Source organism: Enterobacter cloacae complex sp. IR5418 (assembly GCF_049238105.1).
In the GTDB taxonomy this organism is placed as follows: Bacteria; Pseudomonadota; Gammaproteobacteria; order Enterobacterales; family Enterobacteriaceae; genus Enterobacter; species Enterobacter hormaechei.
In genome coordinates this window covers 1-54415 of the sequence record NZ_JBMKHS010000012.1, presented here as the reverse complement: position 1 = coordinate 54415, position 54415 = coordinate 1, and the positions used below count along the sequence as shown (strand labels likewise).

55 protein-coding genes, 4 tRNA genes, 1 pseudogene and 1 riboswitch (1 of these 61 cut by a window edge) are annotated in these 54415 nt (G+C 56.0%); of the genes and pseudogenes, 27 read left to right on the top strand and 33 right to left on the bottom strand.

The genetic code is table 11. The features are described from left to right. Positions 1-133: the start of an SOS-induced cell division inhibitor SulA gene (sulA, locus tag ACOTX7_RS11810; RefSeq protein ID WP_032673744.1), read on the bottom strand. 377 nt of this gene lie to the left of the window's left edge; the window shows 133 of its 510 coding nt (coding positions 1-133); its start codon is at positions 131-133; its stop codon lies beyond the left edge, outside the window. A 217-nt stretch (positions 134-350) separates the two neighbouring features. On the opposite strand from sulA, the gene ACOTX7_RS11805 reads away from it, so the two are divergent. After that, the gene (locus tag ACOTX7_RS11805; RefSeq protein ID WP_032673551.1) at positions 351-977 is read left to right on the top strand and encodes a TfoX/Sxy family DNA transformation protein; all 627 of its coding nucleotides are present in this window, start codon (positions 351-353) and stop codon (positions 975-977) included. On the opposite strand, the gene yccS is transcribed toward ACOTX7_RS11805, so the two are convergent. Then, positions 934-3096 (bottom strand): YccS family putative transporter, encoded by a 2163-nt coding sequence (yccS, locus tag ACOTX7_RS11800; protein WP_006809343.1) that lies wholly within the window; start codon positions 3094-3096, stop codon positions 934-936. The genes ACOTX7_RS11805 and yccS overlap by 44 nt on opposite strands. Before the next feature lie 18 nt (positions 3097-3114). Continuing rightward, complete coding sequence (locus ACOTX7_RS11795) at positions 3115-3561, bottom strand: YccF domain-containing protein (RefSeq protein ID WP_221255759.1); 447 nt, start codon at positions 3559-3561, stop codon at positions 3115-3117. Between the two features lie 122 nt (positions 3562-3683). On the opposite strand from ACOTX7_RS11795, the gene helD reads away from it, so the two are divergent. Next, positions 3684-5738: a DNA helicase IV gene (helD, locus tag ACOTX7_RS11790; RefSeq protein WP_221255760.1), complete on the top strand. Its 2055-nt coding sequence runs from the start codon at positions 3684-3686 to the stop codon at positions 5736-5738. Positions 5739-5793: 55 nt separating this feature from the next. On the opposite strand, the gene mgsA is transcribed toward helD, so the two are convergent. After that, entirely contained in the window at positions 5794-6252 is a 459-nt protein-coding gene (gene mgsA / locus ACOTX7_RS11785; RefSeq protein ID WP_221255761.1) for a methylglyoxal synthase, read from the bottom strand. Between the two features lie 80 nt (positions 6253-6332). Further along, the gene (gene csgI / locus ACOTX7_RS11780; RefSeq protein WP_221255762.1) at positions 6333-6995 is read right to left on the bottom strand and encodes a curli synthesis inhibitor; all 663 of its coding nucleotides are present in this window, start codon (positions 6993-6995) and stop codon (positions 6333-6335) included. Between the two features lie 170 nt (positions 6996-7165). Here csgI and ACOTX7_RS11775 point away from each other — a divergent pair, with 170 nt between their 5' ends. Continuing rightward, positions 7166-7579 (top strand): CoA-binding protein, encoded by a 414-nt coding sequence (locus tag ACOTX7_RS11775; RefSeq protein ID WP_006809337.1) that lies wholly within the window; start codon positions 7166-7168, stop codon positions 7577-7579. Positions 7580-7611: 32 nt separating this feature from the next. Here ACOTX7_RS11775 and hspQ read toward each other — a convergent pair whose 3' ends face one another. Then, the gene (hspQ, locus tag ACOTX7_RS11770) at positions 7612-7929 is read right to left on the bottom strand and encodes a heat shock protein HspQ (protein WP_006809336.1); all 318 of its coding nucleotides are present in this window, start codon (positions 7927-7929) and stop codon (positions 7612-7614) included. 60 nt (positions 7930-7989) lie between these two features. Further along, a complete protein-coding gene (rlmI, locus tag ACOTX7_RS11765; protein WP_015570890.1) occupies positions 7990-9180 on the bottom strand; it encodes a 23S rRNA (cytosine(1962)-C(5))-methyltransferase RlmI in 1191 nt (396 codons plus the stop codon). Positions 9181-9273: 93 nt separating this feature from the next. Here rlmI and yccX point away from each other — a divergent pair, with 93 nt between their 5' ends. Continuing rightward, positions 9274-9555 carry an acylphosphatase gene (gene yccX, locus ACOTX7_RS11760; protein WP_174269505.1) on the top strand — a complete coding sequence of 94 codons (282 nt, stop codon included), beginning with the start codon at positions 9274-9276 and terminating at the stop codon, positions 9553-9555. Here the strand turns inward: yccX and tusE are convergent. Both tusE and yccA read right to left on the bottom strand, forming a co-directional pair. Beyond that, positions 9552-9881 (bottom strand): sulfurtransferase TusE, encoded by a 330-nt coding sequence (tusE, locus tag ACOTX7_RS11755; protein WP_003858129.1) that lies wholly within the window; start codon positions 9879-9881, stop codon positions 9552-9554. The two genes, yccX and tusE, sit on opposite strands and share 4 nt — an antisense overlap. An 88-nt stretch (positions 9882-9969) precedes the next feature. Next, positions 9970-10629, bottom strand: a complete 660-nt coding sequence (gene yccA, locus ACOTX7_RS11750) for an FtsH protease modulator YccA (RefSeq protein ID WP_003858127.1) — start codon at positions 10627-10629, stop codon at positions 9970-9972. Positions 10630-10898: 269 nt separating this feature from the next. Here yccA and ACOTX7_RS11745 point away from each other — a divergent pair, with 269 nt between their 5' ends. Both ACOTX7_RS11745 and ACOTX7_RS11740 read left to right on the top strand, forming a co-directional pair. After that, on the top strand, positions 10899-12527 hold the full coding sequence (locus ACOTX7_RS11745) for an ABC transporter substrate-binding protein (RefSeq protein WP_221255763.1): 1629 nt from the start codon (positions 10899-10901) through the stop codon (positions 12525-12527). A gap of 144 nt (positions 12528-12671) precedes the next feature. Next, positions 12672-12759 (top strand) — tRNA-Ser (locus tag ACOTX7_RS11740). Here the strand turns inward: ACOTX7_RS11740 and ACOTX7_RS11735 are convergent. Genes ACOTX7_RS11735 through ACOTX7_RS11725 form a run of 3 tightly spaced genes read right to left on the bottom strand, consistent with a single transcriptional unit; the run spans position 12746 to position 15614 of the window. Beyond that, positions 12746-13582, bottom strand: coding sequence for an ABC transporter ATP-binding protein (locus ACOTX7_RS11735; RefSeq protein WP_260630844.1), 837 nt, complete (start codon positions 13580-13582; stop codon positions 12746-12748). The two genes, ACOTX7_RS11740 and ACOTX7_RS11735, sit on opposite strands and share 14 nt — an antisense overlap. After that, on the bottom strand, positions 13579-14610 hold the full coding sequence (locus ACOTX7_RS11730) for a FecCD family ABC transporter permease (protein WP_221813457.1): 1032 nt from the start codon (positions 14608-14610) through the stop codon (positions 13579-13581). The genes ACOTX7_RS11735 and ACOTX7_RS11730 overlap by 4 nt, the downstream gene beginning before the upstream one ends. Beyond that, complete coding sequence (locus ACOTX7_RS11725; RefSeq protein ID WP_421626082.1) at positions 14607-15614, bottom strand: ABC transporter substrate-binding protein; 1008 nt, start codon at positions 15612-15614, stop codon at positions 14607-14609. Before ACOTX7_RS11725 ends, ACOTX7_RS11730 begins: the two co-directional genes overlap by 4 nt. Positions 15615-15787: 173 nt before the next feature. On the opposite strand from ACOTX7_RS11725, the gene ACOTX7_RS11720 reads away from it, so the two are divergent. Further along, the gene (locus ACOTX7_RS11720) at positions 15788-17401 is read left to right on the top strand and encodes a mechanosensitive ion channel family protein (protein WP_221813453.1); all 1614 of its coding nucleotides are present in this window, start codon (positions 15788-15790) and stop codon (positions 17399-17401) included. A gap of 31 nt (positions 17402-17432) precedes the next feature. On the opposite strand, the gene ACOTX7_RS11715 is transcribed toward ACOTX7_RS11720, so the two are convergent. Then, entirely contained in the window at positions 17433-17960 is a 528-nt protein-coding gene (locus ACOTX7_RS11715) for a helix-turn-helix domain-containing protein (RefSeq protein ID WP_221813451.1), read from the bottom strand. Positions 17961-18213: 253 nt separating this feature from the next. On the opposite strand from ACOTX7_RS11715, the gene ACOTX7_RS11710 reads away from it, so the two are divergent. Then, positions 18214-18301: transfer RNA gene (locus tag ACOTX7_RS11710), tRNA-Ser, on the top strand. Positions 18302-18343: 42 nt separating this feature from the next. Here ACOTX7_RS11710 and ACOTX7_RS11705 read toward each other — a convergent pair. Then, positions 18344-19345, bottom strand: a complete 1002-nt coding sequence (locus tag ACOTX7_RS11705; protein ID WP_006809327.1) for a magnesium transporter — start codon at positions 19343-19345, stop codon at positions 18344-18346. 60 nt (positions 19346-19405) lie between these two features. Next, positions 19406-19575, bottom strand: a riboswitch (M-box (ykoK) riboswitch). Between the two features lie 157 nt (positions 19576-19732). On the opposite strand from ACOTX7_RS11705, the pseudogene ACOTX7_RS11700 reads away from it, so the two are divergent. Together ACOTX7_RS11700 and agp are read left to right on the top strand one after the other, a co-directional pair. After that, a pseudogene (locus tag ACOTX7_RS11700) lies at positions 19733-20222 on the top strand (DedA family protein). A gap of 104 nt (positions 20223-20326) precedes the next feature. Beyond that, positions 20327-21568, top strand: a complete 1242-nt coding sequence (agp, locus tag ACOTX7_RS11695; RefSeq protein WP_221255764.1) for a bifunctional glucose-1-phosphatase/inositol phosphatase — start codon at positions 20327-20329, stop codon at positions 21566-21568. 32 nt (positions 21569-21600) lie between these two features. Here agp and ACOTX7_RS11690 read toward each other — a convergent pair whose 3' ends face one another. Together ACOTX7_RS11690 and wrbA are read right to left on the bottom strand one after the other, a co-directional pair. After that, on the bottom strand, positions 21601-21828 hold the full coding sequence (locus ACOTX7_RS11690; RefSeq protein WP_006809324.1) for a YccJ family protein: 228 nt from the start codon (positions 21826-21828) through the stop codon (positions 21601-21603). A gap of 18 nt (positions 21829-21846) precedes the next feature. Next, positions 21847-22443 (bottom strand): NAD(P)H:quinone oxidoreductase, encoded by a 597-nt coding sequence (wrbA, locus tag ACOTX7_RS11685; RefSeq protein WP_221255765.1) that lies wholly within the window; start codon positions 22441-22443, stop codon positions 21847-21849. Positions 22444-22833: 390 nt separating this feature from the next. Here wrbA and ACOTX7_RS11680 point away from each other — a divergent pair, with 390 nt between their 5' ends. The 4 genes from ACOTX7_RS11680 (at position 22834) to ACOTX7_RS11665 (ending at position 24897) form a co-directional block, all read left to right on the top strand. Next, positions 22834-23004 carry a general stress protein gene (locus ACOTX7_RS11680; protein WP_001273664.1) on the top strand — a complete coding sequence of 57 codons (171 nt, stop codon included), beginning with the start codon at positions 22834-22836 and terminating at the stop codon, positions 23002-23004. A 116-nt stretch (positions 23005-23120) separates the two neighbouring features. Beyond that, on the top strand, positions 23121-24026 hold the full coding sequence (locus ACOTX7_RS11675; protein WP_221813449.1) for a DMT family transporter: 906 nt from the start codon (positions 23121-23123) through the stop codon (positions 24024-24026). Between the two features lie 73 nt (positions 24027-24099). Further along, on the top strand, positions 24100-24369 hold the full coding sequence (locus ACOTX7_RS11670) for a DUF1778 domain-containing protein (protein ID WP_221813447.1): 270 nt from the start codon (positions 24100-24102) through the stop codon (positions 24367-24369). A 6-nt stretch (positions 24370-24375) separates the two neighbouring features. After that, positions 24376-24897 carry a GNAT family N-acetyltransferase gene (locus ACOTX7_RS11665; RefSeq protein ID WP_221813445.1) on the top strand — a complete coding sequence of 174 codons (522 nt, stop codon included), beginning with the start codon at positions 24376-24378 and terminating at the stop codon, positions 24895-24897. A 58-nt stretch (positions 24898-24955) separates the two neighbouring features. On the opposite strand, the gene rutG is transcribed toward ACOTX7_RS11665, so the two are convergent. Genes rutG through rutA form a run of 7 tightly spaced genes read right to left on the bottom strand, consistent with a single transcriptional unit; the run spans position 24956 to position 30390 of the window. After that, a complete protein-coding gene (gene rutG / locus ACOTX7_RS11660) occupies positions 24956-26278 on the bottom strand; it encodes a pyrimidine utilization transport protein G (RefSeq protein WP_221813443.1) in 1323 nt (440 codons plus the stop codon). Between the two features lie 21 nt (positions 26279-26299). Beyond that, positions 26300-26794 carry an NADH-dependent FMN reductase RutF gene (gene rutF / locus ACOTX7_RS11655; protein WP_221255768.1) on the bottom strand — a complete coding sequence of 165 codons (495 nt, stop codon included), beginning with the start codon at positions 26792-26794 and terminating at the stop codon, positions 26300-26302. A gap of 9 nt (positions 26795-26803) precedes the next feature. Then, on the bottom strand, positions 26804-27394 hold the full coding sequence (locus ACOTX7_RS11650) for a malonic semialdehyde reductase (RefSeq protein WP_221255769.1): 591 nt from the start codon (positions 27392-27394) through the stop codon (positions 26804-26806). Between the two features lie 9 nt (positions 27395-27403). Continuing rightward, on the bottom strand, positions 27404-28204 hold the full coding sequence (gene rutD / locus ACOTX7_RS11645) for a pyrimidine utilization protein D (RefSeq protein WP_221255770.1): 801 nt from the start codon (positions 28202-28204) through the stop codon (positions 27404-27406). 7 nt (positions 28205-28211) lie between these two features. Then, on the bottom strand, positions 28212-28598 hold the full coding sequence (gene rutC / locus ACOTX7_RS11640) for a pyrimidine utilization protein C (RefSeq protein ID WP_032608979.1): 387 nt from the start codon (positions 28596-28598) through the stop codon (positions 28212-28214). Between the two features lie 11 nt (positions 28599-28609). After that, positions 28610-29299: a pyrimidine utilization protein B gene (rutB, locus tag ACOTX7_RS11635; RefSeq protein ID WP_221255771.1), complete on the bottom strand. Its 690-nt coding sequence runs from the start codon at positions 29297-29299 to the stop codon at positions 28610-28612. Then, positions 29299-30390, bottom strand: a complete 1092-nt coding sequence (gene rutA / locus ACOTX7_RS11630) for a pyrimidine utilization protein A (protein WP_213826810.1) — start codon at positions 30388-30390, stop codon at positions 29299-29301. Before rutA ends, rutB begins: the two co-directional genes overlap by 1 nt. A 245-nt stretch (positions 30391-30635) precedes the next feature. Here rutA and rutR point away from each other — a divergent pair, with 245 nt between their 5' ends. Next, positions 30636-31274 carry an HTH-type transcriptional regulator RutR gene (rutR, locus tag ACOTX7_RS11625; protein ID WP_221255772.1) on the top strand — a complete coding sequence of 213 codons (639 nt, stop codon included), beginning with the start codon at positions 30636-30638 and terminating at the stop codon, positions 31272-31274. 118 nt (positions 31275-31392) lie between these two features. Here rutR and ACOTX7_RS11620 read toward each other — a convergent pair whose 3' ends face one another. Together ACOTX7_RS11620 and putA are read right to left on the bottom strand one after the other, a co-directional pair. Beyond that, positions 31393-31794, bottom strand: coding sequence for a lysozyme inhibitor LprI family protein (locus ACOTX7_RS11620; RefSeq protein ID WP_205921111.1), 402 nt, complete (start codon positions 31792-31794; stop codon positions 31393-31395). Between the two features lie 51 nt (positions 31795-31845). Continuing rightward, entirely contained in the window at positions 31846-35808 is a 3963-nt protein-coding gene (gene putA / locus ACOTX7_RS11615; RefSeq protein ID WP_221255774.1) for a trifunctional transcriptional regulator/proline dehydrogenase/L-glutamate gamma-semialdehyde dehydrogenase, read from the bottom strand. 422 nt (positions 35809-36230) lie between these two features. Here putA and putP point away from each other — a divergent pair, with 422 nt between their 5' ends. Both putP and ACOTX7_RS11605 read left to right on the top strand, forming a co-directional pair. Further along, positions 36231-37739, top strand: a complete 1509-nt coding sequence (putP, locus tag ACOTX7_RS11610) for a sodium/proline symporter PutP (protein WP_213826805.1) — start codon at positions 36231-36233, stop codon at positions 37737-37739. 72 nt (positions 37740-37811) lie between these two features. Further along, on the top strand, positions 37812-38231 hold the full coding sequence (locus tag ACOTX7_RS11605; RefSeq protein ID WP_221813441.1) for a DUF3574 domain-containing protein: 420 nt from the start codon (positions 37812-37814) through the stop codon (positions 38229-38231). A 72-nt stretch (positions 38232-38303) separates the two neighbouring features. Here the strand turns inward: ACOTX7_RS11605 and ACOTX7_RS11600 are convergent, their stop codons facing one another. After that, entirely contained in the window at positions 38304-39488 is a 1185-nt protein-coding gene (locus ACOTX7_RS11600) for a NupC/NupG family nucleoside CNT transporter (RefSeq protein WP_047353579.1), read from the bottom strand. Positions 39489-39739: 251 nt separating this feature from the next. On the opposite strand from ACOTX7_RS11600, the gene efeU reads away from it, so the two are divergent. The 5 genes from efeU to ACOTX7_RS11575 all read left to right on the top strand — a co-directional run bounded on the left by efeU (position 39740) and on the right by ACOTX7_RS11575 (position 46242). After that, a complete protein-coding gene (gene efeU, locus ACOTX7_RS11595; protein ID WP_213826801.1) occupies positions 39740-40573 on the top strand; it encodes an iron uptake transporter permease EfeU in 834 nt (277 codons plus the stop codon). Positions 40574-40613: 40 nt separating this feature from the next. Then, positions 40614-41741, top strand: a complete 1128-nt coding sequence (gene efeO / locus ACOTX7_RS11590; RefSeq protein ID WP_221255775.1) for an iron uptake system protein EfeO — start codon at positions 40614-40616, stop codon at positions 41739-41741. A 3-nt stretch (positions 41742-41744) separates the two neighbouring features. Next, the gene (gene efeB, locus ACOTX7_RS11585) at positions 41745-43028 is read left to right on the top strand and encodes an iron uptake transporter deferrochelatase/peroxidase subunit (protein ID WP_221255776.1); all 1284 of its coding nucleotides are present in this window, start codon (positions 41745-41747) and stop codon (positions 43026-43028) included. Positions 43029-43528: 500 nt separating this feature from the next. Then, positions 43529-44320: a phosphate starvation-inducible protein PhoH gene (gene phoH / locus ACOTX7_RS11580; RefSeq protein WP_205924102.1), complete on the top strand. Its 792-nt coding sequence runs from the start codon at positions 43529-43531 to the stop codon at positions 44318-44320. Positions 44321-44736: 416 nt separating this feature from the next. Next, entirely contained in the window at positions 44737-46242 is a 1506-nt protein-coding gene (locus ACOTX7_RS11575; protein ID WP_221813439.1) for an alanine/glycine:cation symporter family protein, read from the top strand. A 424-nt stretch (positions 46243-46666) separates the two neighbouring features. Here ACOTX7_RS11575 and ACOTX7_RS11570 read toward each other — a convergent pair. From ACOTX7_RS11570 to ACOTX7_RS11560, 3 genes are all read right to left on the bottom strand, one after another. Further along, positions 46667-46754 (bottom strand) — tRNA-Ser (locus tag ACOTX7_RS11570). Positions 46755-46891: 137 nt separating this feature from the next. Beyond that, positions 46892-47569: an isochorismatase family protein gene (locus ACOTX7_RS11565; protein ID WP_003858068.1), complete on the bottom strand. Its 678-nt coding sequence runs from the start codon at positions 47567-47569 to the stop codon at positions 46892-46894. 20 nt (positions 47570-47589) lie between these two features. Beyond that, complete coding sequence (locus tag ACOTX7_RS11560) at positions 47590-48450, bottom strand: pirin family protein (protein WP_221255777.1); 861 nt, start codon at positions 48448-48450, stop codon at positions 47590-47592. A 109-nt stretch (positions 48451-48559) separates the two neighbouring features. On the opposite strand from ACOTX7_RS11560, the gene ACOTX7_RS11555 reads away from it, so the two are divergent. Then, positions 48560-49465, top strand: a complete 906-nt coding sequence (locus ACOTX7_RS11555; RefSeq protein ID WP_213826793.1) for a LysR family transcriptional regulator — start codon at positions 48560-48562, stop codon at positions 49463-49465. A gap of 147 nt (positions 49466-49612) precedes the next feature. Here the strand turns inward: ACOTX7_RS11555 and ACOTX7_RS11550 are convergent. Continuing rightward, a tRNA-Ser gene (locus ACOTX7_RS11550) sits at positions 49613-49700 on the bottom strand. 229 nt (positions 49701-49929) lie between these two features. Between ACOTX7_RS11550 and ghrA the strand changes: the two genes are divergently transcribed. The 4 genes from ghrA (at position 49930) to ACOTX7_RS11530 (ending at position 52843) form a co-directional block, all read left to right on the top strand. Then, entirely contained in the window at positions 49930-50868 is a 939-nt protein-coding gene (gene ghrA / locus ACOTX7_RS11545; RefSeq protein ID WP_221255779.1) for a glyoxylate/hydroxypyruvate reductase GhrA, read from the top strand. 84 nt (positions 50869-50952) lie between these two features. Further along, on the top strand, positions 50953-51690 hold the full coding sequence (locus ACOTX7_RS11540) for a phosphatase (RefSeq protein ID WP_221255780.1): 738 nt from the start codon (positions 50953-50955) through the stop codon (positions 51688-51690). A gap of 19 nt (positions 51691-51709) precedes the next feature. Then, positions 51710-52258, top strand: coding sequence for a TorD/DmsD family molecular chaperone (locus tag ACOTX7_RS11535; RefSeq protein WP_287656720.1), 549 nt, complete (start codon positions 51710-51712; stop codon positions 52256-52258). Between the two features lie 102 nt (positions 52259-52360). Continuing rightward, positions 52361-52843 carry a DUF1097 domain-containing protein gene (locus ACOTX7_RS11530; protein WP_126507009.1) on the top strand — a complete coding sequence of 161 codons (483 nt, stop codon included), beginning with the start codon at positions 52361-52363 and terminating at the stop codon, positions 52841-52843. 43 nt (positions 52844-52886) lie between these two features. Here the strand turns inward: ACOTX7_RS11530 and csgG are convergent, their stop codons facing one another. From csgG to ACOTX7_RS11515, 3 genes are all read right to left on the bottom strand, one after another. Continuing rightward, complete coding sequence (gene csgG, locus ACOTX7_RS11525; protein ID WP_006809296.1) at positions 52887-53720, bottom strand: curli production assembly/transport protein CsgG; 834 nt, start codon at positions 53718-53720, stop codon at positions 52887-52889. A 26-nt stretch (positions 53721-53746) separates the two neighbouring features. Further along, positions 53747-54163 carry a curli production assembly/transport protein CsgF gene (gene csgF / locus ACOTX7_RS11520; protein ID WP_006809295.1) on the bottom strand — a complete coding sequence of 139 codons (417 nt, stop codon included), beginning with the start codon at positions 54161-54163 and terminating at the stop codon, positions 53747-53749. 26 nt (positions 54164-54189) lie between these two features. Then, on the bottom strand, positions 54190-54415 hold a 226-nt coding region (locus tag ACOTX7_RS11515), incomplete at its 5' end, for a CsgE family curli-type amyloid fiber assembly protein (RefSeq protein ID WP_421626081.1).

Sequence of the window (54415 nt, the reverse complement as noted above, 5' to 3'; positions counted from 1 at the left end):
ACAGCGGCTGGTCTTCACGGTAAACCACTTCACTGATAAGCCCTGTCGATACACGCCCGATAGAATTCTGCGCAGCATTGCCCGCGGCAGAAGAAAAAGGTGTTAAGTGATTTGCATAGCCTGAAGTGTACATATTCATTCCAGCCCTGTAGTTACTGTATGGATATACAGTAACCCCTGTGTGCATAAAGATCAACCTCATTTTCGGAAAGCGACTCGCAAATTTCATCCATTCCTGGTGAACCTGAAAAAATCATCTTGCCCAACGGCAATAAGTTGCCTATTTTCCTGCTAACGGATCCGTTAGTAAGAAATATCGTGTTTACTGTATGATTTTTAATGGAATTATCATGAAAAAGATATCCTATGAGCGGATTTATCAATCGCAGGAATACCTCTCTCCGCTGGGTGAAATTCATCATCGCGCCCTGTTTGGCGGCTACACCCTCGCCGTGGATGAAGCGGTGTTCGCGATGGTGTCTGACGGCGAGCTGTACCTTCGCGCTTGTGAGCAAAGTGCAAAATACTGTGTAAAAAATGCCTCCTCTTTTCTGACCCTGATGAAACGAGGACGTCCTGTGCTGCTTAATTACTACCGTGTGGATGAAGGCCTGTGGCAAAACAGGGAAAAACTGCTTCAGCTCTCCTCGTTTGCGCTCGATGCTGCCAGGAAAGAACGCTACCAGCGCCATCAGCGTAACCGGCTTAAAGATCTGCCGAACCTGACCTTTCAGATCGAGGTCCTGCTTATGGAGGCGGGCATCACCAACGAAGAGATGCTACGACAGTTGGGTGCGAAGACGAGCTGGCTGAAAATGCGCTCTAAAAATAAAGCGCTGAGTATCCGGGTATTGTTCGCGCTGGAAGGGGCCATCGAAGGGCTACATGAAGCGGCACTCCCGGCGGATATTCGCCGGGAGCTTACGGAGTGGTTTAATGCGCTGCCTGAGTCACAGGGCCATCATTCCGCCAGGTAGCAATCTGCTGTCGCAGTCGACAAATTTCCGGCAGCAAAGCGATAAGCAGGCCAATTTGCTGTAGGACCAGCGGCGCTTTGTTGTCGGTACCAGGATCAAGGTGTGCGATACGCTGCACCAGCTCATCCAGTGCCTGGTGAACCCGTGGCTCATCCGCAGGTTGATGATGAAGCGCATCATCAACGTAGCAAACGGCGTCGTCCAGTAGCGCCAGGATCCCCGGATTCGTCAGTTTCTCACGGTGGGCACCAAGGGTAGAGATATAGCTCGTGAACGTATGGTTCAGACACAGCAGGCGGAAGGCCGTTTCCCGGATTTCTGCCGTGGCGCGCGGCTCTGTTGACATATTCGAGACAACTGAAGCCAGCTCCGCGTCAGTGTTATGCGCATCGCGACGGGCAATCCGATAGGCCAGACGGTTATCACGACCCTGATGATATTGCTCAAGAATGGCATCCAGATAGCGGCAGTTGGCGTTCATTGCTCTGTCGGACACGCGGGGTAAATTTCGAAAACGCCAGTCCGGCCAGATAAAGCTCACCGCCGCCCAGGCGATGGCGCAGCCGATAAGCGTGTCGATTACGCGGGGGAGGGCCACTTCAAAGCCTTCACCCAGCAGATTGAAGCAGAGCAGAACCAGTAATGTGATGAACATTGTGGCGTGGGCGTACTGCACATTGCGGAAGGCGAAGAACAAGACGCCGGTAATCACAATCAGGATCAGTTGCCCTTCGACCGATGGCACAAAGTAGAGCACCGGCAGCCCGATAGCGACCCCGACTAATGTCCCGACAATACGCAGCGCGAGGCGATGACGGGTCGCGTTATAGTTCGGCTGGCAGACGAACAGGCTGGTCAGCAGGATCCAGTAGCCGTGGTGCAGTCCCGTGATCTGGATAAAGGCATAGCCCACGCACAGGACCAGCGACATCCTCACTGCGTGGCGAAAGAGTGCGGATTCCGGGGTAAAATGACGGCTCAGGCGCAGCCACATATCGCTGAAACCGTTCAGACTGTCATCGGCAAGCTGGTTGTCAGCGTCATTGCCCGGCATCGCCATTGCCTGTTCAGACTCAATGGTGGCGAGCTGAGCATCGATGGCTCTCAGGTTGTTGAGCAGGAATCCCAGCGCTTTGAACTGTTCCGGCGATGTCCCACTGGCCTGAACGCGATCGAGGGCTGCATCCAGATGACTGAATGCGCGCTCAAAGCGAGGGTCATGCTGATAGGGCGTACGCAGCAGTATTGAGCGCGCAAGTTGCTGGCAGGCCTGAGACTGCATCGACAGCAGGCGCTGGAAACGGAACATCACGTCGCTGTAGCGGAATTTCTCGCGCAGGTCAGCGTACTGCACATGCGATGAGCTGGCGCGCTCGTGAATATCCTGGGCGACAAAGTAGTAGTGCAGTGTGCGGCGGGTACCGCGCTGACCGCGATCGCCGCGCAGACGGGTGAGCAGAGAGGCTTTGGTCTGATTCAGCGTGGCGACCAGCTGGCCATTTGCCAGCGCCAGATCGTACAGTGGCGCCTGGCTGTCCTCTTCGATATCCGGATCGAACAGCCGGGATTTCAGCTCCAGATAGTGGGCCAGCTGTTCGTAACTGCGGGCAATGTTGTCCTGTAATGCACGGACCGGAAAAATAAGATGCCCGGTTAAGGTCAACAGGTTATACCAGATAGCGCCCAACAGCAGCAGGACCGGTTGCTGATACCACTGATCGTAAAGGGAGACGCCCAGCATGGTGTAAATGGCAATCAGCAGGGCGCCGAACGCGATAGTGGCGTAGCGTTGCCCGAGGCCGCCGAGCAAAATGAAGCCGCTGGTGGAGACGGTCAGCCCTAAGGCAAACAGCCAGGGCCAGGGGAAAAGCAGCTCAACGGACGCGGAAGCAATAAAGAAGCAGACCAGCGTGATGACCAGATTACGCAAACGACCGGCCAGGCGGTCATCGAGATCTGCCAGCGCACCAGCCACCACCCCAAGCGTGAGGGGGATGGTGAGCTTCACATCATTCAGCCACCACGGCAGCGCGGCGGTGCCGCAGAGGGCGATAAAGATCCTGACGTTATACAGCCAGTTACTGTTCCATGTATAGCGACGAAGCAGGGGGCTTAGCATGAGAGCGGCCAGTCCTTATTACTGAAAACGACGACGGGCATTGGCTTCACGCGCGGCTTGTGCCACTTCAACCGGGACTACGCGGCGTCCTACCGGCCACAGGGCGATGGTGGCAATTTTGAAATTCGCGATGCCAACCGGAATGCCAATAATCGTAATGCACTGGGCAATACCGGCGAAGATATGCATCAGACACAGCCACCAGCCAAAGAAGATCAGCCACAGAATATTCAGCAGCGTGCCGCCGGTATTCATCAAAGCATTTTTTCTTTCCGGCTCCAGCTCATCCACGTGTACGGCTTCATTTCCATAAGGAATGAGGGAGAGCTTGGTGATTTCCCAGCAGGAGCGCGTCAGCGGAAGGGTGAAGATGAGCACGACGCTCACCAGGGTGGCAAAAAGCCAGGAAAGGGTGGTGGCAAAACCGCCAAGGACAAAATTCAACACATTCAGAACGGTACGCATAAACCCTCATTTCCTTCGATATGATTAACGCCCGGTGATTGTAACGTTTTTTTGGGCTGGAGCACCTTAAAACTGGCAGTTAAACTGTCTGACAAATTATGACCTCGTGGATCCGGCAGGATATGGAACTGAAAGCAACTTCAATGGGCAAACGCCTGGCGCAACACCCTTACGACAAGGTTGTCCTCCTCAATGCGGGAGTGAAAGTGTCCGGTGAACGCCACGAATACCTTATTCCGTTTAATCAGCTACTGGCCATTCACTGCAAGCGAGGGCTGGTTTGGGGAGAACTGGAGTTCGTTCTGCCAGAAGAAAAAGTGGTGCGACTCCACGGGACCGAGTGGGCGGAAACCCAACGCTTCCACCATCATCTGAACACGCGCTGGCAGCAGTGGAGCCAGGAGATGAGCGTGATTGCCGCACAGGTGCTGCATCAGGTACTGGATGATATAGCGCTAAGCAATACTCAGCAGAGGTGGCTGACGCGCCAGCAAACTGCCGGGCTTCAGCAAAAAATCGCCCAGGCGCTGACGGCATTGCCTTTACCGGTGGCGCGGCTTGAGGAGTTTGATAACTGCCGCGACGCGTGGCGGAAGTGTCAGGCATGGCTGAGCGATATCGAGAAAAGCCGAATGGCGCACAACCAGACCTGGACCGATGCGATGCTTACGCAATATGCCGATTTCTTCAGTACGGTGGAATCATCGCCCCTCAATCCTGCCCAGGCGCGCGCCGTGGTGAATGGCGAGCACTCTTTATTAGTGCTGGCAGGTGCCGGGAGCGGCAAAACGTCGGTACTGGTGGCGCGCGCGGGCTGGCTTCTGACGACGGGCGAGGCGGTTGCCGACCAGATTTTATTGCTGGCCTTTGGCCGCAAGGCGGCGCAGGAAATGGATGAACGCATTCAGGCGCGTTTGCATACCCAGGATATCTCGGCGCGCACCTTCCACTCCCTTGCGTTACACATCATTCAACAGGGCAGCAAAAAAGTGCCTGTTGTCAGCAAACTGGAGAATGATGCTCAGGCTCGCCAGGCGCTGTTTATCAAGGCATGGCGTCAGCAATGCAGTGAAAAAAAGGCGCAGGCGAAAGGCTGGCGTCAGTGGCTTGAAGAGGAGCTCAACTGGGAGGTGCCAGAGGGCAGCTTCTGGCAGGATGAAAAGCTGGCGCGCCGTCTGGGTTCTCGTCTCGACCGGTGGGTAAGCCTGATGCGCATGCATGGCGGATCTCAGGCAGAGATGATAGAAAGCGCACCGGAGTCTATCCGCGCCGTGTTTTCTAAGCGGGTTAAGCTGATGGCACCGATGCTAAAAGCGTGGAAAACCGCGCTGAAAGACGAAAACGCGGTCGACTTTTCCGGACTGATCCATCAGGCCATTATCATTCTGGAGAAAGGGCGCTTCGTCAGCCCGTGGAAACACATTCTGGTGGATGAGTTTCAGGATATCTCGCCGCAGCGCGCTGCGCTGCTTTCGGCACTGCGGGCGCAGAATAAACACACGTCGCTGTTTGCCGTGGGTGATGACTGGCAGGCTATCTACCGTTTCAGCGGGGCGCAACTTTCTCTCACAACGGCCTTCCACCACTATTTTGGGGAAGGCGATCGCAGCGATCTGGACACCACCTACCGCTTCAACTCGCGGATTGGCGAAATAGCCAACCGTTTTATTCAGCAGAACCCGCACCAGTTGTCGAAACCGCTTAACAGCCTGACGTCGGGGGATAAAAAGGCCGTCACCCTGCTGGCGGACGATCAGCTGGAACCGCTGCTGGATAAACTGAGCGGCTATGCGAAACCGGATGAGCGCATTCTGGTCCTTGCGCGTTATCACCACCTGAAGCCGACGGCGCTGGAAAAAGCGGCGACGCGCTGGCCAAAACTACAGCTCGATTTTATGACCATTCATGCCAGTAAAGGGCAGCAGGCCGACTACGTGATTGTGGTGGGGCTAAAAGAGGGGAGCGACGGATTCCCGGCACCGGCGCGGGAATCCGTGATGGAAGAGGCGTTACTGCCTGTTCCGGAAGATTTCCCGGATGCAGAGGAGCGGCGCTTACTGTACGTGGCGATAACCCGCGCGCGCCATCGCGTGTGGCTGTTGTTCAACAAGGAGGAGCCGTCGGTGTTTGTCGATATTTTGAAGAGTATTGACGTACCGGTGGCGAGAAAGCCGTAACGACGCGGGCAATTTTGCAGGCCGGGTAAGGCGGAGCCGCCACCCGGCGATAAAACTACTTCAGTCTCTCCGCAAGATAACGCGAATAATCCGGGATCAAAATCTCCACCGGATCGTTAAACTGCGGCGATTCAATGATGAAATCTGCCGTTGAAAGATTGGTGGCTACCGGAATGTTCCACACCGTCGCCAGACGCAGCAGCGCTTTAACGTCAGGGTCATGCGGAACCGCATTCAGTGGATCCCAGAAGAAAATCAGAACGTCAATTTTGCCCTCCGAAATCTGAGCCCCTACCTGCTGGTCCCCCCCCATCGGGCCGCTCAGCATGGCATTCACTTCCAGACCGGTTTCGCGGTGGATCATGTTACCGGTTGTCCCGGTGGCAGAAAGGGCATGATGCTGTAGCAGAGGCTGATGGCGGCGAACCCAGTTCAGCAGCATTTGTTTACAGTGATCGTGCGCAACCAGAGCAATGTGCTTGCGCGCCGGAAGTGTGCGAGTTGTCAGTTCCATAATCTTATCCGTGAGGTTACCTCGCTACACGATGACGGGAACTGACTGATGCTGCAAGAGAAAGGACAAAAAAATGTGGCTCATGACGAAGGTTGTCGTTTTGCCCATTGCAGAAAACGGGCGCGCGTGTCCGGATCGGCATTCTGGAACCAGAACCTGAGGCGCTGCTCAGTAAGCGTTTGTGACTGAGAGGGGAGTACATCCAGCTCCGATACGCCCGAAAGCAGGGTGCTGTCATCCGCCATTATGGTGGCGAACTGGGGCAGGGAGGCGCGTCTGCTGGCCCTGTTATAGATCTCCGTGTCTGCTTCGTAATCTGTTCCTTTTGGCCTTTTTGTCAGCGCCAGGATATCCAGCTTTACCGGGATGGGCATGGAATCTCCGTCCACCAGCTCGATGCGTGGCGAAGCATCAAATGCCAGTGACTCTTTTTCTGTTTCGAGACGCGGAAGACTGAAGTTGACCTGGCTGATACGCTGGGTATTAAAGCTCACAACCAGCGGAGGCGAAATGTATACCTGCTGTTCGTTGTCGGCGAGGCGAATCGTCTTTTCCACCCGAAAAACCACCTGATGCGGACCGTTATCCAGCTCAATGCTGTCTGCACCTCGCAGCAGGGAGCTGGAGACTTTTTTCCCGTCCAGCACCAGCAGGTCTATGTCGGTTGAGAGTCTGAGGGTGGTTGCGAAAACACAAACCGGCATGATTAACGCAACCACAGCCGAGGCAATGCCGGTTTTCATAGCAGACTCCTGTAGACAAAACACCCGGTAAGAATGTATCAAAAGTTTTCGATTATCACGTTTACTAACATATAGACATATTCTGCCGTTTTGCCCTCATACTTCTGTAGGTGATGCGTGGTTGAGATATCCGCTTTGACGTACACTTTAAAAAAACCAGGAGGAAGAGCATGAAAGAGAACGACATTGTCGAGATTCTGACGTCCACGCGCACTATCGCGCTGGTCGGCGCGAGCGATAAACCGGATCGCCCAAGCTATCGGGTCATGAAATACCTTCTGGACCAGGGTTATCACGTAATCCCGGTTTCGCCGAAGGTGGCGGGGAAAACGTTGCTGGGTCAGCAGGGCTATGCGACGCTTGCGGACGTGCCGGAAAAGGTAGATATGGTGGACGTGTTCCGCAATTCAGAGGCGGCCTGGGGCGTGGCGCAGGAGGCGATCGCTATCGGCGCGAAAACGCTGTGGATGCAGCTGGGCGTGATTAATGAGCAGGCGGCTGTGCTGGCGCGCGATGCCGGATTAAAGGTGGTGATGGATCGCTGTCCGGCAATCGATATCCCCCGTCTGGGGCTGGCAAAATAAAAAAAGCCCGTTTGACGGGCTTTTTAACACCTTTAGTTTCGCAGTCTTGGTGCCTGTAACTGTTTGCGGATGGTCTGAGCAAGCTCATCCATAGTGGGTTGTTCCGGATGCTCATCCTGTAGTTCACCACTCAGCTGCGCTTCGGCAAGATAGGTATGGACAGGCTGACCATCGTCGCCCTCCATGACCACATGATACCAGGGCGCGGCGCGAAGCTCTGCGTCAACCGCCAGCTCGTCTGCTGACGGTTCATCAAGGGAATACTCCGGGTCGATATCCACGACCACACCCAAATATCCAAGCAAGGTGTGGCGGACCTGCTGGCCGATACCGAATTTGCTGGCAATCATAGTCACCTCCCGGGAAACATTACATACACACTATGTGCGGGCAATATTTCTCTTTTCAAGTTACATGACGCGACAGGCAAACCCTTTCAGATACAGCCCTTCCGGGTAGGTAGCGATCACTGGGTGATCGGCGGCCTGACGGAACTGCTCTATAAATTGTACATCACGACCCGCATCTATTGCGGCATCGGCGATGATTTTTTGGAATAAATCTGTCGTCATCAGGCCAGAGCAGGAGAATGTCAGCAGTACGCCGCCCGGGTTCAGCAGCTGGATCGCCAGCATGTTGATATCTTTATAGCCACGGCAGGCGCCCATCAGCTGGCTTTTGTTTTCCACAAACTTCGGCGGGTCCATCACGATGACGTCAAATTTCTCGCCCTGGTCGCGGTATTTACGCAGCAGTTTAAACACGTCGTCACGCACAAACTCCGCTTTGCTCAGATCCAGCTTGTTCAGCTCAACGTTCTGTTTCGCCACATCCAGCGCTTCCTGTGAGGTGTCGACGCTCACCACCTGAGCACAGCCGCCCATCAGGGCAGAGACCGCAAAGCCGCCGGTATAGGAGAAGCAGTTCAGCACGCGCTTATCGGCAACGTACTGGCGCGTCGCCAGACGGCTGTCGCGCTGGTCGAGGTAATACCCGGTCTTATGGCCGCCCTGGATATCCACCAGCAGCTTCATGCCATGTTCTTCGATAGGCAGCAGGGCAGGGGGCAGTTCGCCAGTGACCGGGCCTTGCGTCAGCTCCATGCCCTCTTTTTTGCGCACCGCCACGTCGCTGCGGTCGTAAATGGCGCATTCCGGGAACAGGGTTTGCAGCGCGCTAATCAGCGCGGCACGTTGGTACTCCGCCCCGGCGCTGAGAAGTTGCAACACCAGGAAATTGCCAAAGCGGTCGATGGTCACCCCTGGCAGCCCGTCGGATTCACCGGCAATCAGACGATAGCTGTCCAGTCCGTCACGTTTTGCCAGCCACTCGCGCCACTGCTGCGCCTGTTGCAGACGACGGACGAAGAAGTCGATATCGATGGTTTCTTCTTTATCGAACGTCCAGACGCGCGCGCGGATCTGAGATGCAGGCGAGTATGCGCCGCGTGCTAACCATTTCCCCTGATGGTCAACAATATCGATGGTTTCACCGAGGCTGGCTTTACCTTCCATGCGGGCAACCGCGCCGGAAAAGACCCAGGGATGACGGCGCAGTAATGACTTCTCGCGCCCTTTGGCTAACACTAAACGTACACTCATAATTTGCTATTCTGTCGATTCCAATGAAATGGCCGCCATTTTCCCGACTTCAGTGAGGAAATGCAACGCGCCAGTCGGATAAGGAGAAGGATGATGTCAAATGTTTGCACCATTGCCTGGGTCTATGGCCTCGTACAGGGCGTCGGATTCCGCTACAGCACCCAGCGCGAAGCCCTTCAGCTTGGGCTGACGGGGTATGCGCGTAACATGGATGACGGTAGCGTGGAGGTCGTGGCCTGCGGTGAGGCGGATCGGGTAGAGAAGCTGGTGGCGTGGCTGAAAGCGGGCGGACCGCGCAGCGCGCGGGTTGATAAGGTGCTAACGGAACCGCATCAACCCGGCCGGGAATACGCTGACTTCAGTATTCGCTATTAAATACATTTTACCGGTTTTGGCAGACCGGCAATTTTTGTCGCCTGTTTAGCCGGGCCTTTCGGAAACAGGCGATACAGATAACGGCTGTTGCCTTTCTCTTCGCCAAACTTATTTGCCATGGCTTTGACCAGCATGCGGATAGCGGGTGAGGTATTGAATTCAAGGTAAAATTCCCGCACAAAGCGCACCACTTCCCAGTGTTCCGGGGAGAGGGTAATTCCTTCGTTTTCCGCAATTTTCTCCGCCAGCGCTTCGCTCCACTGGCTGCTCTCTTTCAGATAACCGTCGTTATCGGTTTCGATCTCTTTGCCTTCAAAACTCAACATAATCATTCACGCGTTAGTCAAAAACCGCATCAGTCTACCAAAAAAACAAAGCCCCGCATAAGCGGGGCCATGTTCACAACACGATGAGTTAATCGCGGCTGGCGAAGCCCAGGATGCTCAGCAGGCTGACGAAAATGTTGTACAGCGACACATACAGGCTCACGGTGGCGCGGATATAGTTCGTTTCACCGCCATGAATGATGTTGCTGGTTTCATACAGGATTGCGCCGGATGAAATCAGGATAAACACCGCGCTGATTGCCAGATGCAGCGCAGGCAATTGCAGGAAGATGTTCGCCAGCATACCGACCAGCACAATCACGATACCCGCCATCAGCATACCGCCAAGGAAGGACATGTCCTTACGGGTGGTCAGCACGTAGGCCGAGCAGCAGAAGAACACCAGCGCGGTACCGCCCAGCGCCATACCAATCACGTCACCCATACCGGCAGACAGATAGGCGTTCAGGATTGGCCCCAGGATGTAGCCCAGGAAGCCGGTAAAGGCGAACGCGGAAAGAATACCTACTGGTTTATCCGCGGTTTTGTAGGTCAGGAACATCAGACCATACATACCCACCAGCGTCAGGATCAGACCCGGAGAAGGCAGCATCAGCACGGTGCTGGCCGTCGCGGTGATCGCCGAAAACGCCAGCGTCAGGCTGAGCATAAAATAAGTATTGCGCAGCACCTTATGGGTGCTGAGTAGCGATGTGCGGTCGCGTGAAGAAGTAATAATACGATCCATGAGTCACTCTCTTATGACAGATGTAATTAGCGCAAAGAATAGGAAACGGCGCGGCAGACGCAAAGTGGTTTTACCCATCTTTACTCAGCCCCTTAGGGATTATGCTGGTTTTTTATTCTGGTAAAGCCTTTGTCCTTAGAATGAAGTGCGGTTTGTAGGGCGGATTCAGATCAACCTCTTATAGGTTACTGAAAAATATTGCGTTATTTCCCTAAGGCCGCTAAGAGTTATTTCCGGATCGTCATAAAAACAGACAATAGGCGAAGGAAATGAAACCAAAAACACGCACGCACTTTACACTCTCTTTGTTAACCGCAGGGATCCTGTGCGCCAGCACGGCAACCTGGGCGGCTAACGTGCCAGCAGGAACCCAGCTGGCAGATAAGCAGGAACTGGTCAGGAACAACGGCAGTGAACCCGCCTCGCTCGACCCGCATAAAGTCGAAAGCGATGTCGAATTCAATATTATCAGCGATTTATTCGACGGGCTGGTCAGTGTCTCTCCGGCAGGTGAAATCCAGCCGCGCCTGGCGGAGAAATGGGAAAATAAAGACAACACCGTCTGGACTTTCCATCTGCGCCCGGGCATTACCTGGAGCGACGGAACCCCCATCACCGCGGAAGATATTGTCTGGAGCTGGCAGCGGCTGGTCGACCCGAAAACCGCCTCTCCCTATGCCAGCTATCCCGGCAGTATGCGTATCGTCAACGGCGCTGATATTGCAGAAGGCAAAAAAGCCCCCGAGTCGCTGGGTGTGAAAGCCATCAATGACACCACGCTGGAAGTGACGCTCACGCAGCCAAATGCCGCGTTCCTGGCGATGCTGGCTCACCCGTCTCTGGTGCCGATAGATAAAGTCCTGGTAGGCCGTTTCGGTGATAAGTGGACCAAGCCGGAGCACTTCGTCAGCAGCGGGGCCTATAAACTGTCACAGTGGGTGGTGAACGAACGCATCGTGGCGGTGCGGAACCCGAAATACTGGGATAACGAACATACCGTCATCAACAAGGTGACTTATCTGCCTATTTCCTCTGAAGCCGCAGACGTCAACCGCTACAAAGCGGGCGAAATCGATATTGTCTACACGGTGCCGATCAACCAGTTTGCTCAACTGAAGAAAACGCTGGGGAGCGAGCTGGACGTTTCACCGCAGCTTGCCACCTATTATTATCAGTTCAACACCACCCGGCCGCCGTTCAACGACGCCCGCGTGCGCAAGGCGCTGAACCTGGCGCTGGATAAAGACATCATCGCCGGGAAAGTATTAGGGCAGGGCCAGCGCCCGGCATGGCTGATCAGCCAGACGGATATTGGCGGCGTCAAGCTACAGAACCCGGATTACGCCAGCTGGCCGATGGATAAACGCATTGCCGAGGCGAAAAAGCTGCTGGCCGAAGCCGGATTTAACGACAGCCATCCGCTCAGCTTTAATCTCCTCTATAACACGTCAGAATCGCATCAGCGTATTGCCATTGCCGCCAGCTCTATGTGGAAGAAGAACCTCGGTGTGGAGGCGAAGCTGCAAAATCAGGAGTGGAAAACCATGCTTGATACTATGCACACCCATAACTTTGACGCGGTACGCTACGCCTGGATTGCCGATTACGACGATGCGGCAACCTTCCTGAACACCTTCCGTACCGGGGATAGCCAAAACACCACGCAGTACAGCAATCCGGACTACGATCGGGCTCTGGCGAACGCGGCGAAATCGAAAACGGCGGAGGAGCGCGGTAAGTTCTACCAGCAGGCAGAAGATCTGCTGGGACGCGATGTACCGGCGATCCCGGTCTATCACTACGTGCGCACGCACCTGGTAAAACCCTGGGTGGGGGGATTCACGCCGGACAAGCTCGGGTACTACTACACCAAAGATATGTACATCAAAAAGCACTAACGATCCGCGGTGGATATTATGCTGGCAAAATGGCCAATCTGTCGTCTATTCAACCGATTAAACGCATTTTGGCTATTTTTAAAGCGAACGAATGCGCGCACTCTTTACAGCGCGCGGTGAGGTGTATATAGTTCGCCTCACTTAGGAAGCGTGGCCGAGCGGTTGAAGGCACCGGTCTTGAAAACCGGCGACCCGAAAGGGTTCTAGAGTTCGAATCTCTACGCTTCCGCCAAATTCGAAACCCCTGCGATAGCAATATCGCAGGGGTTTTTGCTTTTGCGCCAGACTTCAGCCATGCCGCCCATGTTGTAGCTTATCGTGATCCCGGCGTCGGCCTTACTGACCTGCGCTTTTACGCACCAGGTGTCCTCGATGTTGGCTGGCGTCAGCACCGCTTCAGGCGCGCCCGTGGCTGAAATCTTTCCGGCTTTCAGGAGGATCAGCCGCTGGCAGTAATTGGCCGCAAGGTTGAGATCGTGCAGTGCAACCACCACCGTAAGCGGCAGCTGTGAAACGAGCCGCATCAGCTCCAGCTGGTGCTGAATGTCCAGGTGGTTCGTTGGTTCATCAAGCAACAGCACCTGCGGCTGCTGGGCCAGCGCGCGGGCTATCTGGCTTCGCTGACGCTCTCCGCCAGACAAAAACTGCCATCGCCGCTGGCGCAATCCGCTTAACTGCATCAGGCCAATCGCCTGTTCAACCGCAGCCTCATCGTCGCGAGTGGTTCTCTGGAATGTTTTCCGGTAGGGCGTACGCCCCAGTCTAACGATTTCCTCAACGGTCAGCTCTCCGTCGACTTCAGCATGTTGCGGAACAAAGGCCATGGACTGCGCGCGTGTTTTCAGTGGCATCGTGCCAAGCGTTGTGCCATTAAGCGCAACACGTTCGCTAAGTCGCGGGATCAGCCCGGCGAGACAGCGCAATAGCGTCGACTTGCCCGAGCCGTTTGGCCCTAACAGGCCGACAATCTGCCCGGATGGCAGGTCGAGATCAATATCCTTCAGCACCGTCTGCGCTTGTCGGGTTACGGTTAACCCGGCCACGGTAATATTCATGGATGCTCCTTTCGGTTTTGATAAAGCAACGCCACAAACACGGGGGCGCCCACCAGCGCAGTCACCACCCCGATGGGCAGAACCTGATGCACAATCAGCGTGCGTGAGACGATATCAGCGAGGATCATAAAGTGGGCGCCGATGAGAAACGTCAGCGGGATCGCGCGACGATGACCCGGCCCGCATAGCATGCGCGTCACGTGGGGGATCACCAGACCCACAAACCCCACTGCGCCTATGGCGCTCACCATCGTTGCGGTGACGACGGCGCAGGTCAGCAATAAGACAATACGCACGGCGGTAACCGGGATCCCCAGCGTGGCAGAGACCTCATCCCCGAAGGTGAAGGTATCCAGTGCCCGCGAAAAGAGAAATATCACCAGTAAACCTGCAAGCGTAACGGCCAGCGCCAGTAGCGCGTCAGGCCAGCGCACACCGCTCAGACTCCCCAGCAGCCAGAACATGACGCTACGGGACTGTTCGGCATTGGCTGACGTGCTGACAACGTACGCGGTCATGGCGTTGAAGAGTTGAGTACCCGCAATGCCAGCCAGTAAAATGCGTGACGGGCTTGCGCTCATGCCGTTTGTAATCAGCATGATGAGCGCAAAGGCGGCGCAGGAGCCGACAAACGCGCCGCTGCTCACGCCAATCACGCTCCCCCCGATACCGAGAAGCATTACACAGACGGCGCCCAGCGATGCGCCCGCGGAAATCCCCAGCAGATACGGCTCAGCCAGAGGGTTACGCAGGATCGACTGTAACACCAGCCCGCACAGCGCCAGGCCGCCGCCGCTGCACGCCGCCATCACTGCCCGGCTCATGCGATATTCCCAGATGATACCTTCCTCTGTTTGCGGCAACGCATAAGCGGTCAACCCCAGTCCGTTGAGGATCGCTTTCCCGGTACTGGCATACGACACCGGCATATCACCGATACTGGCGGCAAAGACCAGTATCAGCGGCAGCGCCATGATGCCTGCCGCCAGTAAAGTTTGCTGGCGGCGTTCAAAAGCCAACGGACTCATTGTTCATCCCGGAAAGAAGCCAGCCGATCGCTGATAAGCTCAACGGCATCAACGTTACGCAATGAAGGGTTTAACGACATCGCTGGCACCACGATGATGTGGTTGTTCCTGACCGCAGGCATGTTCTTCGTCACCGGGTCACTGCGCAAGAATGCTTCTTTTACCGCAACGTCATCGGCAGGGTAGAGCCTGCGGGACATCTCAGCGATAACAATCACGTCCGGCTGCGACCGGGCAATATGTTCCCACGTTACAGCTGGCCATTCGTCGTGAGAGTCAATAATGTTCTTCAACCCCAGCGTGCGGCTGATCCAGCCAGGCGCGCCGTAATTTCCCGCCACCCAGGGGTCGCCGTTCAGACGGCTGCTGGAGAACCAGAATACGACGCGAAGCGGTTTCGCTGAGACGCGCGCCCGGGCCTTTTCGATACGTTCCGTCAGCGCGCGGTTGAGCTGCTCACCTCGGGCGGAAACATCAAAAATCGTCGCCAGATCTGTCACTTCCCGCGTAATTTCCGCCAGTGAAAACGGCGCGCTTCGTGCTCCGTCTGCGTTTGACGTTTCCGTCACCGCTTTATCCGTGCAGTCGGCAGGGGAGATCCAGGTATTTATTCCCAGCGATGTAAACTGCTCACGTGTTCCCACTTCTCCCTGCGGACCAATGTGCCAGTGATACTGCGCGAGAACAAGCTCCGGTTTCTGTCCCACCACAGCTTCAAAAGAGGGCGAATTTTCTGTGAGCCGGGGAAGGTTTTTTCCGGCATCCGCCAGCGGAGCCGGAAGTTCACCGAACCAGACCGACGTTGCGGCGATCGTTTTCTCCAGCCCCAGAGCGAGCAATAATTCAGTTTCATGCTGACCCACGGTCACGACGCGCTGAGGAGGCTGCGCAAAGGTCTGCGTTACGCCGCAATTTTCTATCGTGAGAGGCCAGGAGGTTGCTGCGAAAGCGGCAGGTGCCATGGAAAGTAGTGAAGCCAGAAATGACCCTTTTTTAAGTCTCATAGAACGCAATCCGAAAATGTTATGTTATAACATAATACATATATTGTGTTTGAGAGCAACACGCTCACGGTTGCATCTTGCAGAAACGGAAGGCTGGACTATTCTCAACATACCCACCTGGCATTCGCGGGTTGCCTGAAAAATAACAAGATTTCTGACCTGGGGTAGTGAGGATGAAAAAGATCCTGCTCGCGTTTGCGTTCTGTTTTGCCGCCCTGAGCGCCTTCTCATCGTATGCCGCAGAGCCTCGCCAGGCGCCTACGGAGCAGGAGCGCGCCCGAACCGTCTATATCTTCCATCAGCCGATCGTCATGCTTCAGGCGAAGTTTGGCCTGACCACGCCCGAAGAGCGCGTTTTACGCATCCGCAACACCCTGCGCAATTTTACCGAGGCGGATGTGCGTGAGCCGCTCAGCGTCGTCCCCGTGACCCGCTATAACCAGCAGGGACGGCTGATAGTGATGAACGGTAAGCCTGTGATGCTGCTGACGGAAGGGGATTTGGATGAAGGGGACGATCTTACCCTCGATCAGGCCGCGCAGCGCGTGCTGGCGCGCATGGAAGCGCAGAGAATGGCGCTGCGCGATCAATACGATACCGGCTGGCTGGCGCTGTCGACGGTAAAAACAGCCGCTGGCCTGCTGGCGCTTATGCTGCTCTGCTATGGCGCCTGGCGATCCTGGCGCTGGTTCCGGCGCGTCTACCGTCGGCGTATTGTTGAGAATCGCAGCCGTGTACCGCAAAGCTGGCGGCGGTACATAGGCGCAATTGAGATTCGGCTTTACGGCATCCTGATGTTCCTGCTGGGGTTGATTGGCTTTTACGTCTGGCTGAGCTGGGCATTCAGCCTGTTTCCATGGACCCGGGTGTGGGGCACGTCGCTGGGGGACTGGACGCTTCGCGTGGTGCAGCAAATCGCCCTGGCAATTGTCTCGGCCTTGCCTGGGCTGACGATTGTGCTGATCATTTTCCTCATTACCGCTTTTATTCTGAAGCTTCTCAAGGTGGTGCTCAATCAGGTGGAGGCTGGTCGTCTGCAACTCCCCGGCGTCCATCCGGAAACCGTGGGGGCGACCCGCAAGCTCATTTCCGTTGCCGTCTGGCTATTTGCTCTCTCCGCCGCCTGGCCGTTTCTCCCCGGCGCAAACTCGCTGGCGTTTAAAGGTATTAGCGTCTTCTTCGGCCTGATGTTAACGCTGGGCTCGGCGGGGGTAATGAACCATGCCATGAGCGGTCTGGTCCTGATTTACTCCCGCGCCCTGCGCAAAGGCGATGTCATTCGGGTGGCGGATAACGAAGGTAAGGTCAGTGAAATAGGCATGCTGGCGACTAAAATTGTTACCCGGGAAAATTATGTCGTTACCGTGCCCAATGCGGTGGTAGTGAGCGGTAAGATCACCAACCTGAGCGCGCTACAGCCCGATGGCAGCCTCAATCTGACGGTCAGCGTCACGATCGGTTATGACACCCCATGGCGTCAGGTGCATGCCATGCTGGAGCTGGCTGCGAAACGGGCAAAAGGAATTGACCTTACCGAGCCGCCGCTGGTGCGCCAGTTAGGGTTAATGGACTGGTATATCGCTTACGAATTGCAGGTTCGTCTGCTGCCCGATCAGTCCCTCGCGGTTGCCCGCAATGAATTGCACAGCCAGATACAGGACGTGTTTAATGAATTTAACGTGCAGATCATGTCCCCGAATTTTGTTATGCAGCCAGAGGGCAGCGTGATGGTTGCCAAAGAGAACTGGTATCCCGCGCCAGCTAAACCCCCTCAGGGCGAAAACTGATGCGTCGGTTTTGGCGAGGCCAGGCGAAATGTCACAGCTTCTGATCGACAATCGCCGATTTTATCCGGGTCATCGCCAGAATATTTTTAGAACGCATATTTAATTTCTCGAGGATCCTCACGCGGTAGGTGCTGGTGGTTTTTTGTGACAGTTTTAACTTTTTCGCGATCTCATGGTTTTCCATATGAAAAAGCTTCAGCACGTCATATTCGCGTCGCGTAAAGGAGTGTGTTCTCAGCGCCCGATAAAAACGCATTAATTGTTGAAAAGGGTGAACAGTAAAATGCATCGACGAATAGATAATATTATCGATTCTCACCGCGCTGTTGGCTTCTATCTCTTGCATCAGGACGATGTAATCACGTTTGACTTTTTTGACCTGCTGAATGGTTTTATTGCGTAACTTATCCTGTTCAATCGCAATGATAAAATCCATTGCTGGATCGAGCCTGTTGAGTTCGTGAATATCCGCGTCATCGCGAATCAAACAGGTGGATGTCAGGGCGCTTGATACACCATGGCAAAGGTAATAGTTATCACTGATAAATATAAAATTCATAATCGTCGTTAAATAAAGTCATGGCTAATCTCGTATCGCAGTGATGCACGGTTAATAGGTGTTGTACGAAAAAGAGTCTAAATGACCACCCGCGAATTTAATAAACGTAATGAATGTAAAAATAAATGTTTACATTTTAGCCAGTCGATGATGAAAAAGTCAGCGAGGCGGAAGGGAACGACGAAGATGCTTAACGTAATGCAATTTCATGCTTTACATCATGCTCAGAGATGTTTATAGTGCGCCTCACTTTGGAAGCGTGGCCGAGCGGTTGAAGGCACCGGTCTTGAAAACCGGCGACCCGAAAGGGTTCTAGAGTTCGAATCTCTACGCTTCCGCCAAATTCGAAAACCCTGCGATAGCAATATCGCAGGGTTTTTTTGTTATTCCAGCCCCAGCGTATACTGTGCGATTTTGAAGTAGATAATCAGCCCGGTTCCGTCGATCAGCGTGGCGATAAACGGTGCGGAGACCACCGCCGGGTCGATTTTGCAGCGTTTCAGTACCATCGGGATCACCGACGAGACGATTGCGCTCCACAGCGTAATGCAGACCAGGGTCAGGCTGACGATGAGCGTGATTTCCATCCCAATGCCCATTATCCAGGCGCGAATGCAGCCCGCCAGACCCAGCGTGGCGGCAATCATTAGCGAGGTGCTCATCTCTTTGCGCAGCACGCGACCCACGTCGCGAAGGTGTACTTCCCCCAGCGCCATGGCGCGCACCAGCGTCGAGGTGATCTGCGTCCCGCTGTTTCCGCCGGTGCCAATCAGCAGCGGAATAAAGAACGCCAGCGCGATGGCGGATTCCAGCGCCTCTTCAAAATGCTGGATCACCGAACTGGTATACGCTTCCGCAACAAACAGCAGCAGCAGCCAGACGGAGCGTTTCTTCCACAGGCTAAAGGCGCTGGTTTCCAGATAGGGCTTTTCCAGCGGCAGCGTCGCCCCCTGAAGCTGGGCATCTTCTGTCACATCATCTTCCAGCAGATGGGCGATTTCGCGCTCGGTCAGGCAGCCCACCAGCTTGCCGTGGGTTACTACCGGCACAACATCCGCACCCGCGTGCGCCAGGACCCCGGCGACATCCGCCCGCTCATCTTCCGGTTTGAGCTGGATAAAATCCGATATCATCAGCCCCTTTACGGGCTGAACGGTATCCGTGGCCTGCAAGAGTTTGCGTACGGCAATCAAACCCGCGAGGCGACCGTTATCTTCGATAAAAATATGCGACGGAATATCATCGTCTTTTAATTTTTCAAAGAACTGCTCGCGTGCCAGAGCCACGCATAATGAAATATCGATAACAATAAAATCGGTATTCATATATTGCGCGATGGCGCTGTCATTAAAAGCCAGGTTTTGGTTGTGAATAGCGTAAGACATAGTAAATTCCCTTTGAATAATAAAATCTCTCAGGGGCGAGCAAGACAGGGCATGTCGGAAAGGAGATCCCCACGTCCTGGGTTCAGCACTGTACATCGTATCCCGAAAGGGAAGTTATACTGACAAAGCCTTGATTCGACAGTGCCTGTTTTACCCTGTGCCGGTTCTCTCGAACCCACCAGAGCGATAACGTGTATTTGTACAGGAGCCTCGCCATAACGAGATCGTTGTAAAACGGGAGGGATAATACGCTTATTTAAAATGGCTGCCGAAGAATTTTAATAATGTTTAAGTACGGTTTAAATGAATATTATTAAAGGGATGTTGACGTTTTATTTAACCGGTTTCACTTCTAATGGAGAATTCACTGGTAATCGGGAGAGTAAAATGGCATGGCTGGACACGCTGCTGGATCATTTTGCGCATTATCCGACGCATCTGTTCGCGCTGCTCGTTATTATGGCGTTGAGTAAGTCGACGGTGCTGGTCTCCTCCGTGCTGCCGCCCGCATCGGTCATGCTGCTGGCAGGGATCGCCGTCAGCCAGTCAAGCATGCATCCGGCGCTGACGTGGCTGGCGGTGGTGATGGGCGCTACGGCAGGTTCGGTGCTGAATTACCATATCGGCCAGCTGATGGGGCATACCCGGCTGGTGTCACGCTTCACGGCAAAACATGCCGATAAGTTTTTGCGGGTACAGCACCAGCTGCATAAAAATGGCGTGCTGGTGTTGTTCACTTCGCGTTTCCTGGCGGTACTGCGCTATATCGTGCCGCTGGCGGCGGGCATGCTCAGGCTGAACGCGATAAAGGTATACGCCGTCAGCCTGCGCATGGGCGGCGCTGTATGTCGGCATCGTCACCGGCATCAGCGCCTGAATCAGCGAGTCACGTATTTATCAGTATGAGAAATGCTTCCCGAAAAACCTGTCACGAATCTGTCACACTCAGTGCGACATTAAAAAACGTGTGAGGAATTAGGGATGAGAAAAGCACTACTCGCAGTTGCCGTGGCAGGTACTCTTTCCGTGACCTTTGGCGCACAGGCGCAGGACACGCCGGACGGCTATCAGCTGGAACAGGTGCTCATCATGAGCCGCCACAACCTGCGCGCGCCGCTTGCCAATAACGGCAGCGTGCTGGAGCAGTCCACGCCGAAGCAGTGGCCGGAGTGGGACGTTCCGGGTGGACAGCTCACCACCAAAGGGGGCGTACTGGAAGTGTATATGGGTCACTATATGCGCGAGTGGCTGGCAGAGCAGAGGATGGTGAAGACGGGTGAATGCCCGCCAGCGGAAACCGTCTATGCCTACGCCAACAGCCTCCAGCGCACCGTGGCGACCGCCCAGTTCTTTATCACCGGCGCGTTCCCGGGGTGCGATGTTCCTGTGCATCATCAGGAAAAAATGGGCACCATGGATCCGACATTCAATCCGGTCATTACCGATAACTCCCCAGAATTCCGCGAAAAAGCGCTGAAAGCGATGGAGTCCGAGCGGCAGAAAATGCAGCTTGGCGAAAGCTACAAGCTGCTGGAGCAGATGACCAGCTACGCCGACTCGCCGTCCTGCAAAGAGAAAAAAGTCTGCTCGCTGGCGGACGCGAAAGATACCTTCAGTGCCGACTATGAAAAAGAGCCGGGCGTCTCCGGGCCGCTGAAGGTGGGTAACTCGCTGGTGGATGCGTTCACGCTACAGTATTACGAAGGCTTCCCGACAGACCAGGTGGCCTGGGGCGAAATCAAAACCGATCAGCAGTGGCGCGTGCTGTCGAAGCTGAAAAATGGCTATCAGGACTCGCTGTTTACCTCGACGGACGTGGCGCAAAACGTGGCTAAACCGCTGGTGAAGTACATTGATAAAGCGCTGGTGACCGAACAGGCAAAAGCGCCAAAAATTACCCTGCTGGTGGGGCATGACTCCAATATCGCCTCGCTGCTGACTGCGCTGGACTTCAGGCCATATCAGCTGCACGACCAGCAGGAACGGACCCCGATTGGCGGTAAAATTGTCTTCCAGCGCTGGCATGACAAAAACACTAATCAGGAGCTGATGAAAATTGAGTATGTCTACCAGAGTTCTGACCAGTTGCGTAACGCCAGCGTACTGTCGCTGCAATCCCCTGCGCAGCGCGTGACGCTGGAGCTGAAGGGCTGTCCGGTGGATGGCAATGGTTTCTGTCCGATCGATAAATTCAATGCGGTGATGAATAACGCGGCGAAATAGCAGAAAACCCCCCGCGCGGGCGGGGGGCACGTTCAGACGTTTTTACGTTCGATGGTTTGCTCGCCCCAGAACAGCGAGTCTTTGTCGGTTTTTTCGAAGGCGCGAACCAGCACTTCATCGTTGCCTTCTTCCCAAATCTGCTCGGCCAGCTTTTCGTCATAATTGGCGACTTCAAAGATGGCTTCGGCAATCTCCGGAGAGGTATTGCGTAAACTTGCCCATTCGCCCACGTGGTGAGCTTTGGATTCTTGCGTTGGCATACTTGTCCTCCTGTTGGGTTAGCCGTTCAGTTTTTTGGCAAGACCCGCGACGTATTCACCCTGATAGCGGGCGATTGAAAGTTCTTCATTGCTTGGCTGGCGTGAACCATCCCCACCGGCAATGGTGGTTGCGCCATACGGTGTCCCGCCACGAACCTGGGAAACATCGAACAGTTCCTGCGCGCCGTAGCCAATTGGCACTATCACCATCCCATGATGTGCAAGGGTAGTCCAGGTTGAGGTGATCGTCTGCTCCTGACCGCCACCCGTGCCGGTAGAGCTGAACACGCTGGCGAGCTTGCCGTATAACGCACCGGAGGCCCAAAGCCCGCCCGTTTGGTCGAGGAAGGTGCGCATCTGGCCGGACATATTGCCGAAGCGGGTCGGGGTGCCGAAGATAATGGCATCATAGTCTGCCAGCTCCTGCGGGGTGGCCACCGGGGCATTTTGTGTTTTCCCGCCGGCTTTGGCGAAGGCTTCCGCCTGCATGGTTTCCGGTACGCGTTTAACCACGACCTCAACGCCGACTACTCTGTTTGCGCCTTCTGCTACTGCGTGAGCCATGGTTTCAATGTGTCCATACATGGAATAATAGAGCACCAGAACTTTTGCCATTTTGCATCACTCCTCGTTGGTTTTCTTACAGCGGATCGCTGCGCTCCTTTAAAGATATGACATCACAGCCAGACTGCAAAAATGAACGGCATTTCTTTGATATATAACAATATCTTTTGATTGTGCGCCTTGTAGCAAAATGAAACAACTTTAGCGGCGCGGATTTTCCAAAATATAAGAATGGCTTATGAATAGCCGTTGAAATATTTCATACGAAAGGCTGAGATCATGTTGCAGAATATTACCTCTCGCTTGCCGGATAGCCGCATTACACTAAGCTTAGTTTCACGCGGCACAGATAAAGGCACTGCCCTTGAGCCGCGAGGTGAAAGAATCCTCTTTTACTGAATGCAATATGATGTCTAATGTTTCACACTCTGGAGGTTAGAGATGGCAAACCATCGTGGTGGTTCAGGTAATTTCGCTGAAGACCGTGAAAGAGCATCAGAAGCAGGTCGTAAAGGTGGCCAGTCTAGCGGGGGCAACTTTAAAAACGACCCTCAGCGCGCATCAGAGGCTGGTAAAAAAGGGGGTAAAAATAGCCACGGCAGCAACAAGTAGTACGCCGGGTTAACTCCCTGCCGCCGGGTTTCCCGGCGGTTTTTTTATGTCTGCAACATTGAACTGTAACCAAAGGCATCGCACACTACAGGATTGATTCTTCGTGCTGGTGTCCCATGTCCGTTTCCCGTTTTACCTTCTCCATTAAGCCTCAGGAAGCCATCCTGATTTTAATCACCATGTTCTGGGGCGGAACCTTTCTCGCCGTTCAGTACGCGGTCACGATGAGCGATCCGTTTTTCTTCGTGGGTCTGCGCTTTGCAACCGCGGCAATCGCCGTGGCGCTTATTTCGTTGAAAACGCTGCGCGGGTTGACCCTGAGAGAGCTTAAAGCGGGGGTCGCCATTGGCGTGGCGATTGCCATGGGTTACAGCCTGCAAACGTGGGGACTTCAGTCTATCTCCAGCAGCAAATCTGCCTTTATCACCGCCATGTACGTACCGCTGGTGCCGCTGTTGCAGTGGCTGTGCCTCGGCAGAATGCCGGGCCTGATGTCGTGCATTGGCATCGTGCTGGCGTTCATCGGCCTCATTTTATTAGCCGGGCCGGAAAATAATCTGCTGGCGCTGGGGCCGGGGGAGATCATCACCCTGGTGGGGACCGTTGCCATTGCGGCTGAAATTATTCTGATTAGCGCCTGGGCGGGGAAAGTGGACGTTAAGCGGGTGACGGTCGTGCAGCTTACCACTGCGTCGCTGGTGGCGTTCGCGACGATGGTCCCGGCAGGGGAGTCTGTGCCGCCGATGTCCACAGGGCTTATCGTCGTGGCGCTGGGGCTGGGCATTTTCAGCGCCATTATCCAGGTCACCATGAACTGGGCGCAGCGCAGCGTATCCCCGACAAGGGCGACGGTCATTTACACCGGTGAGCCGGTGTGGGCGGGTATTTTCGGGCGACTCGCCGGGGAGCGTCTGCCGCTGCTGGCGCTGGTGGGCGCGGCGTTTATTATTCTCGGCGTACTGGTGAGTGAGTTAAAGCTCCGCAAGCGCCGGAATGCGGCGAGCGATTTAACGGCCGAATAAGCTTTTGATTGAAATAAAGCGCAGGTTTAACTACGATATGTACGGATAAAAACCGTACACGATAAATGAAACCATGCCAGCACTTAAAAAACAGCGTATCGATCTTCGCTTATCGGACGAAGACAAAACAATGATTGAAGAAGCGGCAGCGATGACCAACCAAACGATCACCCAGTTTATGGTGAACAGTGCGTCAGAGCGGGCTGCCGAAGTCATCGAACAGCATCGGCGTCTCGTATTAAACGAAGCCTCATGGAATGCCGTGATGGATGCCATCGACAATCCGCCAGAGCCAAAGGAACGCCTGAAACGCGCGGCGAAACGTCTTCGAAACATGGAGTGAAGCGTCGTGGCAAATCTCACGATCGAAATGTTATCAGAGGGAACCGATTACGATTTCGGCAATTTCGATTGTGGTGAACCCTCGCTCAATGCCTTCCTTACCGATCACCTGGTACGTCAGCACAGCGGACGTATTTTACGAGGCTACCTGCTTAAAGAACGCGACCAACCACGTATCCTGGGCTATTACACGCTTTCGGGAAGTTGCTTTGAGAAAGCGATGCTTCCTTCAAAGACTCAGCAGCGTCGCATCCCTTACAGCAACGTACCCAGCGTGACGCTGGGGCGTCTGGCTATCCATAAAGAACTCCAGGGAAACGAATGGGGAACAACGCTCGTTGCACACGCTATGCGCGTGGTTTACCTGGCGTCGCAGGCTGTTGGCGTCCACGGAATTTTTGTGGATGCGCTTAATGAACGGGCCAAACGGTTTTATCTGAAGCTGGGTTTTATCCCGCTGGCAGGTGAAAATAGCAATTCGCTGTTCTTTCCCACGCACTCTATCGAACGACTGTTTGAGCAGGCGTGATCGCACTTTTGGATAATACAGGTCGGGTAAGGCGTCGCCGTCACCCGACGTGTAGATTTCACGGATCCTGAGTCACCACGGCGCCCTGCGGCGCGGCAGCCATCCGGCGGCTCAGCAGGGCGTTGAGCAGGATCGCGCCGAACGTTGCCGTGCCTATCCCGCCCACCGTAAACCCGCCCAGCGTCAGGGCGAAATCACCCGCCCCCAGCACCAGCGTCACCGCCACCATGATCAGGTTACCGTTCTGGCTCAGATCAACATGATTCTGCACCCAGATGCGCGCCCCCGCGACGGCAATCAGACCAAATACCACAATCGAGGCGCCGCCAATCACGGGTGCCGGGATGGTGTGGATCAATGCGCCGAATTTCGGGGAAAAGCCGAGCAGCATCGCCATCACCGCCGCCGCGACAAAGATCAGCGTCGAGTAGACTTTGGTCACCGCCATCACGCCGATGTTTTCCGCATAAGTGGTGACGCCGCTGCCGCCCACGGAACCCGAAAGCATGGTCGCCAGACCGTCTCCCACAAACGCCCGTCCCATGTACGGGTCCATATTGCGGCCAGTCATTCCCGCTACGGCTTTCAGATGGCCCAGGTTTTCAGCCACCAGAATCACCGCGACAGGCGCGATGAGCATCATCGCCTGAGCGTTAAAAGTGGGCGAGGTCAACTGCGGCACGCCGAACCAGGCGGCCTGGTGAATCAGTGTAAAATCAACCGGCTTGCCGAGGCCGAACACGTTCGCCAGCAGCGCGTAGACCAGACAGGCCGCAATCAGCCCGACCAGGATCAACAGCCGCTGGATCATGCCGCGCGTAAAGACCGCCACCACGCCGATGCACAGCACTGTAATCACCGCCATCCAGCTTTCAAACGGTGAACCGGAAACGCTCTTCACCGCAATCGGCGCGAGATTCAGGCCTATCGCCATCACCACCGCCCCGGTGACAACGGGGGGCATCATCCGCTCTATCCAGCGCGTGCCGACTTTCATTACCACCAGTCCGGTCAGGGTGTAGACCAGCCCACAGGCGATAATGCCGCCAAGGGCTACGCTCAGGTTGGGGTTAATGCCCTGACCGTTAAACCCGGTTGCCGCAATGACCACCCCGACGAAGGCGGCGCTGGAGCCGAGATAGCTCGGCACGCGCCCGCCGGTGACAAAAAAGAACAGCAGGGTACCGATACCCGACATCAAAATGGCGAGGTTAGGATCCAGCCCCATCAGCATGGGCATCACCACCGTCGCACCAAACATCGCGACCGCGTGCTGCACGCCCATCACCATCGTCTGCCCGAGCGGGAGCCTTTCATCCGGCGCGACCACGCCTGCTTCTGTGGAGGTCGATTTCAACTGCCAGTGGGGAAGTCCGAACATGATCTGTCTCCTTAATGCGGGTTAACAGGCGGGTCGCATAAGTGCGTGGTAGCCCCGGTCGAACCACACCAGCCCTTGCGGTGCAGGGTGGCGAATGATGGAAACGATGTCGCAGAACAGAATATCGTGAGTACCGACGCTGACCACCTGGCTGATGCGGCAGTCGAACGAGGCCAGGGCCGCCTCCAGGCGCGGGCAGCCCGTCTCACCCGTCTCCCAGCGAGCGGCGGCAAAGCGGTCCTCCATCGGCGTTTTACCGCCAAAGAGATTCGATAACGGCTCCTGTCCGGCGCTCAGCGTGTTAACGCACAGGGTGCGATTCTCACTGAAGATCGGCCAGACGGACGCGCCACGGTTGAGGCAAACCAGCAGCGTCGGCGGCGAATCGGTCACGCTGCATACCGCGCTGGCGGTGAAGCCCGCCATTCCCGCCGGGCCGTTGGTGGTGATGATATTGACCGCCGCACCGACGCAGGCCATGGCATCACGGAACGTTTGTTGATCGGGTGTCGTCATGGTGGCTCCTTACGCCAGACCGCAGGCGTCTTCGAAGGTCAGACGCGGTAAGCGTCCATAGACTTTGCTCATATCGCCATAGCCGATGTTGATCAGCAGATTGCTTTTCAGCTGCGTGCCCGTGAAAAAGGCCGCGTCCACTTTTTCCCGGTCAAAGCCGGACATCGGCCCGGTGTCCAGCCCGAGCGCGCGACAGGCGAAGATCAGGTACGCGGCCTGCATCGAACTGTTGCGAAAGGCGGTCTCTTCCGCAAGCTCAGGGCTTGCGGTAAACCAGCTTCTGGCATCGCCGTGCGGAAACAGTTCCGGCAGGCGCTCATAAAACTCGCTGTCCCAGGCGACAATCGCCGTGACCGGGGCGGTGAGCGTTTTCTCAAGGTTGCCGCTGGAGAGTGCCGGGCGCAGCTTCTCTTTACCCTCCGGGCTTCGCACAAAGACAATGCGCGCCGGGGAGCAGTTGGCGGACGTCGGTCCCCATTTCATCAGGTCATAAATCTCGCGCAGCGTCTCGTCACTGACCGGTATATCCAGCCAGCCGTTGTGGGTTCGTGCGCCGGTAAACAGCGTTTCCAGCGCGGCGGGCGTAATGGCTTCGCTCATTAAAGCTCCTTACAAAGCGGGTACAGGGCTGTGCAGCAGGCTGGCAAGCCCGTTCAGCAGCACGGTGTTAAAGGTGTCCGGTTCGGTGACGTTACAGGCATGACCTCCCTGGCGCATGACCGTTTTGCGGGCGTGCGGGAGGGCGTTGTGCAGTTCAGCAGAGCAGACGGACGGCACCAGCAGATCGTCGGCGGAACAGATAATCTGCACGGGGCAGCGAACGCATGCAGCGTGACGGCTGAAATCGGCCTGCTTCAGCGCATGCAGCCTGCGCAGCAGATTGCTTTTACCCTGGAAGTGGGCCAGCGCCAGCGCTTCCTCGGCCTCCAGCCGCGGAGCGCGGGCGGCCATCCAGTCTGCCGGGTAGAGGAACAGCGGCTGCGCCTCTACCCACGCCTGCGCGCCGCCCGCATGCAGCAGACGTTCGCGAACGTCAAAACAGCGGCGGGTATGGGCATGAAGGGTTAGCCAGCCGTTAACGCACACCAGCGCGGTGAGGGCGTCGGGCTTATCGATGGCCATCCGCAGGCCGACCAGTGCCCCCAGCGCGTGGCCCACCACGCAGTAACGGACGATCCCGGCCTCGGATAACGCCAGCGTAAGCTCGTCGGCCATGTGTGCGAGGGTATAGTCTTCCGGCAGGGTATCCGGGTTATTCCCCGTGCCCCGCTGGTCGTAGCACACCACCTGATACTCCTGCCCCAGCATGGCGAGCTGGGGCAGCCAGTAGCTCCCGCTGCCGCCCAACCCGGCAATCAGCACCACTACGGGCGCGCCTGCAAAGGGGGGCGGGGAAATAGACAGTTTCATGGTCGCCTCACTTTGCGATGTGCGCAACGGTGGCGATTTCAACCAGCGCGTCCGGCTTCACCAGCCCGCACTGAATGCAAAACCGCGCCGGTTTATCGCCGGGGAAAAACTCCGCGTAGATTTCGTTAATCGCGGCGTAGTTTTTCCAGTCGGTGATAAAGATGCTGTTGAAGGTCACGTCCTCCATGGTGCCACCCGCCGTTTCGATCACGGTTTTGATCGTCTCCAGCACGTGGCGGGTTTGCGCCTTTGGGTCATCGATAAACACCACGTTGTTGTCTTTATCAAACGGCAGCGTGCCCGAGACATACACCACGCCGTCGGCGAGGGTGCCGGGAACAAACGGGGCAATTGGGGTGCTGGTGCCCGGCGGAATAATCACGGATTTCGGCATAGCGGTTCTCCTCAGGCGATACGGGCGAGGGGGGGATCCAGCGCGTCGCAGAATTCATTGACGGTACTGACCCAGCCAAAAAAGGTTTCGATATTGAACAGGGCGGCTTTCTGGGCGAAATCCGGCCCGGCCTGATGGGTGGCGTCTTCCAGCACCACGCCAAAATACTCGAGGAAAAAGCCGTCGCGCAGGGTGGACTCCACGCAGACGTTGGTGGCAATGCCCGTAAAGACCAGATGACGAATGCCCCGGCTGCGCAGCAGGCTGTCGAGCGGGGTATTGAAAAAGCCGCTGTAGCGCGGTTTCGGCAGCACGATATCGCCGGGTTCCGGTACCAGCGCATCCACCAGCTGATAATCCCAGCCGCCTTTCGCCAGCAGCGTGCCCTGGAGTTCGGGCCGCTGGCGCATGGTTTTCAGGGCGTTGGATTTGTGAAAGTTGGGTGAGCCGGGGCCGCCAGCTTCGACGTACTGGTCGTCCCAGCCGTTCTGGAACCAGATGAGCAGCATGCCCGCAGCACGCGCGGCGTGCACGGCGGTTTTGATGTTCTCGATCACCGGCTGCGTGGTGGAGACGTCAAACCCGGCCAGATCCAGATACCCGCCTTTACTGGCATAGGCGTTTTGCATGTCCACCACAATCAGCGCGCTGCGCTGCGCGTCAAAGGTGATGGCTTCCGGGCGCGCGGTTAAGGTCGTCATTACGCCACCTCCTTCGTCACGGCTGGGATGTGGGCGCGGCACTGCATCAGCGGCTGAATGCGCTCGCCGAAGGTTTCCACGCCGGTGAGAAAATCATCGAAGGTCAGCAGTACGCCTTCGGCGCCGGGCACGGCAGCCACTTCATCGAGCATTCTGGCGACGCTGGCATACGAGCCAACCAGGGTGCCCATGTTGATATTGACGGCGGAGGTCGGGTCGGCCATCTGCCGCACGTTAGTATCCGCGCCGGAGCGGGTGTCCTTCTGGCTCTGCTCGGTTAGCCAGCTCAGCGCTTCGTCGTCAGCGCCGTCCTTATACCGCTCCCATTTGGCGCGCGCGGCGTCGTCGGTTTCGTCGGCAATCACCATAAACAGCACGTAGGAGCCCACGTCGCGCCCGGTTTTGTCGGCGGCCTCTTTCATCCGCGCGGCGGTAGGGGCGAAGGCGGCAGGGGTGTTAACGCCTTTGCCGAAGCAGAAGTTGAAGTCCGCGTATTTGGCGGAGAATTCCATTCCCGCGTCGCTCTGCCCGGCGCAGATAACCTTCATCGGCACCGACGGCTGCGGGCTGACGCGGCAGTCGTTCATGGTGAAGAAGTCGCCTTTGAAATCGCTTTTGCCGCTGCCCCACAGGTCGCGCAGCACCTGCACGTATTCGGTCAGGTAGTCATAGCGACGCGAGAAGTAATCGTCGCCCGGCCAGATCCCCATCTGCTCGTACTCCGGTTTTTGCCAGCCGGTGACCAGGTTAACGCCAAAGCGCCCGCCGGAGATGGAGTCGATGGTGGAGGCCATCCGCGCCACGATCGCCGGGGGCAGGGTGAGCGTGGCGGCGGTGGCGTAGATCTGGATGCGGGAGGTGACCGCCGCCAGGCCCGCCATCAGGGTGAAGGACTCCAGGTTGTGGTCCCAGAATTCAGTTTTGCCGCCAAAGCCGCGCAGTTTGATCATCGAGAGCGCAAAGTCGAAATGGTAGTGCTCCGCTTTCTGCACGATGGCTTTATTCAGCTCAAAGGTCGGCATGTATTGCGGGGCAGTGGTCGAGATAAGCCAGCCGTTGTTGCCGATCGGTACAAATACGCCAATTTTCATCACGAACCTCTCTTCATTACGTCGCAGGTGTAACGGCGGTTTTGCAAAGGGAGTGCCAGTTTTGAAAACTTCTTTGTTATTAATGTGTTAACTATTAGTTGGTGAATTGGGTGTAAAAAATGTGGACTGAATGGTCAAAAACATTGCACACAAAACAGGCACTCATGCGCGATGGGGGTGCAGAAGGTCGTGGCGAGACGGGGGTTTTGCTATGCTGAGCGCAGGAAAGAAAATGGAGAGCGAAAATGACACAAGGCGCAGTGAAAACACCCGGTAAACGTTCGCAGGCGGTGAGCGCCAAGAAACAGGCGATCCTCAGCGCCGCGCTGGAGACATTTTCGCAGTTTGGTATTCACGGTACGCGCATTGAGCAGGTGGCGGAGCAGGCGGGGGTGTCCAAGACCAATCTGCTCTACTACTACCCGTCGAAAGAGGCGCTGTATGTGGCGGTGATGCAGCAGATCCTCGATATCTGGCTCGCGCCGCTTAAAGCCTTTCGCGAAGAGCTGGCCCCGCTGGTGGCGATTGAGGAGTATATACGCCTGAAGCTGGAGGTATCGCGTGATTACCCGCAGGCATCAAGGCTGTTCTGCCTGGAAATGTTGCAGGGCGCGCCGCTGTTGCAGGCGGAACTGACGGGGGATTTAAAACAGCTGGTGGACGATAAATCGGCGATTATTGCCGGATGGGTCGCCAGCGGAAAACTGGCGCCCGTCGATCCGCAGCACCTGATCTTCATGATTTGGGCCTCAACCCAGCACTACGCTGACTTCGCGGCCCAGGTCGAGGCGGTGACGGGTAAAACGCTCCAGGACGAGGCGTTTTTCCAGAGCACCCTGCAAAACGTACAGCGGATGATTATCGAAGGGATCCGCGTGCGCTAGTTCCCCCCTCACCCTAACCCTCTCCCCAGAGGGGAGAGGGGACTGTTCGGTGCTGTCTTTTAGCCCTCGCCCCAGAGGGGAGAGGGGACTGCTTTGTGCTGTCTTTTCTCCCTCTCCCCTATGGGGAGAGGGCCGGGGTGAGGGGGCAGCTTAAGTCGCCCTCTTCACACTGCATCAGCGTGGCCAGAAACGCTTCGCGCTCGGCGGTTTTCTCCGCCAGGCACTGGTTAACAATCATTGGCTGGACGCTTCCGCCTTCCGTACCCGAACCGATAAACGCGCAGTCGGCGTCGCGCAGGCTAATCCATGCCTGCTGTGCTTTTTTCAGCAGGTCGCGCTGGGGGGCCGCCGCACGCTTGATGGCGGCCTGATACGTCTCGTTGAGCTTTTTATCGGCGGCCTGGTACTGCTGCGCGCTACAGGTATTCAGCTCAAGCTGGGTGGTCGCGTTGTCGCACTCGTCGGCCAGCGCGCTGGCGCTCAGCAGCAGTGCTGCGCCTGCGATAAGATATCGTTTCATATACTCCCCAATAAAATAAGGCTCCGTCTCCGGAGCCTTATTAGCACAGCGTTAACCGATTGTCATCAGGCTGGCGTTACCCCCCGCCGCCGCGGTGTTGACGCTGAGCGAGCGCTCTACATACAGACGCTCCAGCAGCAGGTTGGTTTCCCCGCGCGCAAAGCCCTGCACCGAGACAATCGCCCCGCTGCGGGCCGCTACCTGCTCGCACAGTTCGCGCAGCTGATCGGAATCACCGTGGTAGATCACCGCGTCAAACGGCTGGGCCAGCAGCGCATCGGCCTTCGCAAAGCGAATGCGGGCCGAGACCGCTTTTGGCAGCTGTTTGGCGAGATCGCGATGCAGCGCATCTTCCGGCCACAGCACCTCGCAGCCCGTCGCGGTCGCGGCGGCCAGCTGCACCAGCGCATCCTGCTCGTTATCGGCCACGCACAGCACGCGCTCGCGCGGCATCAGCGTCCAGGTGTTGCGCTCGCCGGTTGGACCCGGCAGCAGACGCTGTGTTCCCGCCTGCGCCAGCTCGCCGTACTGACGGGCAATCGCCCGCAGTTCAGGACGATTGTCAGCCCACTTGATCAGCGCGTCCAGCGGCTGGGTCAGTACGGCTTTCACCTGCGCATCCACCGGATATTCCGCATCCTGACGCGCCAGCGTTACGCCCAGCGCATTTTCCGGACGGTTCGCCAGCAGACGGTACAGATAGAGCGGACCGCCCGCTTTCGGACCGGTGCCGGAGAGGCCTTCGCCGCCGAACGGCTGCACGCCCACGACCGCGCCGACCATGTTGCGGTTGACGTACAGGTTGCCGACTTTGGTATTGCCGGTGACCTGGGCAATGGTTTCGTCGATACGGGTATGCACGCCGAGCGTCAGGCCGTAGCCGGAGGCGTTGATCTGGTCGATCAGCGCGTTGAGGTTGTTACGGTTGTAGCGCACCACGTGCAGCACCGGACCAAAGACCTCTTTTTTCAGCTCGTCGAAGCTTGCCAGCTCAATCAGCGTTGGCGGCACAAAGGTGCCGGTCTGCCACTCGCGGGCATCTTCGCTGTTCTCGCGCACCGCCTGGAACACCGGACGGCCTTTGGCACGCATGGTCTGAATGTGGTTTTCAATGTTGGCTTTGGCTTCCGCGTCGATCACCGGCCCGATGTCGGTGGTGAGACGGCCCGGGTTGCCCATGCGGCATTCCGCCATCGCACCGCGCAGCATCTTCAGCGTGTGGTCAGCCACGTCATCCTGTAAACACAGTACACGCAGGGCGGAACAGCGTTGGCCCGCGCTGTCGAAGGCAGAGGCCAGCACGTCTACAACGACCTGCTCGGTGAGCGCGGAGGAGTCGACAATCATGGCGTTCATGCCGCCGGTTTCAGCGATCAGTGGCGTTGGACGGCCCTGCGCATCCAGACGGGTGGCGATGTTGCGTTGCAGAAGGGAGGCCACTTCGGTCGAACCGGTAAACATCACGCCGCGCACGCGGTTATCGGAGGTCAGTTTGGCGCCGACGGTTTCACCACGGCCCGGCAGCAGCTGTACCACGCCCGCCGGTACGCCTGCTTCCAGAAGAATATTGATGCCCTGCGCGGCAATCAGCGGGGTCTGCTCTGCCGGTTTTGCCAGCACGCTGTTGCCTGCGGCCAGGGCGGCGGCAATCTGGCCGGTGAAGATCGCCAGCGGGAAGTTCCACGGGCTGATACAGACGACCGGACCCAGCGGACGGTGGGTTTCGTTATCAAAATCATCCCGCACCTGACCGGCGTAGTAGTGCAGGAAGTCGACCGCCTCGCGCACTTCGGCGATGGCGTTGCTGAAGGTTTTACCCGCTTCACGCACCAGAATGCCGATGAGCGACTGCATCTGATCTTCCATCAGCACCGCCGCGCGTTCCAGAATGGCAGCACGCTCCTGCGGTGGGGTGGCGAACCAGATTGGCGCGTTGTTGACCGCGTTTTCCAGCGCCTGATCCACTTCCGCTTCGGTCGCTTCACGCACGTAGCCAACGATATCTTTTGGCTCTGCCGGGTTGATCACCGGCTGCATTTCACCGTCCTCAACGGACTGCTCAAGGATCGGTTTGGCCTGCCACTTCTGCAATGCGCTGTTAAGCAGGGCAGAGGAGAGCGACGCCAGACGATGTTCGTTGGCGAGATCCAGACCGGCTGAGTTGACGCGGCCTGCACCGTACAGCTCGCGCGGCAGGGCAATCTTCGGATGCGGCAGACCAATCTGGCCTTCCTGCGCCGCCATCTTCTCAACGGCCTGCACCGGATCGGCTACCAGCTCGTCCAGCGGCAGGGTGGTGTCGGCGATGCGGTTAACGAAGGAGGTGTTCGCCCCGTTCTCCAGCAGACGACGTACCAGGTAGGCCAGCAGGGTTTCGTGGGTGCCTACAGGGGCATAGATACGGCACGGACGGTTCAGCTTGCCGTCCGCCACTTTACCGGTCACCTGTTCGTACAGCGGTTCACCCATGCCGTGCAGGCACTGGAATTCGTACTGGCCCGGATAGTAGTTCTGCCCGGCCAGGGTGTAGATCGCCGCCAGAGTATGGGCGTTGTGGGTCGCGAACTGCGGATAAATCAGGTTCGGCACGCCAAGCAGTTTTTTCGCACAGGCGAGGTAAGAGACGTCGGTGTACACCTTGCGGGTATAGACCGGATAGCCCTCCAGACCTTCCATCTGGGCGCGCTTGATTTCGCTGTCCCAGTAGGCGCCTTTCACCAGACGGATCATCAGGCGGCGACGGCTGCGGCTGGCGAGATCAATCAGGTAATCAATGACGAACGGACAGCGTTTCTGGTAGGCCTGAATAACGAAACCAATCCCGTTCCAGCCCGCCAGCTCCGGCTCGAAGCACAGTTTTTCCAGCAGATCGAGGGAGATCTCCAGACGGTCTGCCTCTTCGGCGTCGATGTTGATGCCGATGTCATACTGGCGCGCCAGCAGGGTCAGGGACTTCAGGCGCGGGTAGAGTTCTTCCATCACCCGGTCGTACTGCGCGCGGCTGTAGCGCGGGTGCAGGGCGGAAAGCTTAATAGAGATGCCCGGGCCTTCATAAATGCCGCGACCGTTCGACGCTTTACCGATGGCGTGGATCGCCTGCTGGTAAGAGACCATATAGGCCTGCGCGTCGGCGGCGGTCAGCGCCGCTTCACCCAGCATGTCGTAGGAGTAGCGGAAGCCTTTATCTTCCAGCTTGCGGGCGTTCGCCAGCGCTTCGGCAATGGTTTCGCCGGTGACGAACTGCTCGCCCATCAGGCGCATCGCCATGTCCACGCCCTTGCGGATCAGCGGCTCGCCGCTCTTGCCGATGATGCGGTTCAGGGAACGGGAGAGGTTGGCTTCGTTATGGGTCGAGACCAGCTTGCCGGTAAACAGCAGACCCCAGGTGGCGGCGTTAACGAACAGGGACGGACTGCGGCCAATGTGGGAGTGCCAGTTGCCGTTGCTGATCTTGTCGCGGATCAGCGCGTCGCGGGTGGCTTTATCCGGAATACGCAGCAGCGCTTCCGCCAGGCACATCAGCGCCACGCCCTCCTGCGAGGAGAGGGAGAACTCCTGCAACAGACTCTGCACCATACCGGCGCGTCCGCTGGCGGTTTTCTGGTTACGCAGCTTGTCGGCGAGCTGATACGCCAGGCTGTGCGCCTGGGCGGCAACGGCTTCCGGCAGGCGCGCCTGCTCCAGCAGCATCGGCACGGCGTCGGTTTCAGCACGGCGGTAAGCGCCGGTAATGGCGGCGCGGCTGACGGACTGCGGCAGGATCTGCTCGGCAAATTCGAGGAACGGCTGGTGGTTCTCTTCCACGGCCGTCGCAGCCTCTTCGCTTTCGTTTGCTGCGCCCGCCAGCAGGGCAGGCAGCTCCGGCAGACCTTCCTCACTCTCCAGTCTTTCCAGATAGTTAAAAATCGCCTGCTTGATTAACCAGTGCGGTGTGCGGTCGATGCGGGTCGCAGCGGTCTTAATCCGTTCGCGGGTAGCGTCATCCAGCTTAACCCCCATGGTGGTCATCCCCATGCCAAAACTCCTGTTGTTCTGTAGTAGCGTTCTGTTGATAGCGTGAAATATCCACCATGTTGCAACTTTGTGCAACCGTGTTAAATGTGACCTGGTTTGCAAGCTGGAAAATGAATGGATTGTTAACGATTAGTTAGCTTGAAAAAAGAACGCGCGGTGGTTTCTAAGCCCAGTTTTTATGCGGTGCTTAACACTTTTTAAAGGTGCAACCCGTAAAAGCGTGAGCAAGTGCAACCTATAGGAAAGACGTATAAAACCAGGGATGAAATTCATGTAAATGCAGTGTTAAATCGTTTGTCAGTGGGATGCGTATACGGCAGGATAGCGCGCCCAATGGAAATACATACACACATCACTACGTTCCGGTGATGACATAACAAGGCAACCCGGACGGTTGTCGCTCGACATTTTGGAGAATTTAAATGGCTATTAGCACACCGATGCTGGTGACATTTCTCGTTTATATTTTTGGCATGATTCTGATAGGGTTTTTGGCATGGCGTTCCACTAAAAACTTTGACGACTACATCCTCGGCGGCCGCAGTTTAGGCCCGATGGTCACCGCGCTCTCTGCGGGTGCATCCGACATGAGCGGCTGGCTGCTGATGGGGCTGCCGGGCGCGATTTTCATCTCCGGGATCTCCGAAAGCTGGATCGCCATCGGCCTGACCGTTGGCGCCTGGATCAACTGGAAGCTGGTGGCAGGCCGTCTGCGCGTGCACACCGAAGCCAACAACAACGCCCTGACGCTGCCGGACTACTTCACCGGACGCTTTGAAGATAACAGCCGTATCCTGCGCATTATCTCCGCGTTAGTGATCCTGCTGTTCTTCACCATCTACTGTGCCTCCGGCATCGTGGCGGGCGCGCGTCTGTTCGAAAGCACCTTCGGCATGAACTACGAAACGGCGCTGTGGGCCGGTGCGGCCGCGACTATCCTCTATACCTTCGTGGGCGGGTTCCTGGCGGTAAGCTGGACCGACACCGTGCAGGCGAGCCTGATGATTTTCGCCCTGATCCTGACCCCGGTGATTGTGATTTTCACCGTCGGCGGTTTTGGTGAATCGCTGGAAGTGATCAAGCAGAAGAGCATTGAAAACGTCGACATGCTGAAAGGGCTGAACTTTGTGGCCATCGTCTCTCTGATGGGCTGGGGTCTGGGCTACTTCGGTCAGCCGCACATTCTGGCGCGCTTTATGGCGGCGGATTCTCACCACACCATCGTTCACGCGCGTCGTATCAGTATGACGTGGATGATCCTGTGTCTGGCGGGGGCGTGTGCGGTCGGCTTCTTCGGTATCGCGTACTTCAACAACAATCCGGCGCAGGCGGGCGCGGTGAACCAGAACGCCGAGCGCGTGTTCATCGAGCTGGCGCAGGTGCTGTTTAACCCGTGGATTGCCGGTATCCTGCTCTCCGCAATCCTGGCGGCGGTCATGTCCACCCTGAGCTGCCAGCTGCTGGTCTGCTCCAGTGCGATCACCGAAGACCTCTACAAAGCCTTCCTGCGTAAAAACGCGAGCCAGAAAGAGCTGGTGTGGGTAGGGCGCTTTATGGTGCTGGTCGTGGCGCTGGTGGCGATTTCGCTGGCGGCCAACCCGGATAACCGCGTGCTGGGCCTCGTGAGCTACGCGTGGGCGGGCTTCGGTGCCGCGTTTGGTCCGGTCGTTCTGTTCTCCGTCATGTGGTCTCGCATGACCCGTAACGGCGCGCTGGCGGGGATGATCATCGGGGCGGTGACCGTTATCGTCTGGAAACAGTTCGCGTGGCTGGGCCTGTACGAAATCATTCCGGGCTTCATCTTCGGCAGCATCGGCATTGTCGTGTTCAGCCTGCTGGGTAAAGCACCGTCTGCCTCTATTCAGAAGCGCTTCGCGGATGCAGACGCGCATTACCACACCGCGCCGCCGTCTAAGCTTCAGGCAGAATAATTTTCCCCTCACCCTAACCCTCTCCCCAAAGGGGAGAGGGGACAGACCGTTCACCAGTTCGAGTAATAATAAATGATGATTAAAACAGGGTTGATGGCGGCGGCATTCGTGTTGCTGGCAGGCTGTAATGCACCGATGCAACGCGCGCCGGTAGAAACCTGCAAAGCGGATAACCAGATGCAGCAGACCACGCTCTTTTTCGGCTTAAACCGTCCGGCAGGGGCGCAGATTACCGGTAGCGAGTGGCAGCAGTTTGTTGACCAGGACGTGACGCCGCGCTTTCGCGATGGCTTAACGGTGTTTGATGCGCGTGGGCAGTGGCTGGGTAACGACGGACAAGTGGCGCGTGAACCCAGCAAAGCGTTGATGCTGATCCACGGGAAAGATGCGCAGAGCGAAACAAATATCGAAGCGTTACGCGGGATTTATAAATCCCGCTTCGCGCAGGAATCGGTAATGCGCGTCGACCAGCCGGTGTGCGTGCAGTTCTAATAAAAACGGCGGGATATCCCGCCGTTGTTGTATCGTAGGCCCGTGCAAGCGAAGCGCCGCCGGGCACATAACTTACAGCACCAACCCCGCAAAGCTCGCCGACAGCAAACTCACCAGCGTCGCGCCGTACACCAGGCGCAGACCAAACCGCGACACCACGTTACCCTGCTGCTCGTTCAGCCCCTTAATCGCCCCGGCGACGATGCCAATGGAGGCGAAGTTCGCGAACGACACGAGGAACACGGACAAGATGCCCAGCCCGCGCGGTGACATCTGGTGGGCTATTTTTTGCAGCTCGATCATCGCCACAAATTCATTCGCCACCAGTTTCGTTGCCATAATGCTGCCCGCATTTAAGGCATCGCTCAGCGGAATCCCGATAAGCCACGCCAGGGGATAGAACACGTAACCCAGGATCTGCTGGAAGCTCATGCCGAATACGCTGGAGAAGAGGGCATTAACGGCGCTAATAAGGGCGATAAAGCCAATCAGCATCGCCAGAATAATCATCGCCACCTTAAAACCTGCCAGAATATACTCGCCCAGCATCTCAAAGAAGCTCTGGGACTCATGCAGTTTTTCCAGTTTGATATCGGGTTCGGCTTCCGGGCGGGCCGGGTTAATGACGGAGAGAATTATAAAAGTACTGAACATGTTCAGTATTAGCGCCGCGACGACGAATTTGGCATCCAGCATGGTCATATACGCCCCGACAATCGACAGAGAGACCGTCGACATGGCGGTTGCGGCCATGGTGAACAGACGACGCGAGGAGAGATCCCCCAGTACTCCCTTGTAGGCAATGAAGTTTTCCGATTGCCCGAGGATCAGCGAGCTTACCGCGTTAAAGGATTCCAGCTTGCCCATGCCGTTCAGTTTCGACAGCAGCGTGCCGATAACCCGAATAAAGATCGGCAGTATTCGCCAGTGCTGTAGAATACCAATCAGCGCAGAGATAAAAATAATCGGACACAGCACGCCAAGGAAAATGAACGCCAGCCCTTTTTCCCCCATTCCGCCAAAGACGAAATTCGTCCCTTCGGCGGCGAATTTAAGTAGCGATTCAAAGAAACCAGAGACGTATTTAATAATAAACAGGCCGCTTTCTGCGTGGAGGAAAAAGAACGCCAGCGCAATTTCAATGACGATCAGCTGTAAAACAAAACGAATACGAATTTTTCGGCGGTCGAAACTCACCAGCCAGGCAAGGGCAAGAATAATGACCAGCGCCAGCAGGAAATGGACAATTTTAAACATGGTTTATGATCGGTTGGTTTGCGAGGCGGACATTTAGCCACAGCCCCGGTTAACCGTAAATGGGCATTTTCGTTATACCTTATAAACGTAACGGTTACTCATGCAATTATTACTCCGCAATGCGTTTACATCTGGTCATTAAAACGCAACACATTTCGCTTGTTTTTCTTCTTGCCGTAATGATAATCACTATCACAAGAATTTACCTTTCTTTGCATCAGTTGACCGCGATAAACATTTAAGGTGTCGGCATGTTTGTTCCTTTTCTCATTATGTTACGTGAAGGCCTTGAAGCGGCCCTGATTGTTAGCCTTATCGCCAGTTATCTGAAGCGCACCCAGCGCGGGCGCTGGATTGGCGTGATGTGGGTTGGCGTTTTCCTTGCCGCGGCGCTCTGCCTGGGGCTGGGGATCCTTATCAATGAAACCACCGGCGAATTCCCGCAGAAAGAGCAAGAGCTGTTTGAAGGGATCGTCGCCGTGATTGCAGTGTTCATCCTGACGTGGATGGTCTTCTGGATGCGCAAAGTCTCCCGCAACGTGAAGGTGCAGCTGGAGCAGGCGGTGGATAACGCCCTGCAAAAAGGCAACCACCACGGCTGGGCGCTGATCATGATGGTCTTTTTTGCCGTGGCGCGTGAAGGCCTCGAATCCGTGTTTTTCCTGCTCGCGGCCTTCCAGCAGGACGTGGGCATCTGGCCGCCGCTGGGCGCGATGCTCGGGCTGGCAACCGCCGTCGTGCTTGGCTTCCTGCTCTACTGGGGCGGCATTCGTCTTAACCTGGGCGCGTTCTTCAAGTGGACCAGCCTGTTTATTCTGCTGGTGGCCGCGGGGCTGGCGGCAGGCGCAATCCGCGCCTTCCACGAAGCGGGCCTGTGGAACCATTTTCAGGACGTGGCGTTTGACCTCAGCAACGTTCTGTCCACCCATTCGCTGACCGGCACCCTGCTCGAAGGCATCTTTGGCTACCAGGAAACGCCGAGCATCAGCGAAGTGGCAATGTACTTTATCTATCTGGTTCCGGCGCTGATCCTGTTCGTTATGCCGCCGCGTACCGACTCGCAGACGTCGCGCGTCGCGCCGTAGGTGCTGTTTTAGTTACAACATACTTTTAAAGGGAAGAGTCATGGCCAATCAGTTCCGTCGTAGTGCGTTATGCGCAGGCATTGCCGCGCTGTTCGCTTCTGCCTTCACCGCTCAGGCGGCAGATATTCCGCAGGTAAAAGTCACCGTCAACGATAAGCAGTGCGAGCCGATGACCATCACCGTCAACAGCGGCAAAACCCAGTTTATTATTCAGAACCACAGCCAGAAGGCGCTGGAATGGGAGATCCTCAAAGGCGTGATGGTGGTGGAAGAGCGTGAGAATATCGCGCCAGGCTTCAGCCAGAAGATGACCGCTAATCTTCAGCCGGGGGAATATGAGATGACCTGCGGCCTGCTGACTAACCCGAAAGGTAAGCTGATCGTCAAAGGCGCAGCGACGGCGGACGCGGCCAAAGGCACGGCCCTGTTGAGCCTGGGCGACGCGATTACCGCCTATAAAGCCTACGTCACCAAAGAGACGGCGGACCTGGTGGCGGGTACTAAAGCCTTTACCGATGCGGTGAAAGCGGGCGATATGGAAAAAGCGAAATCCCTGTATGCGCCAACCCGTCAGCACTACGAGCGCATCGAGCCGATTGCCGAGCTGTTCTCCGATCTCGATGGCAGCATTGATGCCCGTGAAGATGACTATGAGCAGAAGGCCGCCGATCCGAAATTCACCGGCTTCCACCGTCTGGAAAAAGCCCTGTTTGGCGATAACACTACCAAAGGGATGGAGAAATACGCCGATCAGCTCAACAGTGACGTGCTGGAGCTGCAAAAACGCATCACCGAACTGGCCTTCCCGCCGTCGAAAGTGGTGGGCGGCGCAGCGGGCCTGATTGAAGAAGTGGCCGCGAGCAAAATCAGCGGTGAAGAAGATCGCTACAGCCACACCGACCTGTGGGACTTCCAGGCGAACGTTGACGGCGCACAGAAAATTGTCGATCTCCTGCGGCCTCAGCTGCAAAAAGAGAACGGCGAACTGCTGGCGAAAGTGGACGCCAACTTTAAGAAAGTTGACACCATCCTGGCGAAATACCGCACAAAAGACGGGTTCGAAACCTATGACAAGCTGACCGATGCTGACCGTAACGCGCTGAAAGGCCCGATTACGACGCTGGCGGAAGATCTCTCCCTGCTGCGTGGCGTTCTGGGTCTGGACTAAGCGATGAATAAGCATGACGAGTACGACGTCGCGGAACCTACCCGACGTCGGTTGCTGAAAGGGGTAGGGGCGCTGGGCGGCGCGTTTGCCCTGGCGGGAGGTTGCCCGGTCGCGCATGCGGCAAAACCGCAAACCGCCCCCGGCACACTCTCCCCGGATGCGCGTATGGAAACGCAGCCGTTTTATGGCGAGCACCAGGCGGGTATTTTGACGCCGCAACAGGCTTCGATGATGCTGGTGGCTTTCGATTCGCTGGCGAGTGATAAGGCCGACCTTGAACGTCTGTTCAGGCTGTTAACCACGCGCATTGCCTTCCTTACCGCGGGCGGTCCGGCGCCGGAAACACCGAATCCGCGCCTGCCGCCGATGGATTCCGGGATCCTCGGAGCGTTTATCGCGCCCGATAACCTGACCATCACCGTGTCGGTGGGGGAATCGCTGTTTGACGATCGCTACGGACTGGCGAAGCAGAAGCCGAAAGCGCTGCAAAAAATGACGCGTTTCCCGAATGACTCTCTCGACGCGGCGTTGTGCCACGGCGATCTGCTGTTGCAGATCTGCGCCAATACCCAGGATACGGTGATCCACGCCCTGCGCGATATCATCAAGCACACCCCGGATCTGCTGAGCGTGCGCTGGAAGCGGGAAGGATTTATCTCTGACCACGCCGCCCGCAGTAAGGGGAAAGAGACGCCGGTCAACCTGCTCGGCTTCAAAGACGGCACCGCCAACCCGGACAGCAGCAATGCCGCGCTGATGAAAAACGTGGTCTGGGTGACGGCGGATCAGGGCGAACCGGCCTGGGCGGCAGGCGGCAGCTATCAGGCGGTGCGCATCATCCAGTTCCACGTGGAGTTCTGGGACCGCACGCCACTGAAAGAGCAGCAGACGATCTTCGGCCGCGATAAGCACACTGGCGCACCGCTCGGCATGAAGAATGAGCACGATGAGCCTGACTATGTCCGCGATCCGAACGGGGATGTCATCGCACTGGACAGCCATATTCGTCTCGCCAATCCGCGCACCAAAGAGACGCAGTCCAGCCTGATGATGCGCAGGGGTTACAGCTACTCGCTGGGGGTGACCAACTCCGGGCAGCTTGATATGGGACTGCTGTTTGTCTGCTATCAGCACGATCTGGAGAAGGGGTTCCTCACCGTGCAGAAGCGGCTCAACGGCGAAGCGCTGGAGGAGTACATTAAGCCCATCGGCGGCGGCTATTTCTTTGCCCTGCCGGGCGCGCGCGATGCTGGCGCGTATCTCGCCCAGGGTCTGATAGAAGCCTGATAATCGTCCCTGCGACAGTTCGCGGGGACATTATTTTTTCCCAGGACTATCTTATTGTTATATTTCTGTAATATTTCTATATGAGACTGATTTTCCATGTAGGGGCAGTCTGAAAAGTTGCACTCAGGTAAAATAAATGTTGCATTTATGATAAACCCTGATGTACTTAAGGTAAGACAGCGGTAGTTCCCGGCAGTGATATTAACTCACTATGGAGATCGCGAATGGTTGCGTCCTGTACTGGACAAGGTAAACACATCAACCGCAGTACCCGGCGCGGAGGCTCAGACTCCGGCAGCGATTTCCTCACCACCAAATTCTCTCCTTCACTTCAAAAACCTGTTTCTACCGACGTGCATAACGGTGCGCGTAGCCGTTCTGTATCGTCATCCGGTAATACAAGCAATGGCTTACAAGGAAGCCAACCCTCTGATGTTCGTGCGCATAATCGTGCCGAAACTGGCGCGTGTGATGAATACCAACAACTCAAGGTGCTATCCATGGGAAGACAAAAAGCAGTGATCAAAGCTCGTCGCGAAGCAAAACGTGTGCTGAGACGGGATTCACGTAGCCATAAACAGCGTGAAGAAGAATCGGTCACCTCGCTTGTGCAGATGAGCGGCGTAGAATCCATTGGCATGGCGCGGGACAGCCGCGATGCATCGCCAATTGTGGCGCGGAATGAAGCTCAGGCGCACTACCTGAATGCTATCGAGAGTAAACAGCTCATCTTTGCAACCGGGGAAGCCGGATGCGGGAAAACCTGGATCAGTGCGGCCAAAGCAGCGGAAGCGCTGATTCATAAAGACGTGGAAAGGATCATCGTTACCCGTCCGGTACTGCAAGCGGATGAAGATCTGGGCTTCCTGCCCGGCGATATTTCCGAGAAGTTTGCGCCGTACTTCAGGCCCGTCTATGACGTGCTGGTGAAGCGGTTGGGCGCTTCCTTTATGCAGTACTGCCTGCGACCAGAGATTGGCAAGGTGGAAATCGCGCCGTTCGCCTATATGCGCGGACGTACCTTTGAAAATGCGGTCGTTATTCTTGACGAGGCTCAGAACGTGACCGCTGCGCAAATGAAAATGTTTTTAACGCGCCTCGGGGAGAACGTGACGGTCATCGTCAACGGCGACATTACCCAGTGTGACCTGCCTTCGGGCGTGAAGTCCGGCCTGAGCGATGCCATGTCACGTTTTGAGGAAGATGAAATGATAGGGGTGGTCCGCTTCACGAAAGAGGATTGCGTCCGCTCAGCGCTGTGTCAACGCACGCTGGAAGTGTACTCCGGGTAAGATCATTTCACTTTTTAAGCCATTTCTTCCCGGCGTCATGCCGGGAAGCTTCTTTTATTCCCTTTGTTATAGTGTTTTTTTAAATCATATTTATTTCCTATACATTCAACGGGATTTACGCGCCATTTTGCGGTATTAATAATATTACTGCCAATCAGTGGCGGACGGTTTTTATACAGGCCGCGGAAATGTGACATGTATTTATAATACCCACAAAATATCTATGAATATAATGATCACGCTAATTGTTAGTTTAAAATTAAACGTGAATGTTGTCACAGAACATGATTAAGCAGTAAAAATTAAGTTGGTGTCTTTTGGGTAATTATCTATGTTTCGTACTTGTTCAAACAAAATTCTAAAAAGAAACACGCCAGGGGATCGTTTCCTCTGGAACATCACGCTGAGGGTCATACATGAACGAACTGGTTAGTGCAATTAACGGTGTTATCTGGAGCCCGGCGTTAATATTTTTATGTCTGGGTGTCGGCCTCTATTTCTCACTGCGTAGTCGCTTTCTGCAATTACGGCATATAAAACATATGATTACCCTGATGTTTCAGGGGCGTCCTACCGAGGCCGGCGTGTCGTCGTTTCAGGCGCTGACGATGACCCTTGCGGGCCGCGTGGGGACAGGGAATATTGCCGGTGTCGCGACCGCCATTACCTTTGGTGGACCCGGTGCGCTTTTCTGGATGTGGGTCGTGGCATTTTTGGGGGCAAGCTCTGCGTTTGTCGAATCCACGTTAGGTCAGGTTTATAAAGAAAAAATTAACGGCGAATATCGTGGTGGTCCTGCCTTTTATATTGAGAAAGGGTTAGGCGTGAAGTGGTACGCATGGTTATTTGCCATCGTAACGATTTTCTCCTGCGGATTATTACTGCCAGGCGTGCAGGCAAACTCTATTGGCGCGAGCCTGGATATTGCCTTCGGTCTGAGTCCGAATGTCACGGCGGCGTTACTTGCCGTGCTGTTGAGTTTTATTATTTTCGGTGGCGTGAAAAGGATCGCCAGCTTTAGCAGCATGGTGGTTCCGTTTATGGCACTCGGCTATATTATTGTCGCGTGCGTGATTATCGCTATCAATATTGATCAGCTTCCTTCAGTTATACTGCTGATCTGGAAAAGTGCTTTTGGCCTTGAAGCTGGATTTGGCGCTATTCTGGGCCAGGCTATCATGTGGGGCGTGAAGCGCGGCGTCTATTCCAACGAGGCGGCGCAGGGGACCGGGCCACATGCATCCTCGGCGGCGGCCGTAAGCCATCCGGTGAAACAGGGGCTGGTTCAGGCGTTCTCCGTTTACATCGACACGCTGTTTGTCTGCTCCGCGACCGGGTTTATGCTGTTGATCACCGGTCTGTATAACGTGCAGGGCGTCGACGGTGCAGCGCTCTATACCGGGATTGCAGGCGTGGCGGCCGGTCCTGGCTATGTGCAGACGGCGATGGAAAGTATGATGCCGGGCTTCGGTAATTACTTTGTTGCCATCGCGCTGTTCTTCTTTGCCTTCACGACCATTATTGCTTACTACTACATCGCTGAAACGAATATCGCCTACATCAACCGTAAGATTCATCGCCCATGGCTGACGTTCCTGCTCAAGTTGTGTCTGATGGCTTCGACGGTATATGGCACGGTTCGCACCGCGGATCTGGCCTGGGGATTAGGGGATATTGGCGTAGGGCTGATGGCATGGCTCAACATTATTGCCATCGTTCTGCTGCATAAAAAAGCGTTTGCCAGCCTGAAGGATTATGAAATCCAGAATGCGCAGGGGCTGGATCCCCACTTTGACCCGGTTCGGCTGGGAATTAAAAATGCGGATTACTGGCTGGAGGAGCGTAAGGATGACGCTGTTGCTAATCCCGGTCAGGTTTCATCTCCCGAAGGAAAGCAGCCGGCAGGGAAGTTGAATAGCTGAGGAATGGTTTAAAACGGCCCGTGCTTTTGTACGGGCTTTTTTGTAGCTGAGGCGGCTCAGTTTGCACCGGGGGGGATTGACTCGCTTCGCTCGCCCTCCGGGCAGCCTGTTCGCTGCGCTCACAGTCTGTCCAACTGGCTGTCGCCAGTTGTCGAACCCCGGTCGGGGGTTCTCATCCCCCCGCAGACGTGCAACATGCGAAAAAAAAGCCCGCATTTTCATGCGAGCTCTTCTTCAAATATGGCGGTGAGGGGGGGATTGACTCGCTTCGCTCGCCCTCCGGGCAGCCTGTTCGCTACGCTCACAGTCTGTCCAACTGGCTGTCGCCAGTTGTCGAACCCCGGTCGGGGGTTCTCTTCCCCCCCGCAGACGTGCGACATGCGAAAAAAAAGCCCGCATTTTCATGCGAGCTCTTCTTTAAATATGGCGGTGAGGGGGGGATTCGAACCCCCGATACGTTGCCGTATACACACTTTCCAGGCGTGCTCCTTCAGCCACTCGGACACCTCACCATATTGTTTTGCTGCCTGACCGCTTGGGGGGCAACGGGGCGCTACTATAGGGAGTTGCGCGAAAGCGGTCAAGCAGATTTTCTGCATTCGTGCTTGTTCGGTTAAGCCTTAATCAGCTTATGCCGTAGCGCGCAGGATTAACGCTGTGAATCGAGCACTTCGCTGTTTTTCACCACATCCTGCGCTTTGCTGTAGCTTTCGATCAGCAGCTGGTAGGCAGGGAAGATGTGTGTGTACACCTCAGCCCATTCACCCGCATCTTCCCGGTTCCACGTGCGCTGGATCTCAGAGGCCACTGCCGCCGTATCCATCGGCACCACGCCTGCCTGCACCACGCGTGCAAGGGTGATCTCCTGCGCCATTTTGCTGTAGGTGCCGGAGGCATCAATCACCGCAAACACTTTATATCCGTCCGCCACCGCGCTGATGGACGGGAAGGCCATGCAGACGCTGGTGATCGTACCGGCAATAATCAGCGTTTTACGCCCGGTGGCTTTCACCGCCGCCACAAACTCCGGGTTATCCCAGGCGTTAATCTCACCTTTGCGAGCCACATACTGCGCATGCGGCGCATTGGCGTGGATCTCCGGGATAAGCGGACCGTTCGGGCCCTGTGGAACCGACGCCGTGGTGATCACCGGGATCTTCGCCAGCGAGGCAATTTTTGCCAGCGCCGCAGCACGGGCGCGCAGCTCAGGCATTGGCATATCTCCAACGGTCTGGAACAGTCCGCTCTGGTGATCGATAAGCAGCATAACGGCATCGTTTACGTCAATAACGGGACGTGCACCGTTGAAGTTTGCAGGGGTAGACATAATGCGCTCCTTTATTACGTTTAGATTTGGCCAAAGCGGCCAGAGTTGAAATCGCGAATCGCTTCGGCAATTTCGGTTTTACTGTTCATCACAAACGGGCCATAGCCCACAATCGGTTCATTCAGCGGCTCCCCGGCCATCAGCAGCACTTTGGCGTCGCTGCTGGCTTCGAGATGCAGTTTGTCACCGCTCTGACTCAGCACGACCAGCTGCGCTTCACCCGCTGGCGTGGTGCCGTTTACCGTCACGCTCCCCTCAACGACAACCAGCGCCGTGCTCCAGCCTTCGGGCTGATTGAGCGTCAGGTGGCTGCCCTGGTGCAGCGCAAGATCCCATACGTTAAGCGGTGAGAAGGTATGGGCCGGGCCGGTGACCTCGTCAAAGCGGCCAGCAATCACGCGCAATGTACCGCTGTTATCCGGCAGGGTGACCACCGGGATGTCCCCTTGAGTGATGCTCTGGTAGCCAGGCGTCGCCATTTTGTCTTTGGCGGGCAGGTTGACCCACAGCTGCATCATTTTCAGTTCACCGCCTTTCTGCGAGAACGCGCTGGAGTGGAACTCCTCGTGCAAAATACCTGCGCCAGCCGTCATCCACTGCACGTCGCCTGGGCCGATGACGCCGCCTCTGCCGGTGGAATCGCGGTGCTCTACTTCGCCTGAGTAGACGATGGTTACCGTTTCAAAGCCGCGATGAGGGTGTTCGCCCACGCCACGTTTTGCACCGTCCGCCGGGAAGGTATGCGGTCCGGCGTAGTCCAGCAGCAGGAACGGGCTCAGTGGCTCGCCGTGCGTCTGGTAAGAAAACATCGAACGAACCGGGAAACCGTCACCGACCCAGTGCGGACGAGGTGCGGTATACACGCCTGTTACGTTTTTCATGATTACCTCCTGATGTTCTGTTGATGTAATTAGCTTATATTCAGGTTTAATATCCCGGTAGATAGTGAAAATGACATTCACTGTTCTTAAAATGGAACGATGAGGGCGTATGCAGGATCTCAATGATTTCGTATGGTTTGTTAAGGTGGTGGAGCATGGCGGCTTTGCGGCGGCGGGGCGGGCGCTCGATCAGCCCAAGTCGAAACTGAGCCGTCGAATTGCGCAGCTGGAAGAACGCCTGGGTGTTCGGTTGATACAACGAACCACGCGGCAGTTTACGGTGACGGAAGTAGGGCAGACGTTCTATCAGCACTGTAAAGCCATGCTGGTGGAGGCCGAAGCTGCGGAGGAGGCGGTGGCCGCTTTACAGGCTGAACCGCGCGGTATGGTCAGGATCACTTGCCCCGTCACCTTGCTGCACGTTCACGTGGGGCCTATGCTGGCGCGGTTTATGGCGCGCTATCCGGGGATCAACCTCCAGCTTGAAGCCACTAACCGGCGGGTCGATCTGGTGGCGGAGGGTGTGGATGTGGCGATCCGCGTTCGCCCGCGACCGTTTGATGACAGCGATCTGGTATTAAGGGTACTGGCAGACAGGGGGCACTGTCTGGTTGCCGGACCGGCACTGATTGAACGGATGGGCAACCCGGCGATGCCCTCTGAACTCAGCGAGTGGCCGGGGTTAAGTATGGGGGCGGGTAAGCATCTGCATAAATGGGAATTGAGCGGGCCGGAGGGCGCTAAAGCAGAAATTCACTTCACGCCGCGCCTCGTGACCACCGACATGCTGGCGCTGCGTGAAGCGGCAATGACGGGCGTGGGCGTGGTGCAACTGCCGATTTTAATGGTCAAGGATCAGCTGGTATCAGGGGAACTGGTACGGGTGCTGAACACCTGGGAACCCAGACGGGAAGTGATCCACGCGGTATATCCGTCACGGCGCGGTTTGCTGCCATCCGTCAGAACGCTGGTGGATTTTCTTACCGATGAGTATGCGCGGATGGTGGAGGAGTAACGATCCCCTCGCCCCTTTGGGGAGAGGGCTAGGGTGAGGGGTTCAGGCCACACCGAGCTGAATGTAGCACGGGGGGTCTCATCCCCCCCTTACGGAGAATATAAAAGAAAAAAGCCCGTACTTTCGTACGAGCTCTCGTCTTGAATATGGCGGTGAGGGGGGGATTCGAACCCCCGATACGTTGCCGTATACACACTTTCCAGGCGTGCTCCTTCAGCCACTCGGACACCTCACCATATTGTCATCCCGTTGTTGTCGGGACGGGCGCTAATGTAAGGAAAAGCCGTACTGCCGTCAACTCACTTTTTCAGTAATTTAGCGCGTTTAGACAAACTTCAGGCAACCTGATTCCGAAATGTGCGAAAAGCGCCTCTTTTATCAGCAACGCGGTTTAGCGATAAATTTGCTATGCTGGCAATCCAGTTGAAAATGAAAATAAAACAGCGCAATAAAAGGCAATGACTATGGATATTATTTTCTATCACCCCACGTTTGATACGGCTTACTGGATTAAGGCACTCACCGCGGCACTGCCTGGCGCACGCGTTCGCGAATGGAAACAGGGCGACAATGAACATGCCGACTACGCGCTGGTCTGGCATCCCCCGGTCGACATGCTTCAGGGACGCCGTTTGAAGGCAGTGTTTGCTCTCGGTGCGGGAGTGGATTCCATACTCAGTAAGCTGAAAGCACACCCTGAAATGCTGCCGGAGGATATTCCCCTGTTCCGCCTCGAAGATACCGGTATGGGGCAGCAGATGCAGGAATATGCCGTAAGCCAGGTGCTGCACTGGTTCCGCCGCTTCGACGATTATCAGGCGTTTAAACAGCAATCCCACTGGGAACCGCTCCCGGATTATCAGCGTGAAGATTTCACCATCGGCATCCTCGGGGCGGGGGTGCTGGGTTCGAAAGTCGCCGAAGCGCTCGCCCCGTGGGGCTTCCCACTGCGCTGCTGGAGCCGGAGCCGTAAGGATTATCCGGGCGTCGAGAGCTTTGCCGGAACGGATGAGCTTCCGGCCTTTCTGAATGGCACGCGCGTGTTAATCAACCTGCTGCCCAATACGGCGGAAACGGTCGGGATTATTAATGGCGCGCTCCTCAACCAGTTGGCAGATGATAGCTACTTAATGAACCTGGCGCGCGGGGTACACGTTGTGGAAGACGATCTGCTGAAAGCGCTGGATAACGGCAAACTGAAAGGGGCAATGCTGGATGTGTATAGCCGCGAACCGCTGCCAACAGACAGCCCACTCTGGGCACATCCGCGCGTGGCGATGACGCCCCATATTGCTGCCGTGACGCGACCGGCGGAGGCCGTGGCGTACATCTCGCATACCATCAGTGAAATAGAGAAGGGCAACGCGGTGACCGGACAGGTCGACAGACAGCGAGGCTACTGAGAGAAACCCGGCGTTCGCCGGGTTTTTGCTAATATTCGCCGCTGATAACTGCTATCCTTTGGAAAAACCGCAGAGGAGAGAAAGATGTATCCCGTTGACCTGCATATGCACACCGTCGCCAGTACCCACGCTTACAGTAACCTCCATGATTATATCGCTCAGGCGAAACTGAAAGGCATCAAGCTGTTTGCGATAACCGATCACGGTCCGGATATGGCGGATGCGCCGCACTACTGGCATTTTGTGAATATGCGTATCTGGCCACGTCTGGTGGACGGTATCGGGATACTGCGCGGCATCGAGGCGAACATCAAAAATACCGACGGTGAGATTGACTGCACCGGCCCGATGCTGACCTCGTTAGATCTGATCCTCGCGGGATTCCACGAGCCGGTCTTTGCGCCCCAGGATAAAGAGACCAACACCGCGGCGATGATTGCCACCATTGCCAGCGGCAACGTGCACATTATCAGCCACCCGGGAAATCCAAAATACCCGATTGATATTCAGGCCGTGGCGCAGGCGGCAGCGGAGCATCGCGTGGCGCTGGAAATTAACAACTCCTCTTTCGTTCACTCTCGTAAGGGCAGTGAAGCCAACTGCCGCGAAGTGGCGGCGGTCGTGCGTGACGCGGGCGGCATGGTGGCGCTGGGCTCTGATTCCCACACGGCCTTCACGCTGGGGGATTTCAGCGAGTGCCTGAAAATATTGCAGGACGTGAATTTCCCGGAAGAACAGATCCTGAACGTCACGCCGCGTCGTATGCTCGATTTCCTTGAGTCGCGCGGCATGGCGCCGATTAATGAATTTGCCGATCTTTAATTAATAATGGAATAAAAACATGAATGAGTTTTCCATCCTTTGCCGCGTGCTGGGCACCTTATATTATCGCCAGCCGCAGGATCCGCTGCTGGTTCCGCTGTTTACCCTGATTCGTGAAGGTAAACTGGCGCAGAGCTGGCCGCTGGAACAGGATGAGTTGCTGGAACGCTTGCAAAAAAGCTGCGATATGCAGCAGATTTCAACGGATTACAACGCGCTGTTCGTGGGGGAAGAGTGTCGCGTATCGCCGTATCGCTCTGCCTGGCAGGACGGTGCGACCGAAGCGGAAGTGCGGGCATTTCTTTCTGAACGCGGCATGCCGCTGACGGACATGCCTGCGGATCATATCGGTACGCTGCTGCTGGCGGCCTCCTGGATTGAAGATAATGCAGGTGATGATGAGAATGAGGCGATTGAAACCCTCTTCGAAACGTATCTGCTGCCATGGGTGGGCACCTTCCTGGGCAAAGTTGAAGCACATGCCACCTCGCCATTCTGGAGAACGCTGGCTCCGCTGACGCGCGACGCTATCGCTGCTATGTGGGATGAGCTGGAAGAAGAGAACTAAGGGTGATCTGAATCACAGAAATCCTGCAAACATACATTTCAACTTGCACGTAATGTGCTTCTGATCTCATTTCCATGGTGCGCATCTGCTAAGATGCGCACCATGAACATATTACTTTGTATTGCAATCACGACTGGCATCCTCTCCGGCCTCTGGGGTTGGGTGGCGGTGTCTCTCGGTTTGTTGAGCTGGGCCGGTTTTCTTGGCTGTACGGCCTATTTCGCCTGCCCGCAGGGTGGTCTCAAAGGGCTGTTTATTTCAGGCTGCACGTTGCTGAGTGGCGTGGTCTGGGCGCTGGTCATTATGAAGGGCAGCGCGCTGGCGCCGCATGTGGAAATTCTGGGGTACGTCATGACCGGTATTGTGGCCTTCCTGATGTGCGTTCAGGCAAAACATCTGCTGTTGTCCTTTGTGCCCGGCACGTTTATGGGCGCCTGTGCGACCTTTGCAGGGCAGGGGGACTGGAAGCTGGTGGTTCCTTCGGTCATGCTGGGATTACTGTTTGGCTATGCCATGAAAAACAGTGGTCTCTGGCTTGCGGCCCGACGCGAAAAGAGCCAGAACGTTCCTGCGGTGAGTAAATAAAAAAAGGCGAGACGGACATCTCGCCTTTTTTATACGCTGCCAGTCAGGACTCCGGCGGCACCGACATCTCACGGTATTTCACCAGCACCGCATTACTCACGTCACTTTTATTCTGAAGATCCCACAAGCCGCGATCGATACCGTCATTAATCAGGAAAATCACGCCGGTTTCGATGGCCGACATCAGACACAGCATGACCGGCTCGTTGGAGGTGTAACCAATTTCGGCCTCCAGCAAACGCTGATAGTCGATAAAGCGGAATACCCCTGCCTGCACTTCATAAGAGAGAATGGTTTTGCTGGTGGTGACGGAGGATAAAATTTCACCCGTGCTCACGTTAACCACACGCAGGTTAACGGCAATCTGATCCAGCTGATACTGCGTGTCGGCTCCAATACCAAAGTAACGCGCACCCGCGCCGCCCGATTTCACGTTACTTTCATAGCCGATAATCGAGCCTTCCACCATGATATTGGCTGCGGTGAGAGACTGTAACGGCATGCGGTTATTGACGCCAACGGTACCGTTCTCCTGTGCGGCACGAATGATTTTTCGTTCATTAAGCAGGTTTTGCAGCCCCTGACGTTCCAGCGGGATAAACCAGCGAGAATCTTTCAGGGCAGTAACCAGCATCGCGGTGGCGCTCTGCGGCACGGCCGTCGAGAAGTTACTGGCCGGGTACGGTTTGAACTGGCCCGTCTCATCCTGAATGTTATACACCGAGACGAATATCTTCCCGGTTGGCACCGGCAGATGCGTCAGATCCCGATAGCTCTGGGCACGGGGCATTAAGGTGGGTTTAGCGGCTTCTTTTGGCGGGGCAGTTAAACAACCGCTTAATAAGCACACTGCAACTAAAATAAAAAAGCGCTGCATGATAATTGTCCTTATTTTGGGGTTGTTTAGAAATCAGTTGAACTGGTCTGCAAACCGGAAACCTGGATTGTCGAGGTTCTACCGGTTTTTCGGTCTGTCACATTTAACTGAAGCTGCCCGTCTTTATTGGCAATATCGACGATAAAGTCGTTTGTGACCATCCGGCCGGGTTTGCCGGTATTAATGTTGGTTAATAAGCCACCTAATATTTGCGACTGGATGGCCTGAGTGAAATTATCCAGGGCTGACGGGGTCTCGATACCGAAATCATCATCATAGCTGGGGTCTTTATAGGAGTTTTGAGCCTGAGCCTGGTTAAGCATAAAGGCTCCGTTATTCGGGTTGCCGCCAAAGTTAGGGTTGCGGAACTGGAATGTCATATTTCCGGCCCAGCTCAACGGCGCAATGAGCATTAACGAAATCACTGTGTGTGCGAGACGCATTACAGCCTCCGAAATAGGTGTCGTTGCTAGAACTCATCTTTTGCTAAATCGCCTGTGCTCAAAAGGGCCTTGTCCAGCTGTAGGCGGTTAATAGCTTCTTCGGTTTGTGCCAGTGCGAAAGCGACGTTCTGATCGAAGTCTCTTTTCGTTGGGAATAAAAAGGTCTGGTAAATAACGTCCTGATTAGCGGTTATTGTGATCCAGCTTCCCCAGACTTTGTTGAATAAATCGAACTTTTGCTGAGTTGAAGGA

What these genes read in the sequence shown, in the direction of transcription:
- ACOTX7_RS11805 (WP_032673551.1), top strand. Translation starts at nt 351, where the DNA reads ATGAAAAAGATATCCTATGAGCGGATTTATCAATCGCAGGAATACCTC.
- yccS (WP_006809343.1), bottom strand. Translation starts at nt 3,096, where the DNA reads ATGCTAAGCCCCCTGCTTCGTCGCTATACATGGAACAGTAACTGGCTG.
- ACOTX7_RS11795 (WP_221255759.1), bottom strand. Translation starts at nt 3,561, where the DNA reads ATGCGTACCGTTCTGAATGTGTTGAATTTTGTCCTTGGCGGTTTTGCC.
- helD (WP_221255760.1), top strand. Translation starts at nt 3,684, where the DNA reads ATGGAACTGAAAGCAACTTCAATGGGCAAACGCCTGGCGCAACACCCT.
- mgsA (WP_221255761.1), bottom strand. Translation starts at nt 6,252, where the DNA reads ATGGAACTGACAACTCGCACACTTCCGGCGCGCAAGCACATTGCTCTG.
- csgI (WP_221255762.1), bottom strand. Translation starts at nt 6,995, where the DNA reads ATGAAAACCGGCATTGCCTCGGCTGTGGTTGCGTTAATCATGCCGGTT.
- ACOTX7_RS11775 (WP_006809337.1), top strand. Translation starts at nt 7,166, where the DNA reads ATGAAAGAGAACGACATTGTCGAGATTCTGACGTCCACGCGCACTATC.
- hspQ (WP_006809336.1), bottom strand. Translation starts at nt 7,929, where the DNA reads ATGATTGCCAGCAAATTCGGTATCGGCCAGCAGGTCCGCCACACCTTG.
- rlmI (WP_015570890.1), bottom strand. Translation starts at nt 9,180, where the DNA reads ATGAGTGTACGTTTAGTGTTAGCCAAAGGGCGCGAGAAGTCATTACTG.
- yccX (WP_174269505.1), top strand. Translation starts at nt 9,274, where the DNA reads ATGTCAAATGTTTGCACCATTGCCTGGGTCTATGGCCTCGTACAGGGC.
- tusE (WP_003858129.1), bottom strand. Translation starts at nt 9,881, where the DNA reads ATGTTGAGTTTTGAAGGCAAAGAGATCGAAACCGATAACGACGGTTAT.
- yccA (WP_003858127.1), bottom strand. Translation starts at nt 10,629, where the DNA reads ATGGATCGTATTATTACTTCTTCACGCGACCGCACATCGCTACTCAGC.
- ACOTX7_RS11745 (WP_221255763.1), top strand. Translation starts at nt 10,899, where the DNA reads ATGAAACCAAAAACACGCACGCACTTTACACTCTCTTTGTTAACCGCA.
- ACOTX7_RS11735 (WP_260630844.1), bottom strand. Translation starts at nt 13,582, where the DNA reads ATGAATATTACCGTGGCCGGGTTAACCGTAACCCGACAAGCGCAGACG.
- ACOTX7_RS11730 (WP_221813457.1), bottom strand. Translation starts at nt 14,610, where the DNA reads ATGAGTCCGTTGGCTTTTGAACGCCGCCAGCAAACTTTACTGGCGGCA.
- ACOTX7_RS11725 (WP_421626082.1), bottom strand. Translation starts at nt 15,614, where the DNA reads ATGAGACTTAAAAAAGGGTCATTTCTGGCTTCACTACTTTCCATGGCA.
- ACOTX7_RS11720 (WP_221813453.1), top strand. Translation starts at nt 15,788, where the DNA reads ATGAAAAAGATCCTGCTCGCGTTTGCGTTCTGTTTTGCCGCCCTGAGC.
- ACOTX7_RS11715 (WP_221813451.1), bottom strand. Translation starts at nt 17,960, where the DNA reads ATGAATTTTATATTTATCAGTGATAACTATTACCTTTGCCATGGTGTA.
- ACOTX7_RS11705 (WP_006809327.1), bottom strand. Translation starts at nt 19,345, where the DNA reads ATGTCTTACGCTATTCACAACCAAAACCTGGCTTTTAATGACAGCGCC.
- agp (WP_221255764.1), top strand. Translation starts at nt 20,327, where the DNA reads ATGAGAAAAGCACTACTCGCAGTTGCCGTGGCAGGTACTCTTTCCGTG.
- ACOTX7_RS11690 (WP_006809324.1), bottom strand. Translation starts at nt 21,828, where the DNA reads ATGCCAACGCAAGAATCCAAAGCTCACCACGTGGGCGAATGGGCAAGT.
- wrbA (WP_221255765.1), bottom strand. Translation starts at nt 22,443, where the DNA reads ATGGCAAAAGTTCTGGTGCTCTATTATTCCATGTATGGACACATTGAA.
- ACOTX7_RS11680 (WP_001273664.1), top strand. Translation starts at nt 22,834, where the DNA reads ATGGCAAACCATCGTGGTGGTTCAGGTAATTTCGCTGAAGACCGTGAA.
- ACOTX7_RS11675 (WP_221813449.1), top strand. Translation starts at nt 23,121, where the DNA reads ATGTCCGTTTCCCGTTTTACCTTCTCCATTAAGCCTCAGGAAGCCATC.
- ACOTX7_RS11670 (WP_221813447.1), top strand. Translation starts at nt 24,100, where the DNA reads ATGCCAGCACTTAAAAAACAGCGTATCGATCTTCGCTTATCGGACGAA.
- rutG (WP_221813443.1), bottom strand. Translation starts at nt 26,278, where the DNA reads ATGTTCGGACTTCCCCACTGGCAGTTGAAATCGACCTCCACAGAAGCA.
- rutF (WP_221255768.1), bottom strand. Translation starts at nt 26,794, where the DNA reads ATGACGACACCCGATCAACAAACGTTCCGTGATGCCATGGCCTGCGTC.
- ACOTX7_RS11650 (WP_221255769.1), bottom strand. Translation starts at nt 27,394, where the DNA reads ATGAGCGAAGCCATTACGCCCGCCGCGCTGGAAACGCTGTTTACCGGC.
- rutD (WP_221255770.1), bottom strand. Translation starts at nt 28,204, where the DNA reads ATGAAACTGTCTATTTCCCCGCCCCCCTTTGCAGGCGCGCCCGTAGTG.
- rutC (WP_032608979.1), bottom strand. Translation starts at nt 28,598, where the DNA reads ATGCCGAAATCCGTGATTATTCCGCCGGGCACCAGCACCCCAATTGCC.
- rutB (WP_221255771.1), bottom strand. Translation starts at nt 29,299, where the DNA reads ATGACGACCTTAACCGCGCGCCCGGAAGCCATCACCTTTGACGCGCAG.
- rutA (WP_213826810.1), bottom strand. Translation starts at nt 30,390, where the DNA reads ATGAAAATTGGCGTATTTGTACCGATCGGCAACAACGGCTGGCTTATC.
- rutR (WP_221255772.1), top strand. Translation starts at nt 30,636, where the DNA reads ATGACACAAGGCGCAGTGAAAACACCCGGTAAACGTTCGCAGGCGGTG.
- ACOTX7_RS11620 (WP_205921111.1), bottom strand. Translation starts at nt 31,794, where the DNA reads ATGAAACGATATCTTATCGCAGGCGCAGCACTGCTGCTGAGCGCCAGC.
- putA (WP_221255774.1), bottom strand. Translation starts at nt 35,808, where the DNA reads ATGGGGATGACCACCATGGGGGTTAAGCTGGATGACGCTACCCGCGAA.
- putP (WP_213826805.1), top strand. Translation starts at nt 36,231, where the DNA reads ATGGCTATTAGCACACCGATGCTGGTGACATTTCTCGTTTATATTTTT.
- ACOTX7_RS11605 (WP_221813441.1), top strand. Translation starts at nt 37,812, where the DNA reads ATGATGATTAAAACAGGGTTGATGGCGGCGGCATTCGTGTTGCTGGCA.
- ACOTX7_RS11600 (WP_047353579.1), bottom strand. Translation starts at nt 39,488, where the DNA reads ATGTTTAAAATTGTCCATTTCCTGCTGGCGCTGGTCATTATTCTTGCC.
- efeU (WP_213826801.1), top strand. Translation starts at nt 39,740, where the DNA reads ATGTTTGTTCCTTTTCTCATTATGTTACGTGAAGGCCTTGAAGCGGCC.
- efeO (WP_221255775.1), top strand. Translation starts at nt 40,614, where the DNA reads ATGGCCAATCAGTTCCGTCGTAGTGCGTTATGCGCAGGCATTGCCGCG.
- efeB (WP_221255776.1), top strand. Translation starts at nt 41,745, where the DNA reads ATGAATAAGCATGACGAGTACGACGTCGCGGAACCTACCCGACGTCGG.
- phoH (WP_205924102.1), top strand. Translation starts at nt 43,529, where the DNA reads ATGGGAAGACAAAAAGCAGTGATCAAAGCTCGTCGCGAAGCAAAACGT.
- ACOTX7_RS11575 (WP_221813439.1), top strand. Translation starts at nt 44,737, where the DNA reads ATGAACGAACTGGTTAGTGCAATTAACGGTGTTATCTGGAGCCCGGCG.
- ACOTX7_RS11565 (WP_003858068.1), bottom strand. Translation starts at nt 47,569, where the DNA reads ATGTCTACCCCTGCAAACTTCAACGGTGCACGTCCCGTTATTGACGTA.
- ACOTX7_RS11560 (WP_221255777.1), bottom strand. Translation starts at nt 48,450, where the DNA reads ATGAAAAACGTAACAGGCGTGTATACCGCACCTCGTCCGCACTGGGTC.
- ACOTX7_RS11555 (WP_213826793.1), top strand. Translation starts at nt 48,560, where the DNA reads ATGCAGGATCTCAATGATTTCGTATGGTTTGTTAAGGTGGTGGAGCAT.
- ghrA (WP_221255779.1), top strand. Translation starts at nt 49,930, where the DNA reads ATGGATATTATTTTCTATCACCCCACGTTTGATACGGCTTACTGGATT.
- ACOTX7_RS11540 (WP_221255780.1), top strand. Translation starts at nt 50,953, where the DNA reads ATGTATCCCGTTGACCTGCATATGCACACCGTCGCCAGTACCCACGCT.
- ACOTX7_RS11535 (WP_287656720.1), top strand. Translation starts at nt 51,710, where the DNA reads ATGAATGAGTTTTCCATCCTTTGCCGCGTGCTGGGCACCTTATATTAT.
- ACOTX7_RS11530 (WP_126507009.1), top strand. Translation starts at nt 52,361, where the DNA reads ATGAACATATTACTTTGTATTGCAATCACGACTGGCATCCTCTCCGGC.
- csgG (WP_006809296.1), bottom strand. Translation starts at nt 53,720, where the DNA reads ATGCAGCGCTTTTTTATTTTAGTTGCAGTGTGCTTATTAAGCGGTTGT.
- csgF (WP_006809295.1), bottom strand. Translation starts at nt 54,163, where the DNA reads ATGCGTCTCGCACACACAGTGATTTCGTTAATGCTCATTGCGCCGTTG.